Source organism: Aquabacterium sp., from assembly GCF_049317225.1.
Lineage (GTDB): Bacteria > Pseudomonadota > Gammaproteobacteria > Burkholderiales > Burkholderiaceae_C > Aquabacterium.
In genome coordinates this window covers 1-57,671 of record NZ_JBMOIR010000009.1, presented here as the reverse complement: position 1 = coordinate 57,671, position 57,671 = coordinate 1, and the positions used below count along the sequence as shown (strand labels likewise).

Genomic DNA, 57,671 nt, shown 5'->3' with positions numbered 1-57,671 from the left:
AGCAAGCCACACCCGCTGTCAGCATGACGGGCTGGGTGTTGGTGGTGAGGTCGAGCGACTCTTTGGGGCCTTCGGCGATCAGCTTGCCGATGTCTTCGCCCAGCGCGTCAGACGCTTCAGCCAAGGTCTCACGCACGGCTGCGTGCCCTTCCCAGGCGTTGAGCATGCCCACGGCCTGAGAACCCTGGCCGGGGAAAACGAATGCAAACGAGGTCATGTATGTCCTTCTGATATGGGAAACCACAGGGGCATCTGGCAGAAATCAGTAATCCACCAGCACCGCACCCCATGTAAAGCCGCCGCCCACCCCCTCCAGCAACAAAGTCTGGCCGCGCTGAATCTGTCCGCTGCGGACAGCGTGATCCAGCGCCAAAGGAATAGAGGCCGCCGAGGTGTTGCCGTGCTGATCCACGGTCACCACGATCTTGTCGAGACCAAGCCGGAGTTTACGTGCAGTCCCCTGCATGATTCGCAAATTTGCTTGATGCGGGATAAGCCAATCGATACAAGACTCATCACGTCCAGCAACTTCCAGCACTTCATGTGCTGCTTTATCGAGCACACCTACCGCGAGCTTGAAGACGGCCTGACCATCCATCTTGAGTGTGGGATCGCCCAAAATGGATCCACACGAAATGGCAGCAGGAACGTTGAGAATGTCCGCATAACGGCCATCGGCATGCAAGCGCGACGCGACCACCCCAGGTTGATCTGATGCTTCCAACACCACGGCACCAGCGCCGTCACCAAAGAGCACGCAGGTGGTGCGGTCCTTGAAGTCCAGCAAGCGGGAAAAGACTTCCGCACCAATGACCAAAGCCCGGCGAGCTGATCCTGTGCGAATCATGGCGTCCGCCACAGTCAGGGCATACACAAAGCCGGAGCACACGGCCTGCACATCGAATGCAGGGCACCCGTGCACACCCAACTGGCGCTGAATCAGGCAGGCCGTGGATGGAAAAACCATGTCCGGGGTGGACGTGGCGCAGACGATCAAGTCGATGTCCGAGGGCGCGAGGCCCGCAGCGTCCAGCGCACGACGAGCGGCGTCGACGCCCAAGGCACTGGACGTGACACCTTCGTCGGCGAAGTGGCGGGCTCGAATACCCGTTCGCTCGACGATCCACTCGTCTGATGTAGCGATCCCGTCTCGCGCAAGGCGGTCAACCATGTCCTGGTTGGTGACCCTGTTGGGCGGCAGGCAACTGCCTGTGCCCGCGATACGGGAGTAACGCACTCCGGAAACCGGAGGGGGAGAAAAGGAGCTAGCCTTGTCGTCTGTCTGTCTTGTGGACATTGAAAATGGGATCAGGCCGCACGGCCCACATCCGCCTGCGCATTCGAGTCAGCCGCTTGTGGCAGGCTTTCGAGCGTGGCTGCGATCTGGTCATGAACCCGGTCCAGCAGTCGATGACGGGCCGCATCATAAGCTCTATTTAATGCAACCTCAAAGGCCAAGCTGTCCGAAGATCCGTGACTCTTGAACACCAAGCCGCGCAAACCAAGCAGCGCCGCGCCGCTGTAGCGCCGGTGGTCAACACGGTTTTTAAAGCGATTTAGCACAGGCATCGCAACCAAAGCCACCAGTTTGGACGCCAATGTGCGCGTGAACTCTTGCTTGATGAAGGCCGCAAACATGCTGGCCAGACCTTCTGCGGTCTTCAATGCAACGTTCCCGACAAAGCCATCACAGACCACAATGTCAGTAGTGCCTTTGAAGATGTCGTTGCCTTCGACGTTGCCGAAGAAATTGATCAACTGGCGATCGTCCGCCGTACGCAGCAACTCGCCGGCCTGCTTGATGACTTCGCTGCCCTTGATGACTTCTTCACCGATGTTCAGCAAGCCCACGCTAGGGCTGTCCCTGCCATCCACGGCCGAAACCAGGGCGCTGCCCATGACGGCAAACTGCAGCAAGTGCTCGGCTGTGCAGTCAACGTTGGCACCCAAGTCCAGCACAGTTGTGAAGCCGTCTTTCTGATTGGGCATCACGGTGGCCAACGCAGGGCGGTCAATGCCTTCGACCGTCTTGAGCAGATAGCGCGCCAGCGCCATCAGCGCCCCGGTATTCCCGGCAGACACGCAGGCATGCGCCGCAGCCGGCTTGTCGGCCGTCGCCTTGACCTGACTGATCGCCACGCGCATGGACGAATCCTTCTTACGGCGCAGCGCGGTTTCGACCGGGTCATCCATGGTGACGACCTCGGTGGCCGCCACGATGGCCGTGCGGGGCCAGGATTGAGCCGGCGCCAGCGCGTCCGACAAGCCCACCAGCACCAGTTCCGCCTCAGGATGCTTGTCGAGGAAGGCCTTGCACGCAGGCAACGTTACGGAGGGGCCATGATCCCCTCCCATACAGTCCACGGCAATCCGAACGGGCGACAACAGGTTCTCGGCAGCAGTCATGAGCAGAAACGGAAATGGTGGGTCACACGAGTGACCCGATGGTGCTTCCAGTCAATTTCGGAAGGCACAAAAGACAAGGGCTGGCAAGCCGAAAAATCGGTCTGTCCAGCCCTATGGCTTGAGTCATGCCCGACAAACGCCGGGCAAGCCTGATCAGGCGGCGTCGCCCTTGGTCTTCAGGACCTTGCGACCACGGTAGAAACCGGTGGGGCTGATGTGGTGACGCAGATGGGTTTCGCCGGTAGTGGCTTCCACAGCGGTGCCTGGGGTGGTCAGAGCATTGTGCGAGCGGTGCATGCCACGCTTAGAGGGCGACTTTTTATTTTGCTGAACGGCCATTTTAGACTCCGGTAAACGGGCTTCAGGCAGCCCGTGGGTTTGTCAGACCACACCGTTGCCGGACCAGGGCCTTGCCACCGATTCCGACCCACCTTGCAGTCCGCAAGTGTTGAAAATGAAGCTTTATTGATCCGGGGTTAGCCGGAAAACTCGCCATTCTAGCACGAGATATGGCGCCCTCACAAATTTACTTTCCGCCCTTTTTCAGGGCTGCCAACACCGCGAACGGGTTTGGCTTGCCGGACTTGTCCAGCGCCACCTCTTCAGCAGCCTCAGGTTCTGCGGGCTTGCCGGGAACCGGCGTCTCCGTTTCGTCATTCATCAACGAAGCGACATCCGTGGGGCAAACGTCATGGCGGGGCACGATCGGCTGCGCCATGATGAGCTCGTCCTCGATCAACTCAAGCAGATCGAAATTGCGAGCCAGTGCCAACACATCATCGTCGCTGTCAGCATCCATTTGGGCCGCGGTTTCCTCGTCCTTTGCGAAGCGGATGCTGCGCTCGAACTCGACCAATTCGGAAACCGGGTGCAAACAACGCTGACACTCCAGTGGCAACACGACCGATGCGCTCAGATCCAGCCAAAGCTGTGGCGCACTCATGCGCTGAGCAACTTGGCGCCCCTGCGCCTTCCAGCGCACAGCCGCCACCGTTGAGACATCCGTCCCTGGCGCCATGCCTTCAGCCAAGCGAGGCAAGTCCGCGACGGCAGACTCGCCAGACAACACTTCGCCAGATTCAATAAAGGCCCCGACATCCAACTTGCGGGGCACAAATGTGCGTGCTTTCATGGGCTGAAGTTTAGAGGCAGACAGCGTTTCCCACAGACAATATCGCCCATGCCCAACGCAACCCGTGCCCTTCCCCCTCGCGCCGACAGGCCATGGCCCCGCTTGATATTGGGGTCGACCTCCACTTACCGGCGGGAATTGCTGGCGCGCTTGCGACTGCCGTTTGACACCTGCTCGCCCGATGTGGATGAGTGTGCATTGCCAGGCGAGACCCCGCTGGCGATGGCGGTGCGGCTGGCTGAGATGAAGGCGCGAGCGGTAGCTGCGCAGATGGTGGACGATGTGGTGGTGATTGGCTCGGATCAAGTGGCCGATCTGGCAGGATCGCCGCTGGGCAAGCCAGGCGATCACGCGCGTGCCACCGCTCAGTTGCGCGCCATGCGGGGCCAGGTGGTTCTATTCCACACAGCAGTCTGCGTGACCAGGCCTCACACTCATTTTTGTCAAACGCGCGTCAACACCGTGGCCGTGCGCTTCAAGGCGCTCAGCGACACCGAGATCGAAGCCTACCTGAAGCTGGAACAGCCCTATGACTGCGCCGGCAGCGCCAAATGCGAAGGCCTGGGCATCAGCTTGCTGTCCGGCATCGAGTCGGATGACCCCACATCGCTGATCGGCCTGCCGTTGATTTTGACCAGCCAGTTGCTGAGCGAGGCAGGGTTGAACCCACTCGCCTGGCTGACCACCCAGGGACTCTGACATGTCTCAAGAACAGACCGGCGCGAATGTCCCACACAAAGGGCGCCTGATTCTCATCCCCAACACCCTGGACTTTGGCTGCATCGGCCCTTCGCAAGAAGGCGGCAGCATGCCCGATTTGCGGGAAGTCATCCCCATGGGTGCGCTGACTGCAGCGGCACGACTTCGCCACTGGGTGGCCGAGAACGCCAAGACCACGCGGGCGTTTCTCAAACGGGTGGGCGAAGTGTGCCCTTTAGCCACACCGATGCAAGAGCAAGACATTCAGGTGCTGCCGCGCCCTCCGAAGGGCGGCGGCGCCAAGGCAACGCGTGAAGACGAACAAGCCGTCCAGGCACTGCTGAAGCCGGCCTTGCAAGGCCATGATGTCGGGCTGATTTCGGAGGCAGGCCTACCCGGCGTGGCCGATCCTGGCGCGGCCGTCGTGCTGGCTGCTCACCGAGCGGGCATCACGGTCGTTCCGCTTTCGGGCCCCAGTTCCCTGGTTTTGGCCCTGGCTGCCAGCGGGCTTCATGGCCAAAGCTTTGCGTTTGTCGGCTACCTCCCGGTGGACAGCAGCCAGCGGGCTCAACGCATTCGTGAGCTAGAGCTGATCTCACGCAAGGCCTATCAGACTCAACTGGTGATCGAAACACCTTATCGCAACACCGCCTTGTGGCAGTCCTTGGTTCAACACTTGCAACCACAGACCTTGTTGAGCGTCAGTTGTGGCATCACCCTGGGCAGTGGATGGACGCGCACCAACACCGTTTCGCGCTGGCGCCAAGAGAAACTGGAGATCCCGGACAACATTCCAGCCGTTTTCAGCTGGCTTGCCGCCTGACGTCATACAGACACGAGCGCTTCTTGCGACAATGCTTGCTCGCCACGGATTCTTTTATTGCACGCCACTTCGAGCCCTGCTCCTGATGTCTACCCACACCGCCCCTCGCCTGTCCATCCACCACCACGCCGAGCCCGGTCAATTGGCGCGACGCCTGGGTTACCTTGGGCTGTTGCCCTTCATTGGTGGCGCCTTGTTCATCTGGCTGCTGGTCGGTCGGATTGATGAGACTCCATTCATCTTTGTGGTCCGGGGCCTGACTTGCTACGCCGCCATGGTGGTGTCTTTCCTGGGCGGCTTGCATTGGGGACTGGTCATGTGGCAGTCCAACACGCCAGAGCCCGAACACGTCGAATACAAGCGCGCCCTGTGGACTGGCATTGGCTACTCGCTTTTTGCGTGGCTGACGGTTCTCATGCCACCCCACGCTGGGTTGGCAGCCATGGGCTTCGTCTTGATCGCATGCTATCTGTTTGATCGCAAGCGCTATCCAGAATTGGGTGTTGCAGGGTGGCTGACTTTGCGCTTCCGCCTGACTGTGGTGGCCAGCTTGTGCTGCTTCCTGGCCGCCGCACAGATCTGATTGCTCACGACCTCGTCGCCTGCCCATGATCGACTACCGCATTGAAGTCGCCGACGCTCACGCCCATCGTTTTCTCGTCACGTTGCGCATTGCCCGTCCGCAAGTTGCGCAGCGTCTGAGTTTGCCAGTATGGATTCCTGGTAGCTACCTGGTTCGCGAGTTTGCCAGGCACTTGTCTCCGCTGCGTGCCACGCAGGGGGGGCAATCGATTGGTGTGATCCCGGTGGACAAGGCCAGTTGGCAGCTGGACACACAAGGCGCTGCGGCTGTCACGGTTCAATACGAGGTGTATGCCTTTGATACCTCTGTCCGAGCGGCCTTTCTGGACGCATCGCGGGGGTTTTTCAATGGCACCAGTGTGTTCCTCAAGGCAGAAGGATTCGAGGATCATCCACAACGCGTCAAGATCTGCGGTCTACCCAAGGGCTGGCGCGTGGCCACCGCCTTGCCTGCGCTGAAGGTCAATGCACAAGGCGTGGGCGACTACGAGGCACCAGACTATGACGCGCTGGTCGATCACCCCGTGGAGATGGGCACATTCTGGCAAGGCGAGTTCACGGTGCGCGGTGTACGCCATGAGTTTGTCGTCGCCGGAGCGACATCCGACTTTGACGGCCAAAAGCTGCTGGATGACACCCGGAAAATTTGCGAGGCCCAGATTGCTTTTTGGCATGGCGCCCGGCGAAAGCCCGACTTCAAACACTATGTGTTCATGTTGAATGTGGTCGACGATGGCTACGGGGGGCTTGAACATCGCCAAAGCACAGCACTGATTTGTGGACGCCGAGATGTGCCCCGCCTGGGACGGCCGATCAACCAAGACAGCTACACCACCCTTTTGGGCTTAATCAGTCACGAGTACTTCCACACTTGGAACGTCAAGCGTCTGAAGCCGGTCGAGTTTGTGCCATATGACTACACCCAAGAGACCCACACTCGCATGCTGTGGTTTTTTGAGGGGTTCACGTCGTACTACGACGACCAGTTCTTGCTTCGTACCCGGTTGATTGATGCCAGCACGTATCTGAAGTTGCTGGCCAAGACCATCAATCAGGTTCATAACACGCCGGGGCGCTTGCAGTACAGCGCAGCGCAAGCGAGCTTTGATGCCTGGACGCGCTACTACCGACAGGACGAGAACACCGCCAACGCCACGGTCAGCTACTACACCAAGGGTGCGCTGATTGCCTTGGCTCTGGATTTGGCTCTGAGGTTGCTACCGGAAATCGAGGGCAAGCAGCCGTCGCTGGACGGCGTCATGCAGCGCTTGTGGCAATTGGGGCGCCCCATCATCCACGCCGACGTGGCAGCGGCGCTGACCGCAGAAGCCTGCTCGGCTCCGGTGCCTGCAGCGGCACACTCAGCGGCTGGCCAAGATGCCACGGACTGGGCTCAACTGCTGCAAGAGTGGGCGGAAGGGTGCCAGGATTTGCCACTGGAAAGCCTGTTGCGAGCACACGGGGTGGACTACGCAGCCAAGTCTGCGCCACTTGCGCAGAGACTGGGCGCGCGCATCGGCGACGTATCCGGCGCGGTCAAGGTGCAAGCCGTCATGCATGGCAGCGTTGCTGAGCAAGCCGGTTTGAGTGCAGGAGACGAGTTGTTGGCACTGGATGGCTGGCGCATCAAGCGCCCAGACGATCTGACTCAATGGCACAGCAACCGGCATGCACAGCCTTTGCTGGTCAGCAGAGATCAGCGCGTGCTCACATTGACCTTGCCTGCGCTGGATGCGCAGCAACCAGCACGTGCATCAAAGGGGCGCCAGACCATCATCCAGTTGGCGACACCTCAAAGTGTCATCATTTCGTTGGCTGCGTCCTCTCAGGCAAGCAACGCGGCACTGCAGTCCCGACGGGTTTGGCTCCACGCATGATCACACGACGTCGCATGCGCTGGCTCGCTGGGTTGACTGCTTTCGTCACGCTCGCACATTTGTTGCTCACAAATGAAGTTGCCACACAGATGGACGAGCTATCGCCTGACCAACCAGGCATCAAGCGCATGGAGGCCACTTATGTGCGTGAACTGAAACTCACGCAAGCGCCTCGCGCAGCCGCGGTTGTGGCGCCTGTGACGGCAGGAGGAGTCAACCCCGTCAAGCACAAAGCCCGCAAGCCTCGTGCGGCAGAGGTTGCGGCGTCGAAAGCATCTGCACCGGACGAATCAGCCTCAGCACCGCAACTGGCAGAAGCCGCCAGCACTCCCGCGTCTGCCGCGCAGGATGTCGCACAGGCAGCATCCACACCCACGCCTGCAGCATCTGCCCCCGCTGCATTCGCCAGCGCCAGTCAGGCCAAGCCTGCCACGCCAGTGTTCGTCTGGCCCAAAGCCACCAAGGTGAACTTCAGCCTGGAAGGCTATTACCGCGGACCCATTTACGGACAGGCATCGGTCGAATGGATTCGGCAGGACAAACGCTATCAAGTCCACGTCGATGCCAGCCTGGGGCCATCCTTTGCCCCCCTTGGATCCTGGCGATTGACCAGCGAGGGAGAGATCCGCCCAGACGGGCTGTATCCACAACGCTATGAGCACGTCAACCGGCTGTTGATCAGCACCAGTGCGCCGCGCATGGTGCAGTTGCTGGATGACGAAGTCGTCATGGAAAAAGGCAAGCGGGTTCCGCGAGCCAAAGGGGTTCAGGATCCGGCCAGTCAGTTGATTCAACTGGCCTACCGTTTCATTTTGAACCCTGATTTGCTGACCACTGGCAAGACCATCGAGATTCCACTGGTGAACCTCAAACTGGCTGAAATGCTGGCTTATGACGTGGTGGGCGAAGAGATTCTGAACACCCCGATCGGTCAGATCCCGACCATCCACATCAAGCCCAGACGACCCGAATCAGCTGACGCAGGCAGCTTGCCTGCCGACATTTGGGTCGCGCCAGGCTTGCAGTATCTGCCGGTGCGCATCTTGGTTCGACTGGATGAGAAGACCTTCATGGACATGAAGCTCAAGAGCGCACCGCAGATGGCGGCAGACGATGCACCCAAAAAGGCGCCCGCCACCACCAGCCCTTGACCCATTATTTGGCAGAGGCTCGCCGCAGACGCTGCTCCAGCATGGCCGCCTTGGCTGCGGAGGGCAGCCTTGAGCCGTCCTCAAAGAAAAGCGCAGGGGTACCCGACACGCGCAGGCTCTGAGACAGGGCAAGATTACGCTGAATCGTGGCGCCACACATGCCCAATGCGCGTTGCGGCGGCACACCCTCGAGCATCCAGTCCAACCAGGCCTGAGTGCGATCCTTCGCACACCAGATGGCTTCGGCCTTGGCGCGAGAGTCGCCACCCAGAATCGGGATCATGAAGGTGTAGACCGTCACATCCTTGAGTTGCTGGATCTCGCGTTCCAGCTGCTTGCAATAACCACAGTTGGGATCGGCAAACACGACCAGTCGGCGCTTGCCAGAGCCGTTACGCCAGACCAGCGCGTCTTTGAACGGCAGGGTCGAGAAATCAACCTTGTTGATTTCGTCCAGGCGTTCTTCGGTCAGGTTGCGCTGCGAGCGCGACTCCACCATCTGACCTTCGATAAGGTACTCGCCATTGGGATCGCTATAGAAGATGCTGCTGCCAGCCTTCAGTTCGATCAAGCCATTGATGGGACTGGTGCGCGCGGACTCCAGTGGCGGCAGATGCGGCATGCGCTGCGCCAGCTTTTGTTTGAGTGCGCTGACCTGTGCAGCGCTCAGTTCGGTTTGCGCCAACGCCCCACCGGCACACATCAGGCTCAGGGTCAAAGGCAGCAAGCTGCGCAAAAAACGTGACATGAATGATCCAGAGAGATGGAGAAAGGAAACGGCTCACGCGTCGAAGGCGCGACCGACAAGCCATTGCTTGACGGGCCCTAGACGCTCAACCAGACTCATGCCCAGGTTACGCACATCCTTCAAAGGCACACGCTCGTCGGCGAACAGGTGCAGCAAACCGTCTGTCAGGCCAGACATGGCTTGTGTCGGCCACTGTCGACGGCGCACATAACGGCTGAGGATGCGCTCGTCACCTGCCTGGCGCCAGGGCTCTTTGAGTTTGGCCTCACGCAGCACTTCAACCAAGGTGTCCACGTCCGCCAAGCCCAAGTTGAGGCCCTGCCCTGCCAGCGGATGCACTTGATGTGCAGCGTCGCCCAACAAGACCCAACCAGCACCGGTCCAGCGATCGGCTTGCGCCAAAGCCAGTGGCCAAGCTGCAATGGGCGCCTCGACCGTCAACTCGCCAACCAGGTCGGCGGCAGCGGCATCAGACTGTCGAATGGCATCGTTGAGTTCGACGGCAAAGTCTTCGGGCGTCAAGGACTGCAGGTGGCGAGCCCGATCCTGTGGCACGGACCAGACCAGGCCGTAAGACGCCTCGGGGTCTGGCTGATTGAAAGGCAACAACGCCAGGATATCGGGGGAACGGAACCATTGCCGCGCCACGCCGTTGTGCGGGCGAGCGGCCTTCAGCCGCGTCGCCACACCCCAGTGGCCATATTCCTTGCGTGAAAACTCCACCCCCAGTGCAGCGCGCGTGCCAGAGTGTTTGCCTTCGCAAATGGCCAACAACGAAGCCTTCACCGGCGGCACGCCCTGCTCGGACAAGGGCAACACCACTTCCACACGCGGCGCGAAGCGCAGCGCGTCGTTCAGCAGACGCTCTAGGGCCGCTGCATCGACGATCCAGGTCAGCTCGGTCACTTTTTGCTGCCATGCGGAGAACGTCATGGCACCGCCCGCGTCCCCCTGGATGGCCATTTCATAGACTGGCGAGGCAAATGTCTTCAACGCAGGCCACACGCGCAACCGTTCCAGCAGCGCAATGGCGCGAGCGTTCAGGGCATAGGTGCGTACATCGGCTTGCTGAGGCTTGCTCGATTCAGGCGCACGAGACCAAGCCACGTGCCAGCCTTCGGCGGACAGGGCCAATGCCAAGCTCATGGCCACCGCACCGGAACCGCTGACACAGACATCAAAACCCTTGGCACTCATTCACTCAACCCACAGAAAGTCAACAGAAAGCCTGTCCGACCGAAGCCAGACAGGCAAGTGGGTAATCTAATATGAATTCCCCGATCTGGCTGAACGGGGATCAAATGAAGTGACCTTCTGTGTCCCCGGCTCACGCGCCAGGGTATCGCCAATCAAGCAAAGCTATCCCCCATCAAGGTATTGAACCAAGTGTTCATCTGATTGAAGTTCTCTGCGGACGGCGCAGAGGCCTCGGTGGGGCTGGCGCCGGAGGTCGATCCACCGTTGTTGGCAACCACCAGTTTTTGTGTGGTGCTGTCGTACTGGTAGACGGCCGTCAGCCAGGATGCCGTGCTCGCCGTGATCGGGGAGAAGCAAGCCGAGTTGGCAACCGGTGCGGGATCAGGCTGCTGACCACCCAACAAGCGAACAATGGCATCTGCGCAGATTTTGGCTTCTTGGTTGGCGACGTGACCAGCCTTGGGCAATCCGCAACTGGCCGCATCGCCCAGCACGTGAATGCCCGCTGCACCAGATGCCGTGGACTCGAAGCTCAAGACATTCACGACGCACCAGCGGTTATCTGCCGCACCGCTGCTGTCCTTGCTGTTGGTCAGACCAGTTGTGGTCAGCCAACCGCCGGCGCCACCGCCCCTCGCCCGCTGGGGAACAATGGGATTGACCACTTCTGCCTCAATGCTCTGCGACGCATTTTGCGCATCTAGATACGTCACAACCTTGGTGTTGGGGTTGATTTGAATGCTCTTGACGCCAGAACGGTAGTCGATGACGCCGCCATGGGTCACTTGGAACGCTTGCGTGAAGTTTTCAACTTCAGCCTGAATGGCGCTGTATGGATTGCCCGCAACCTTCTCGACGTTCTCGTCCAAGACGATGACCTTGGACGTACTGCCACCAGCACGGGTCTTCAAGAAATCAGCGACCAGACAAGCACGCTCATATGGCCCAGGAGGGCAGCGGTATGGCGACTTCGGGATCGTCATCACAAACACCCCGGATGACGTCATGCCCGCCAACTGCGTTGCCAGCAGCGTCGTCTGCGGCCCGGCTTGCCAAGCATGCGGCGTACGCGCGTCGTAGTCCTGCTGCGTCAGTCCGTAGGCGTCAATGAATTCGATGCCGGGCGCCAGGATCAAGCGGTCATACGGCAGGTTGCTACCGTCAGACAACGTGATCTGCTTCGCGCTTTTGTCGATCGAGACAAGCGACGCCTGTTTGAGTGTCACGCCGTATTTCGTGGTCAAGCCGTTGTAGTTGTAGCCCAGGCTGCTCACTGTGCGACGACCATTGAGCACCATGTTGCTCATGATGTTCGAGGTGTAGAGCGCGTTGGGTTCGACCAGTGTGACCTTGACCCCTGCCCCGCCCCACAGGCGCAAATACTTTGCGGCGGTGGCGCCGGCCATGCCGCCGCCCACGACCACAATGTTCGCACTCAGGCCAGTATTGGCCAACGTGAACGTGGTGTTGGCACTGTCGCCAAAATGATCTTCCACATCGAGCGCATCGTGGCTCTCTGCATCGTCATCGGCACGGCCGAGGATGGGCATCAGACCCGCACCGATTGCAGCGGTGGCAAGTGCCAGCCAACGGCGACGAGAAGTCAGATTCGTATGGGAATTGCTCATGGTGGTCTCCGGGCTTATTGCTTCAGGTACGCGATGACTGCATCCAACTGGGCACTGGTGTAGCCCTGAGCGTGTGCCGCCATGATGTTGCTTCGAGGTGCCTTGGTCAGAAACTCCTTGACCTCGGCCGCTGACGAACCACGAATGCTGTCGAAGCCACCGACGCCTCCAGTCCCATGGCATTGGAAACAGTTCGATGCCAGCAAGCGCCCGTTCGTGTTGGCAGGCTGCGTGACGGTCGTAGATGGCTTGAACAGGTTGTTCACCGTCTTGATGCCATCCCCATCGTCCGTGTGACTGGTATTGGTCAGTTTGGTGAAGGGTGCGCTGGTTGACAGCCCGTAGTCGCCATCCAGGCGCGCTGCGGCATGGGTCAGGTCGTAGTCACCACTGCTTTCCATCTGATGACGCAGCTGATCCATGGCCTTCAATACAGCCTTGGCTTGATTGCGCCCATCCACCTGACCAAGTGCCGATTGAACCGTTTCTTGCACAGCCTCTGCCAATTTGCGCCCTGCCTCGGTTTCTTTCATCTGACCGCTGGCGATCCCTGACACCAACTGCCCCACACTGACCGCACTGGTCTGAGCGCGAATCGCTACGGCAAGGGCCTTGATCACGCGCTCTTGCGCATCATGGGCGGACTCGTTGGGCTCGGCATTCGCGCTGGCCAGCATTTGTACTGCACGCTGCAATGCAACTTGCTGTGCATAAATGGCAGGTTGGTTGGCAATGGCTGCAACGGGATCCTTCAACAAGTCAGCAGCACTCAAGCCCAATGCAGAGGCCACCATGGCACGGGCCGCTGCAGCATCGGTCGCAGCCCCCTGCGCCACCAAGGCATCGACCAACGAAGTCAGTGGTGAGACCACTTGTGCAGAGGCCGCCAGATCGACCGGCGCAGAGAGGCGACCGGCAAATGCATAACCCGTATCGGAGTCGATGCCGCCGGTGACGACAATCGGTAAACCTTTCACTGAACTGGACACGCTGCTGTAGTCCAAGGTGTAGCGGCCATTTGCATCGGTTGTGGTGCTGGGTTCACCAGCATCCAAGATGCCGTTGCGATTGACATCCAGAAACACCGTTGCGCCTTGCAGGTAGCCATCCACCGCCACACCACTCAAGGAAGCCGACGCGCTGCTGCCGCCCCCTCCACCGCCGCCACAGGCAGCGAGCATCGCGCTGACCAGCCATGGCGCCGCCAGACGCCAGCGCTGCATCGCGCTCAGTTGAATCGAACCTGTGTACTTCATGGTCGCTCCTGGTTAAGGGGAAAGAAATCAATCGTTGTCGGCTTCGATTTGCGTCGCACGCCAACTGCCATCGGTGTTCAAGACGGCTTTCACTTCGATGTAAGACGGGGTCGGGTTCGTGGCCCAATTGACCCCGCCAAACTCGGTCTGGTTGTCGTAGGTAAAGCGGTAGCCCTTCAGCACGAAGGTGCGTGCAACCGTATCGAGCGCACTGAAGGTCCCGTGGAACTCGAATTCCTGGGCGTCCAACTCAGCTTCGGTCTCGACCTTCACCTTGCTGGCCACAACAACCCCATTTCGGACCGTGCCTTCGACCTCTACGGTGACACCCACTGCGACCGTCCCGTTAGAGATCACGGCCGACGAGGCATCTACCTGAACGCCATTGACGTTGAACAGCGTGGTCGACCCCGAGGTCACCACACCGTGGATCTCCGCCTCATCCTTGTCCGAGACCTGCAAGCTGGCGACCGGCTGAAACTGCGCCTCGATGCGCGTCGCGGTCCAGTTGACCGGCTGCTGCGCAGGCAGAACCACCCCAACAAGCTGCCCATTGCTCAACAGCGCCGGTTTGGTCGTGGCATCGTCGTAGTGAATGACTACAGAGCCCAGCCCGAACGTACGCGCACTGGTGTCGAGATTGCGGATGCTGCCGCTGAGTCGGTACGTGCTCGGTTGCGTCGCAGAGACTTCCACACGCGTCGCCTGCAAGCGCCCGCTGCTGGGGTCGACATAGCCATACACCTCGACAAAGTGCGCAGTTGTCACGTCTGCCAAGATGCTGACGACGCCATCGAACACGGTGGTTGACAGCACATCCACGCTTTGACCCAACACACTGAGCCCGTTGCTGCTGGTGGCATCGACAGGTCCACGCCACTCTTCGCCATAGCTGATGCGATAAGCCTTTGCAGTGGGTGTCCCGCCCACCCTGGTCGCCGGCGTCACCGCCGAGCCCTGAATGAATACCACCATCCCCACACGCAAATTGGCACTGGAGTCGCTGCGACCGTCATAGCGTGTCACGGTGGCCGCGCTGTCGTCATAGCGAATGCCATTCACGATGATGGATCCCAAGCCATTGACCGTCCCGCCGCTGAACGACCCGGTTCCTCCGCTACTGAGCCCGGCCACATTGCCGTCTCCACCACCGCAGCCAGCAAATTGCGCCACAGCGCCAACCATGGTCAGCAAAGCCGTTCGACGAGAGACGGATTGGACCGACTGGACAGGTTTCATGTTGTGCTTTCTTCGGAGACTGGAGAGGGAACGGGGAACATGGGATGCGCCCAGGAATACAGGCCGATGCGTACAGCCTGGTCTTGTGCTCGTCCGGCAGCGCGATCTGCATCCATCAAGGCTTGCAACTGCGGCCCCAGACTGGTCATGAGGTGTCGCCATTCGTTGGCAATCAGTTGCCGCGCTTCCTGAATGGCTTGACTCGACAACTCATCGGCCAGCAAGGCCTGCTCGAAATGCTCATTGCCTTGCCCCAGCACATTCGTGACCGCAGCCTGCAAGTGATCTCCAACGTTGCGCCCGAGGTGACCCACCATCTCCGGCCAATTGCCACGGGGAACGAAGGTGTCCTCCAGCAAAGACACGGTGTCAGTGGCGGCATCGTGCGTCACCAACTTCAGTCGGATCATTTCCTCCAGCAAGGTGCGTGGATGCACATCCTGCGTCACTTGGCGGGCCAAGGCGTCAAAACTGGGTTCTGCGCCCTGCCTGGGCAACCGGATCGGTCGCAAATGACCATTGGTGTAGGCAGGTTGACTGGCCCACTGCGTCAACAAGTCGGTTGCGGCTGAACGAGTTGCGGGCAACTGCGCCTTTTCCAGCGACTCGATTCGAGCCACCTCGCGGCGCGTCAAGCCGGTCATGGTGCTGATGCGACTGGTCAGGCGATCCGACCGCCCTGCCCCACATGCGTGACGTGCAGCTTTCACGTACGACTGTCTCAGCAACTCCTCTGCTGACTGAACGGAAACCCCCTTGGCCAAACACAACGCCGCCAGGGGTTCCAGCAAATGCGACAAGGCACCAAGCAAGGCCTGCTGCTCTGAACGCAAGGAGTTGGAAGATGTGTCCACGACTGATCACTTGAGATTTAACACCCCCAATCATAAATGTGCATTTCACACATTTATGATTGGTTGACAAAGGAAATCGGAATATCAGGACAGCGCCTCACGAAGGATTCGACGGTTGGCCGCCGCCGTTCTCAATAGAAGTGCCCTGCGGGTCATTACAATTGCCACCTATTCACCGGAACAGAACTGGCACAAAACTCTCTGCGACAGGGTCGCAAAGCGACTTTGAGCCGTTGTTTTGTCTGCCCGGCCCCGACACACCAGATCAGGCACTTCGGCCACGCCCGCCTTGGGCGAAATGGCAACGTAAGTGATTGATTCACAAGGAATTTCCATGAGCCTCAAGTGCGGCATCGTGGGTTTGCCCAACGTTGGCAAATCCACCCTCTTCAACGCGTTGACCAAGGCTGGCATCGCCGCTGAAAACTACCCCTTCTGCACCATCGAGCCCAACGTGGGCGTGGTCGAGGTGCCGGATCCCCGCCTGAATCAGCTGGCTGAAATCGTCAAGCCTGAGCGCATCCTGCCGGCCATCGTTGAGTTCGTGGACATCGCCGGCCTGGTGGCTGGCGCATCGAAGGGTGAAGGCTTGGGCAACCAGTTTCTGGCCCACATCCGCGAGACCGACGCCATCGTCAACGTGGTGCGTTGCTTTGAAGATGCCAACGTGATCCACGTGGCGGGCAAGGTTGACCCGATCGCCGACATCGAAGTCATTCAGACCGAGTTGTGCCTGGCCGACTTGTCGAGCGTGGAAAAGGCCCTGATTCGCAGCCAGAAGACGGCCCGTGCCGGCGACAAGGAATCGCAAGCGCTGTGCAAGATCCTGGAGAAGTGCAAGGATGCCCTGGACCAGGTGAAGCCTGTGCGCACGATTGACTTCAGCAAAGAAGAGCGCGCCCTGCTGAAGCCCCTGTGCCTGATCACAGCCAAGCCCGCCATGTTCGTGGGCAACGTGGACGAGAGCGGCTTTGAGAACAACCCGCTGCTGGACCGCCTGAAGGACTACGCCGCAGGTCAGAACGCACCGGTGGTGGCCATTTGTGCCAAAACCGAGGCCGAGTTGTCGGAAATGGACGATGAAGACCGCGCCATGTTCCTGGCCGAGATGGGCCAAGACGAACCCGGCCTGAACCGTCTGATCCGTGCGGGCTTCAAGCTGCTGGGTCTGCAGACCTATTTCACCGCAGGTGTGAAGGAAGTGCGCGCCTGGACCGTGCCCGTGGGTGCCACTGCACCGCAGGCTGCCGGCGTGATCCACACCGACTTTGAACGCGGCTTCATCCGCGCCCAAACCATTGCCTTTGACGACTTCATTCAGTTCAAAGGCGAAGCCGGCGCAAAGGACGCAGGCAAGATGCGGGCAGAAGGCAAGGAATACATCGTCAAAGACGGTGACGTGCTGAACTTCCTGTTCAACGTCTGATCGCACGATCACCCCATGAAAACCGGTCACGCCGCAGCGTTGACCGGTTTTTTTTCGCCTTGGAAAACAAAAATCCTCAAGCTGGGACAAACCTAGCCGAAACCACCGTTGTCCAACGGTGTTACGCAATGCCTTTTATGTCATGCATTACGCCTCGGTCCGAACAACTTCGAGTTTGTCGCCCATGAACATGTTCTCCTTGATGCGTGCGTTCACAATCCGGTTTCGGATGTACAGCGCCATTGCAGTCGTTCTATCACTGCTGCTGCTTGTGGGGGGAGTTGGCCTGTACGGGCTGATTCACAACCAGAACACCAATGATGCGTACCGACTCGGGCACTTCGCCGAAACCGGCGACTTGTCCCGCATGAGAGAGGCCCTGGGACACATGCGCAAGCATGAGAAGAATGCGCTGTTGTTTGCTGGCAATGGCTCGGCCGTTCAATCTGAGGCCAACGGTTGGCGCGATGCGCTGGATCAGTTCCAGAAGACAGCAAAGCAGATGCTGGACGGCGAAGAAGACGAAGACAACGTCATTGTTCGCAAGGTCTTGTCCCAGATGGGTGAGTACCAGCGCGCCATGGAAGCGGCGTTTCCGGAGCTGGCCTCTGGCGCCTTGTCCAGTCAGGACGCACTGACACGCCTGGCACCGCAGATGAAGGTGGCTGACGCTTTCGATGCCAGCATGGAGGCCATCGACAAGGTCATGGGCGAGGAACAAAGCTCTGCTGCAGATGAGCAGCAAGGCAACGTCCGCAACACCATCTACATGTTCCTGGCGGCTGTGGTGATCTCGATTCTGATCGTGGCACCCCTGACCATTATGAACATGATCTGTATCTGCCGCCCGATTGACGAGGCACAGCAGATGGCCGATGCCATCGCGTCCGGCAACTTGCGTAACGAGGCCTTCCTGGGCGGATCTGACGAGCCGGCCGTGCTGCTGCGCGCGCTGATGCGCATGCAAGAGGCCCTGCGAACCATCGTCACCGACGTTCGCATCTCGGCTGACTCCATCTCTACCGCCTCCAACGAAATTGCCAGCGGCAACATGGATTTGTCGGCTCGCACGGAGAACACGGCCTCGAGTCTGCAAGAAACCGCCAGTTCGATGGATCAGCTCACCGGCACCGTGCAACACAGCGCAGAATCGGCCCTGCAGGCCAACAGCCTGGCTCAAACAGCCGCGAACGCCGCTCATCGTGGCAACAGCATCGTGACTGAAGTGGTCACCAACATGAGCGAGATCGACAGCACCAGCAAGCGCATCAACGACATCATTGGTGTGATTGACGGCATCGCCTTCCAGACCAACATCCTGGCCCTGAATGCCGCGGTGGAAGCTGCGCGGGCCGGCGAGCAAGGCCGTGGCTTTGCGGTGGTGGCCGGTGAGGTTCGCAGCCTGGCGCAACGCAGCGCCACGGCAGCGCGTGAAATCAAGCAACTGATTCTGGCGTCCAGCGAAAAGGTCGAGTCAGGCACGCGTCTGGTTCATGACGCTGGCGCCGCGATGCAGGAAATCATTGCCAGCGTGCAGCGTGTGTCTGACACCATCAGCGAAGTCACCACGGCGTCGACCGAGCAAAGCTCGGGCATCAGCCAAGTGAACAACGCTGTGGCCAATCTGGATCAGATGACGCAGCAAAACGCTGCTTTGGTGGAAGAATCTGCCGCTGCGGCAGCCAGCCTGAAGGACCAAGCCCTGAAGCTGACACAGGCGATGTCGGTTTTCCACACCTGAAGCTGCCGGCATCCCCGCCAACACGGGCTGAAGCCATCGAGAATTAAAACAAACGACCGAGGAACGTCATGCAGAACCACCCCTGCCAACCCGATGTGGGTGCCGTCATCACGCGCCTGCGCTGGGCAGTGTGTGTGGCCGCGTTGTTTCAGGTTAGTGCGGTGCATGCAGGCCGCCCCTTGAATACGGACGATGCGAGCGCCAACAAGCAGGCCGTTTGCCACGTTGAAGCCTGGGTGGACAAGTACGCTGGCGCGTCCAGCACCCACGTTGCCCCAACCTGCGGCGTCGTGGACGATTTGGAAGTGGCCGCAGAGTTTGTCTCCAATCGACCTTCGTCCGACATTCCGCAAGGCCGTGCACTGGGTTTCAAGTGGGCACCCGAATGGGCCACCTGGCAGGACTGGCGCTTTGGCATCAAGGGCGGAATGGGTTGGGAGAAAGCCAGCGGAGACGACTGGCGCCATGTGTCCGAAGCCTATTCGCTACTGGCCACACGTCAGTTGAACGACGAATGGACCTTGCACATCAACGTTGGGCGCGGTCACGACAAGCTGAAAAAGCACCACGACACCCCGTACGGTGTGGCACTGGCCTGGACGCCCGACGACCACTGGATGGTCTTTGGCGAAGTCACCGGGCTGAACCACACTTCCGCTTCGCAGTTCGCGGGTGTGCGCTACTGGATCCTGCCCGAGCAATTGGGTCTGGACCTGACCACAGGTCGAACCAACGCGACACCGCAAAGCAAGACCTGGGGCATCGGCTTGGGTTGGTACGGTATCCGGTTCTGATTGACGAGAACAAATTCACATTCCAATCTTCAGTTTTCCGCAGAAAGACCGATATCCCAAGCGGGAACAATCTCCACGGTGAGCGCCCCGATTGGCGCTTGACGACTCAAAGAGGATCAGCATGGACGCCCTGCAACCAGCAGCCCCCCAAACACAGACCGCCTCGTCGCAGCCTTCCGGTCTGGCCATGCGCAATGCTCCCAACCGTCAGGTGCGTCATGTACCGGCCGGTCGCGAGTACCTGACCTTCCGCCTGGGTAGCGAGGAATATGGCATCGACATCCTGAAAGTTCAGGAGATCCGCTCTTACGAGCCCCCCACAAAGATTGCCAACGCACCGGCCTACCTGAAAGGCGTGGTCAACCTGCGCGGCGTGATCGTCCCCATCGTGGACTTGCGCGTGAAGTTCAACTGCGTCAACGAAGAGGGCCAAACCGATTTCAACAGCTTCACCGTCGTGATCGTGCTGAATGTTCGAGGCCGCGTCGTGGGTGCGGTGGTGGACTCGGTGAGCGACGTGATGCAGTTGTCCGAGCAAATGATTCAGCCAGCCCCGGAGATGAGCCACTCGGTGATCGATACCAGCTACATCACGGGCATCGCCAACGTGAGCGACCGACTGCTGATCCTGATGGACATCGAATCGTTGATGAGCAGCTCGGAAATGGGCCTGATCAATGCGCTGACGCCGACCTGATTGGTTTTGTCGCCTTGCGCCACAAGGCGCACTAAAGAAAGCCGGCCCGCGAGCCGGCTTTTTCACGTCTGGCTGTGGCTAGTCCACCTGACGCAAGGTGGTGGTCACGGGCCGCTGCAAAACGCCTCGTAAGCTCCACCAGCCCGCCAGCCACGACAGCAAGGCGCCAATGAGTGCCCCGGCCAACGGCCACCACAAGGGGGCATGCCACTCAAATTCAAACACACGCGTGGCCAACACCCACCCAATGCTCAACGCCGCAGACGCTGCCAGCGCACCGGCCAGAGCCCCCGTCAACAGCAACTCCACACGCTGCACGCGCGCTAGCATGGATTGCGTCGCACCCAGCGCGCGCAGAATGGCCCAATCACGCCCACGGCGCTCTCTGGAACTCATCAGCCCGGCCATCAGGACCATGAGACCCGCCACCAAGGTGAACACGAACAAGAACTCCACGGCGGCAATGACCTGCTCCAGCACGTCCTGAATCTGCCTCAGGGTGGCCGACACATCCACCACCGAGACATTCGGGAACTGCTGAACCAGCGTGCGATCCAGCTTCTGCCCGGGCGGCATCCGAAAGGCTGTGATGTAGGTGGCGGGCCACTGCGGCATGTCGGCCACGGGCGCCATCACAAAGAAATTGACGCGCATAGATGACCAGTCCACCTTGCGCAAGGTGGTGATGCGCCCTTCGTAGCTGACACCCGCCATGTCGAAGAGCAGGCGATCCCCCCGTTGCAGGCCCAGTGCGCTCGCCAAGCCTTGCTCGACACTGAACGCATTGGCTTCATTGGGCACCCATTGGCCTGCCACGACGGGGTTATGGACCGGGGGCTGTGCGGCGTAGCTCATGTTGAATTCACGCTCGACCAGCCGTTGCGCTCGCTCTTCAGGATAGTCCTTGGCCTTCACGGGCTTGCCGTTGACGGCAACCAGGCGAGCGCGAACCATGGGATACCAGTCGTACTGCGCCACACCGGCTTGCTTCAATGCACGCTGAAACGGCTCGACCTGATCGGGCAAGATGTTGATGACAAAACGATCTGGCGCATCTGCAGGGGTGGCCGCGCGCCAACTGTCAACCAGATCGGTCCGAATCAAGACCAGCAGCATCAGCGCCAACAGCCCGACACCCAAGGCGCAGACCTGCACCACGGTTTGCCCTGGCTGTGCCGTGAGCTGCCGACTGGCCAAGGCCAACCAGGTGGGCACACGTGCCCCCATGCGCTGGATGAGCGCTCGCAACGCCAGCACCATCAACATGGCCAACACGGCAAACAGGGCCACGGCGGCCACAAATCCTCCCAAGGCGACGCCACCGAGCTTGATATCACGGGCCACCGCCATCAACAGGCCCACCAGCGCCACGCCACCCAGGGCCGCGACACCCCCGGACAAAGGCCGTAGGCCCCCCAGATCACGTCGCAACACGCGCAGAGGCGGCACCTTAGCCAACTGCAAAACCGGGGGCAGACCGAAGCCCAAAGTCAACAGCACCCCAACGCCCATGCCCAAGCCCACAGGCTGCCAACCGGCAGGGGGCAACGACACGCCCACCAACTCGGCCAGCATCGACACAAAAACCAAATGGAAGCCCCACCCCACCAGCAAGCCCAAAGCGCTGGCCCCAACCCCAACCATCAAGAACTCCAGGAAGTAGGTTCGAGCCATCACGGTTTGAGAGACCCCCATCACGCGCAACAGGGCACAGTCATCCAGCCGCCGCTGGGCAAAGTCCCGCGACACCATGGCGACGGCCACGGCTGACATCAATGCCGCCAGCAAGGCCACCAAGCGGAGAAACAGTGCGGCACGGTCCAAAGTGGTCCGCATCTCGGGACGACCTTGCTCCAAGGTTTCGACCCTGACACCACGAACCGATTCGGCCAGCGATTCGCTGACTTTGGCGAATCGGTCCACACGCATCCGCTCGTCCTTCTGTTGCCCGGCTGCAGCATAAAGACGGTAGGTCACCCGACTGGCTGGTTGAATCAACTGGGTCGAAGCCAAGTCAGACTGTCGAATCATGACCCGGGGGGCAAACGACGTGAAGCCCGCGCCACGGTCAGGCTCGGTGGCAATCACCGCCGCCACCTTGAACGATGCATCCCCCAGCCAGATGGCATCCCCCACACGCAAGTCCAGCGCCACCAACAAACCGGCATCCACCCAGACTTGTCCCGCAGACGGTCCGCCCTGTGGCGCATCATGGACCTGAGTGAGCCGCCCGTGCGCGTCCAGCACGCCTATCCGCAGTCGCCCCTTTAGCGGGTAATCCTCGCTGACGGCCTTGACACTGACCAGCTTGGACTCTCCACCGCGCTCATCGGGCGACCGCGCCATGCTCTGAAAGATCGCCGCCTTCGCCGTCTTCAACTGCGATGCAGCAGCGGCCCGTTCAAAAGAATCAGGCAGGGGTTGGTCGCCCACGACCACCACATCGCCACCGAGCAGTTGTGCTGCATCACGATGCAAGCCTTGCTCAATGCGATCTGCAAAAAATGCCACCGCTGACAGCGCTGCGACGGCCAACATGACCGCGAGCAGCATCAGGCGCAGGCTGCCGCCCCGCAGGTCCCGTACCGTTTGCGTCCAGGCCCACCGCCAAGCGGAGAACCGGGTTGTGTGAATTTCTGGCATGCCTCTTGTATGCAAAACGTCTGCAATTGCGCGATGATGTCAGCTTTCGTCCATGCCTGCATTTCTGATCATGCCTGTTGACTACCTCCGCACCCTTACGGCAACGGAGCGCTCTCGTCGGAGCAATGTGCATCTGGGCATTTTTCTGACCTTCAATGCGGGGGCCATCAACGCTGGCGGTTTTCTGGCCGTTAACGAGTACACCTCCCACATGACCGGAGTCGTGTCCACCATGGCCGACGAGTTGGCTTTAGGGCACATCGACATGGTGCTCGGTGCGCTGACGTCACTGATCGCGTTCGTGATCGGCGCTGCCACCTCGGCCATCATGATCAATTGGGCACGCAGGCGTCAGTCGCCTCACGAGTACTCGATGCCACTGCTGCTGGAGGCAGGCTTGCTGCTGGCGTTTGGCTTGCTAGGCGAATATCACCACGTGATCAGCACATCCATCGGACTCACCATTGCGGTGCTGAGCTTTCTGATGGGCCTGCAAAACGCGATGATCACCAAGGTGTCCAACGCCGAAATCCGCACGACCCATGTGACCGGCCTGATGACGGACATTGGCATCGAGTTAGGCAAGTTGTTCTATTGGAATCAGTCGCCCGATACGGTCAGCAAGCCTGCCGTGCGTGCCAATTTTGACAAACTGAAACTTCACAGCCTGCTCGTCACCACTTTTTTCCTGGGTGGCGTACTGGGCGCCTTGGGGTTCAAGCATGTGGGCTACATCGCCACGGTTCCCCCAGCCATCGCCTTGGCCATTTTGTCATCGATGACCTTTCTGCCCGAGCGTCGCTAGACTGGGCTGATGACTGCCGCCTACCCCACCCTATTTTTGTCTCATGGCTCGCCGATGATTGCGGTGGAGCCCGGTCCGGCCGGACACTTCTTGCAGCGATTGGGTCCTGCCATTGAGATGCAGTGGGGGTGTCCCAAGGCCATCGTCGTGATGTCACCGCACACCGCGACGCCAACACCTTATGTATTGGGCGCTGCACGCCACGACACCATTCACGACTTTGGTGGTTTTCCGGCAGCGTTGTACGAGATCCGCTACGACACGCCGGGTGAACCTCAACTCGCCAGCGAGATCCACCAGAAACTGGTCAACGGCGGCTTGCCCGCACGACTGACCTCACAGGGTGGTCTGGACCACGGCATCTGGACCTTGTTGATGCACATGTTCCCTGCTGCAGACATCCCGGTGGTGCCCTTGTCGTTGAACCCACGCGCCAAGCCCGCAGACATGCTCGCACTGGGTCAACTCTTGGCAGAACTTCGACAACAGGGGGTGCTGTTGATTGGTTCAGGCAGCCTGACGCACAACCTGCAGCGTTTCTTTCACCACCCCAGCCCTGTGGATGCACCGGAAGAAGCCGACTGCGCGGCCTTCCGGGCGTGGGTCCACGACAAGGCTCAAGCGGCTGACTGGCCTGCCCTGCTCGACTACCGTGCGCAAGCCCCTCACGCGTGGGCCATGCACCCGACGGACGAGCACTGGCTGGCGTTTTACTTTGCTGCCGGTGCCGCCACGTGCGACACCGACACCATCGGCCCGGCGACCAGCCTGCGCATCCACGACAGTGTCACGCATGGCCACCTGGCCATGGACGCTTACGCTTTCGGGGCCGAAGCCGCAAAGCTGGCGAATGTCTGATCCAGCTGGGCGATCCAGCCAGCCTTGACCGCGTCGCTCACGAAACTGGCTTCAAACGAGTTGCGGGCCAGGGTGTAGGCGTCCTGTGCGTTGATGTCCAGATCGGCCAGCAGCGCCAGGAAGTTCTGGTTCATGTAGCCGCCAAAGTAAGCGGGGTCGTCCGAGTTCACTGTCACGGCCAGGCCGTGCTGCAGCAAGGTCTTGAGGTTGTGATCCTTCATGGTCTTGAAGACGCACAACTTGATGTTGGACAGCGGGCAGACGGTCAGCGCCATGCGCTCGGCGGCCAGACGCTTGACCAGATCGGCATCCTCCAGGCAACGTACACCGTGGTCGATGCGCTCTACCTTCAGAATGTCGAGCGCATCGATGATGTACTGCGCCGGGCCCTCTTCGCCGGCGTGCGCCACCAGACGCAAACCCAGTTCCTTGCAGCGCGCAAACACGCGGGCGAACTTTTCAGGCGGATGGCCGCGCTCGCTGGAATCCAGGCCCACACCAATGAACAGATCGCGATAAGGCAGAGACTGCTCCAGCGTTTCGAATGCCGCTTCTTCGCTCAAATGACGCAAGAAGCACATGATCAGCTCGGAACTGATACCCATTTCCTCGCGGGCACGCACACACGCGCTGTGCAGACCTTTGATGACGACTTCAAACGGCACACCACGGTCAGTGTGGGTTTGAGGATCAAAGAACAGCTCGGCGTGAACGACGTTGTCTTCCTTCGCCTTGAGGAAATAGGCCCAAGCCATGTCATTAAAGTCCTGCTCTTTCAGCAGGACGGAAGCACCGGCGTAATAGATGTCCAGAAAGCTTTGCAGATCAGTGAAGGCGTACGCCTTGCGCAAGTCCTCGACCGTCGGATAACTCAGGGTCACACCATTGCGCTGCGCCAACGCGAAGATCAGCTCGGGCTCCAGCGAGCCTTCAATGTGCATATGCAACTCGGCCTTGGGCATGGCTTGCACCAGGGCGGGCAGTTGATCTCGGGAAATATGGGCGAAGGCGGACTGGCTCATGGGTGCGCTCTTTTTTAAAACAGAAATGAAAAGGGCTGCCCTGTCAGGGACAGCCCTTGAAGCATGACACAGGGCCGCGAATCATGCGACCCTCAGGTCTTTACTTGCCGGTGGGGATGGTACCTTCCACGCCCTTGACGTAGAAGTTGATGCCACCCAGGAACTTGTCATCAGCGACGGCATCCTTGGCCAGCACTTCCTTGCCGTCCTGACCGACGATGGGACCCTTCCAGATCACGAAGCTGCCATCCTTCAGGCCAGACTTGACGCCGTCAACCTTGGTCTTGACGTCAGCGGGCACCTTGTCAGAGATGGACACGAGGTCGATCGCACCCTCCTTGACACCCCACCACACGCCACCGGTCGTCCAGGTGCCTTCCAGGGCATCCTTGGTGGCCTTGATGTAGTACGGACCCCAGTTGATCACGCTGGAAGCCAGGTGCGACTTGGGACCGAACTTGCTCATGTCCGAGTCCCAGCCGAAAGCGTACTTGCCAGCCTTTTCGGCGGTTTGCAGCACGGCAGCGGAGTCGGTGTTCTGGAACAGCACGTCAGCGCCCTGGTTCAGCAGGCTTTGTGCGCCTTCGGTTTCCTTGGGAGGATCAAACCAGGCGTTCACCCAGACCACCTTGGTCTTGATCTTGGGGTTGACGCTTTGTGCGCCCAGGGTGAACGAGTTGATGTTGCGGATCACCTCAGGAATTGGGATCGAACCGACCACACCCAGGGTGTTGGACTTGGTCATCGAACCGGCGATCACGCCAGCCATGTAAGCGCCTTCGTAAGTACGGGCATCGTACGTACGCATGTTGGCGGCGGTCTTATAGCCAGTAGCGTGCTCGAACTTGACGTTCGGATTGTCAGCAGCGACCTTCAACATGGGTTCCATGTAGCCAAAGGTGGTACCGAACACCAGGGTGTTGCCTTGACCGACCAGGTCACGGATCACGCGCTCGGCTTCGGGGCCTTCAGGCACCTTCTCGACGAAGGTGGTCTTGATCTTGTCGCCGAATTCTTTTTCGAGCGCCAGACGACCCTTGTCGTGGGCAAAGGTCCAGCCTGCATCACCCACAGGGCCGACGTAGGCAAAAGCGATGTTCAGCGGGCCAGTGGCCTTGGCTGCGGCGGAAGCTGGCTCAGACGCAGCTGAAGCCGCGGCAGGCGCTTCTTCCTTCTTGCTGCAGCCCATCAGCGCAGCGGTGGCAGCCAGTGCAGCAAAACCACCCATCTTGAGCAAAGAACGCTTGGACAAAGGTGAGGTCATGTCATCTCCAGGGTTGAAAACTACTCAAACTCAACAACGGTTCAGAAAGGGACAAAGGCTTGCCGCTCCCACCGTCATGACAGCAAACATCATGCCGTGTCATGCACCAGGATGGAAGGGCTTACCCAAGGACGCAGGCATGTTGATGCGAATCCACGTCGGATTGCGCGAGATCAGCACCAGCACCACGATGGTGGCCAGATACGGCAGCATGGTCAGCACCTGACTGGGGATGGCCACGCCATTGCCTTGCAACTGGAACTGCAACATGGTCACGCCACCAAACAGGTAGGCCCCCAGCAACACCCGTGCGGGGCGCCAGGTTGCGAAGGTGGTCAGCGCCAGCGCGATCCAGCCCTTGCCGGCCACCATGCCTTCGACCCACATGGGCGTGTACACCACCGAGATATACGCCCCAGCCAGACCGCACAAGGCACCGCCCACCACCACAGCGAGCAATCGAATCGGTCGCACGGCATAGCCCAAAGCATGGGCTGATTCAGGGGACTCACCCACGGCACGCAGCACCAGACCGGCGCGCGATCGCATCAGGAACCAGGTCATGCCCAAAGCCAGCGCCATGGCGAGGTACACCAAGGGGTGATGACGGAACAAGGCGGGCCCCACAAAGGGGATGTCAGCCAGCACCGGAATGGCAAAGTGCGCGCGCTCACCCAGGTGCTCCTGTGTGAAGGTGATGCCCACGAAGGCACTGAGCCCAGATCCAAACAGGCTCAGTGCCAGCCCGGTCGCGTACTGATTGGTGTTGAGCCAGATGACCAGCACGCCAAACACGGCAGCCATGGCTGCACCCGCCGCCGCACCGGCCGCAAACGCCAGCCAGTCACTGCCGGTGGTCACACCGGTGGCGAAGCCTGCAATGGCAGCCACCAGCATCATGCCTTCGGCGCCCAGGTTCAACACCCCGGCGCGCTCGTTGATCAACAGGCCCAAGGCGGCCAGCGCCACCACGGTGCCAGCACTCAGGGTCGCGGCGATCAACAGCGCCAGCGAGTCTGCGGAGATGAAAGCGCTCACGTCCATCATTTCGCTCCCACCCAGCGCAGACGTTGATGAATGAAGGTGTCACTGGCGAGCAGTGCGAACAGCAGCAAGCCTTGGAACACGCCGGTGATGGCCTTCGGCAGACCCAGACGCGATTGCGCCAACTCACCACCGATGAAGAACATGCTCATGAGCACCGACGAGAAGACGATGCCGATGGGATTGAGTCGGCCCACAAACGCCACGATGATGGCGGCAAAGCCGTAGCCCATGGGCACATACGGCGTGAGTTGCCCTTGCGGCCCGGCCACGTCCAGCGCACCGGCCAAGCCGGCCATGCCACCGGACAACAGCAGCGCAGTCCACAACGCCTTGCGAGACGAAAAGCCTGCGTAACGCGCAGCGTGCGGTGCTTGCCCACCCACCTGCAACTGGAAGCCCCCATAAGTGCGGAACAGGAAGATGGCGAAGGCCGCCACGCTGACCAGCGCCAGCACCAAGCCAATGTTCAGACGCAGTCCGGTGAACAACTTGGGCACGCGGGCCGCATCCAGAAAGGTGATGGTTTGAGGGAAGTTGTAGCCTGCAGGGTCCTTCCAAGGACCGTAGACGAGGTAGCTCAAGGTCATCTCGGCCACGTAGACCAGCATCAGGCTCACCAGAATCTCATTGGCGTGGAACTGGTCTCGCAAGAAGGCCACGATGCCCGCCCAGACCATGCCGCCCAAGACCCCAGCAGCCAACACGGCGGCCACGAATCCATGCCCGGACTCAGGCGTTGCTTGCATGGCCACACCACCCGCAAAGATGGCGCCCATGACGAACTGCCCTTCGGCACCGATGTTCCACAAGTTGGCGCGGAAACACACGGCCAGCCCCAGTGCAATGAGGATCAGAGGCGTGGCCTTCAGACTCAGCTCGGACAACGCGTATCCGCCGCGCAGAGGCTCGACGAAAAACATGCGCAAGCCCGCCAAGGGATCCTTGCCCAATGCCGCAAACAGCACGACACCCACGAAGATGGTGATCGCCAGCGCAATCAGCGGCGACGCCAGCGTCAGGACCCTGGATGGCGCGGGACGTGGTTCAAGCTTGAACATGTGCGCCTCCTGTCTGCGTGGCAGGACGCGACCACAAGCCGCTCATCCATGCACCGATTTGCTCCACCGTGGCTTCGCCCACCGGGACGCTGGGTGACAACTGGCCTTGGGCCATCACCATCAGTCGGTCACTGACTTCAAACAATTCTTCCAACTCCTCGCTGACCACGAGCACCGCGCAACCGGCATCGCGCAACTTCAACAACTCGCCACGGATCTGCGCAGCAGCACCAACGTCGACCCCCCAGGTGGGTTGCGACACCAGCAACACCTTGGGTTCGGCCGAGATCTCGCGGCCCATGATGAACTTTTGCAGGTTGCCGCCCGACAGGCTGCGGGCCAGTGCATGGGGCCCACCCGCCTTGACGTTGAAGCGCTCGATGAGGGCTTCGGCCATGCCCACCACGCCCTTCATGCGCAGCCACCCCCCCTTGCCCACCGCATCGGTGCGTGTCAGCAAGGTGTTCTGGGCCAAAGACATGATGGGGACGGCGCCACGGCCCAAACGCTCTTCCGGCACGCTGTGCAGACCCAGGCGACGGCGCTCACCTGGCGTTGACGCACTGATGTCCTTGCCGAACAGATGCACGGAGCCGGGCTTGGCGCGGGGGTCCTCACCACTGAGAACAGCCATCAACGCTTGCTGACCGTTGCCGGACACACCCGCGATCCCCAGGATTTCACCGGCGCGCAGTTCAAAGGCCACACCTTTGAGGTCCACACCAAAGGGGTTGTTGCGGGCCACGTCCAGGTTACGTACGGACAAGGCAACTGCTCCCAGCACGGGTGCGGCGCGATGCAACTCGGGCGGCTCGGCACCAATCATCAGGCGCGACAAACTGGCGTTGGTCTCTTGGGTCGGGTCGACTTCACCCGTCACCTTTCCGCCGCGCATCACGGTGCAGTGGTGGCACAGCGCGCGAATTTCATCGAGCTTGTGACTGATGTACAGGATCGCGCAACCCTTCTCTGCCAGATGGCGAAGGGTCACAAACAAGCGCCCCACGGCCTGAGGCGTCAGGACAGAGGTCGGTTCGTCCAGAATCAGCAACTGCGGATTGGTCAGCAAGGCGCGGACGATTTCCACGCGCTGACGCTCGCCCACGGTCAGATCGTGCACCGAGCGCTCGGGATCAATGTCCAAACCGTATTCGCCAGCGACTTCCCGAATGCGCGCCGTGACCTCCGCCAGAGGCATGGACTTGTCCAGCCCCAGCCACACGTTCTCGGCCACGGTCAGCGTGTCAAACAGCGAGAAGTGCTGAAACACCATGCTGATGCCCAGCGCGCGCGCTTCTTGGGGCGATTTGATGCGGACAGCCTGACCGTTGAAGAGGATTTCGCCTTCATCGGGCTTGACGGCACCAAAGATGATTTTCATCAGCGTGGACTTGCCAGCGCCGTTTTCACCCAGGACAGCATGGATTTCACCGGGTCGAACCTTGAGGTTGACCGAGTCATTGGCTCGTACGCTGGGGTACTGCTTGGTGATGCCGCGAAGTTCTAATCGGTAGCTCATGCGGGCAGGTGTTTGAAAGTGGAATTCGGAATGGGGTCAGATGGGGTGCCCGATTGGAACACTTTTTGCCCCCCAACAAGGGTTTGCACCAAGTTTCGTTCGTCACCCAGGGTCATCCAGACGAAAACTCGCTCGTGCAGTTGGCCGCCCGTGTGACGGCAGACGGCATCCCGGTGCTCGGCCACAGCGCCGCGAGCCCAGTCCCACACCGTCAGGTCCGCCATGTGGCCGGGCTCAATCAGCCCCATCTCGTCACCGAGACCCAAGGCTTGTGCGGCACCCGTGGTGGCGGTGTGCAGGGCCTTCCACGCTGTGAGCTTGGTGCCTTGCAAGGCCTGGATCTTGTAGGCGTCTCCCATGTTGCGCAGCATCGAGAGGCTGGTGCCGCCACCCACATCGCTCGACAAGCTGACGTTCAAGCCCTCTTGCTGCGCCTGCGCCCAATTGAACAACCCGCTCCCCAGGAACAGGTTGGACGAGGGGCAATGGGAAATCTGTGCACCGCGCTCTTTGATGACGGCGCGATCGGTCTCATCCAGCCAGATGCCATGGGCCAGCACCGCACGCGGCCCCAACAGGCCATCCTGGTCGTAGACATCCAGATAGCTGCGGGCATCCGGGAACAACTTTGCCACCCAGGCCACCTCATCGCGGTTTTCGGCCACGTGGGTTTGCATATAGGTGCCGGCATAGGTCTGACACAGCCTGCCGGCCATCGCAAGCTGCTCAGGGGTGCTGGTGGGGGCAAAGCGCACCGTCACGGCGAAGGACTGTCGGCCCACACCGTGCCATCGGTCAATCAAGTCAATGCAGTCACGTTCGGCCCCAGCCACATCGTCTCGCAAGCCATCGGGGGCATGGCGGTCCATGAGCACCTTGCCGGTGATCAGTCGCATGTTGTGCGCATGGCCAACCTCGAACAGCGCTTCGGCGCTCACTTTGTGTACCGTTGGAAACACCACCGCACTGGTGGTGCCGTGGGCCCACAAAGCCCGCAAAAAGCGCTGCGCGCCGACACGGGACACCTCGGGATCGGCATAGCGACGCTCAGCCGGGAAGGTGTAGGTGTTCAACCAGTCCAGCAGTTCGGTGCCAAAGCTGGCGATCACGTCCAGTTGCGGGCAATGCACATGGGTATCGATGAAACCCGGCAGGATCAGACGCCCCCGTTGGTCATCGACCGCTACCGATTCCCATCCGAACGGCACACCAGCCGTCGCAGGTACCACCGCTTCAATCTTGCCCCCTTCGATGCAGACCAGATGATCAGGGCGCCAGCGCACCCCTTGCGCCTGATCCGGCGAAGCAAAGCCTGGATCGGCGGTGAAATCCAGCAGGTCACCACGCAGGATGCTGCGCGCACTGGTGGGTTGGGAGCCGGTTTGAGTCATGTTGTCGTGAAAACAGTTCAGCAAGGCTCGCAGGCCGGCTCGGGCGTGCGCGCACTGCTTTTGATTTGATCCAGATTGCGGGCCACGTCACGCACCTGCTCTCTCAACCAACGGGAGGCAGCCGAGCGGTGGGTCAGATCGTGCCAGAGCTGATAGTAGTTCATGGCCGGGTAGCTGACCGGGCACTTCAATATCTTGACGTCAAGCTGGTTGACAAATCGTTCGCAGAAGCGCCGCCCGGTGGTCAGCACCAACAAAGATCCTGCCACCATATAAGGCAGTTGGGCAAAGTGAGGGTGCCGCACCACCACCTGACGCTGCATCCCCTGGCGAGCCAAGTAGTCGTCGATCACACCCGGGGCGCCGGGGTGCAGAGGCGGCGGCGCAATGTGTTCAGCCTGGAGGTATTGCTCCACGCTCCAGGCACGTTTGCCGTCTTTGGGCAAGCGGGCCGCCGGATGTTTGGTGGACACCAGGCACACCACCTCGTCACTGATCAATCGGCCCAGGTGCAGCTCTCCGGAGGGCTCCAGCCAGTTGCCGATCACCAGGTCCACCTCCCCGCGGGCGAGGCTTTGACGGTAGTCCATCTCGGCGTTGAGCTGAAGCACCTCGACCTTGCAAGACGGCGCCTTCTGACGCAGGCGCAAGGTCAGCTCGGGCAAGAAAAACGGATCCAGATAGTCTGTGGAGGCGATGCGGAAGGTGTGTGTGGTGGTGGCGGGGTCGAAATCTCGCACCACGCTGCGGTGCCCGAACATGCTGCGTGCGTGATGCAGGATGGCTGACGCCGGCTCCAGCAGGTCCAAGGCCACATTGGTGGGTGCCATGCCCTGCCCGCTGCGCACCAGCAATGGGTCACCCGTGAGCTCACGCAACCGCTTCAGCTGGGCGCTGACGGCTGGTTGGGTGGTTTGCAGCCGCATGGCTGCTCGGGACACACTGCTCTCGGTGATCACGGTATGCAAGACACGAATCAGGGATAGATCAATCTTGTCGAAAAGCGCCTGCTTGGTCATACAGGTTTTCTTATCTCTGTTATGGTGAAGTTCATATAGCGAGAGCCGTGCCAGCGATTACCCTCGAAACGAAAAATCCTTGTTTCATCGTGCGTTGCACAACCCTGGAGATCTTTGGATGAGTGCCCCCAACGCCTCTCAACCCTCACGCCCGATCCGCTTTGTTCACCGCGGGCAGGTGCAAGAGGTCAGCGGTGTTCCCGCCACCACCACCGTCTTGCAATGGCTGCGCGAAGCCATGCACTGCACCGGCACCAAAGAAGGGTGCGCCGAGGGCGACTGTGGTGCGTGCACCGTCGTGGTGGGTGAATGCGACGCGCAGGGGCAATGGCAGCAACGCACGGTCAACTCGTGCATCCAACTGCTCCCAACGCTGGATGGCAAAGCCCTCTTGACTGTGGAAGACGTGCCCCAGGCCTCTGGCGGCCAACTGCACCCTTGTCAAGATGCACTGGTGCAATGCCACGGCTCGCAATGCGGCTTCTGCACGCCGGGCTTCGTGATGTCGCTTTGGCACTTGTACGAGACGCACGAACAGCCGCCATCACGCGGTGACATGGCTGACGCACTGGCTGGCAATCTGTGCCGCTGCACGGGATACCGTCCCATCGTGGACGCGGGCCAGCAAATGTTCGAAGCGCCTCGCGTCGCCTTCGATCCGGCGCCTTTGCTGCAAGCGCTGGCAACGCTGACAACCCAATCGGATCTGGTCTACGAAGGCCCCGATCCGGCCCAACCCGGCCAAACGACCCGTTTCTACGCGCCAACCACGCTGGAAGCTTTGGCGCGCTTGCGCGCCGACCTACCCCAAGCCCGACTGCTGGCTGGTGGCACCGACATTGGCCTCTGGGTCACCAAACAGTTCCGCGCCTTGGGCGATGTCATTTACCTGGGGGGCGTGGCGGCGCTGCAAACCATCCAGACGGTTCAGGATGCCAGCGGGCAAACCGTTGCCCTGGAAGTAGGCGCAGGCGTGACGCTGGAAGATGCCTGGTCTACCCTGGCCGCGCAAGTTCCGGCCTTGCGCGAGTTGTGGTTGCGGTTTGCCTCGCCGCCGGTGCGCCATGCCGGCACGCTGGCAGGCAACCTGGCCAATGGATCGCCTATTGGCGACAGCGCCCCCATCCTGCTCGCCCTGGGTGCTTCGTTGGTATTGCGCCGGGGCGAAGCCGAACGCGTGCTGCCGCTGGACCACTTCTACCTCGACTACATGCGCAGCGATTTGCAGCCCGGCGAGTGGGTGCAAAGCGTACGCCTCCCCCTGCCCACCGCGACACCTGGCACCGTGATGCGTGCCTACAAGCTGTCCAAGCGACGTGACAGTGACATTTCCGCCGTGTGCGCAGGCTTCCATATCCGCATGGAGGGTGACACGATTGTCGAGGCTCGCCTGGGCTGGGGGGGCATGGCCGCCACTGCCAAACGCGCCAGCCACACTGAGGCTGCCCTGCTGGGACGCCCCTGGAACGACAGCACCTTGCAGGCCGCCCGCGCCGCCTTGTCCCAAGACTTTCAGCCCATGACCGATCTGCGCGCCACCCAGGACTACCGTCTGCGCACCGCACGCAACCTGTTGACCCGGTTTTACCTGGAGACCCGCCCTCTTGACCCACTCAGCGCCGACCGGACCCAAATCTGGCCCGCACACGTTTGATTCAGGATGCACGGCATGAACACCCACACCGACGCTGGCAAGCCTCACGCCCACGAATCGGCCCGACAGCATGTCACGGGCAAGGCGCCCTACATTGACGACATTCCCGAACTGGCCGGGACCCTGCATGCGGCCATCGGGCTGTCACCCGTTGCACACGGCCGATTGTTGAGCATCGACGTGGCGGGGCTACGTGCTCTGCCGGGCGTGGTGGCCGTGCTGACAGCCGCCGACATCCCCGGCCTGAACGACTGCGGCGCCCTCGTTCATGATGACCCCATTTTGGCCAGCGACACCGTGCGCTACGTGGGCCAACCCCTGTTTGTGGTGCTGTCTTCACAGCGCGAACTGGCTCGCCGGGCCGCCGCCCGCGCGAAGGACTTCGTGCGCATCGAGCCCCTGCCCGCCCTGCTGACACCCGATGCAGCCCATGCCGCGCAGCAGTACGTCGTGCCCCCCATGCACCTGCAACGCGGTGATGTGGCCCAGGCCATGGCACAGGCTCCGTCTACCCTGCGCGGCCACTTCCGCAATGGCGGGCAAGAACACTTCTATCTGGAAAGCCACATCGCCTACGCCATTCCCGGCGAAAGCGATGGCCTGCTGGTCCACAGCTCCACCCAGCACCCCAGCGAAATGCAGCACGCCGTGGCGCACATGCTGGGCTTGCACGCCCATCAGGTGCAAGTCACCTGCCGACGCATGGGCGGGGGGTTTGGCGGCAAGGAATCGCAATCTGCCGTGTTCGCCTGCATCGCCGCACTGGGCGCGCACCTGCTGCAGCGCCCCGTGAAAATGCGCCCAGACCGCGACGATGACATCCTCATCACCGGCCGGCGTCATGGCTTTCAGCATGATTACGAGGTGGCGCATGATGCCGATGGCCACATCCTCGCCGCAAAAGTCGAGATGCTGTCGAACGCCGGACATTCGGCCGATCTGTCTGCCCCTGTGATGACCCGGGCCATCTGCCACTTCGACAACGCCTACTGGTTGCCGAATGTGGACTTGACGGGCTACTGCGCCCGTACCAACACTCAAAGCAACACGGCCTTCCGTGGGTTTGGCGGCCCGCAGGGCGCACTGCTGATCGAGCACATCCTGGATGCGGTCGCCCGCAAGGTGGGCAAAGATCCGCTCGATGTCCGCCTGGCCAACCTGTACGGGGAGGGCGAGCGCAATGTGACGCCCTACGGTCAGACCGTGAGCGACAACGTGCTGCATCCGCTGATCGACGAACTGGTGCACAGCAGTGACTACCGCGCCCGCCGCGAAGCCATCACCAACTTCAATGCCAGCAGCCCGGTGCTGAAAAAGGGGCTGGCGCTGACGCCAGTCAAGTTCGGCATCTCGTTCAACGTGGTGCACCTGAACCAGGCCGGCGCGCTGGTTCACGTCTACAGCGATGGCAGCGTGCTGGTCAACCACGGCGGCACCGAAATGGGCCAGGGCCTCAACACCAAGGTGGCCCAGATGGTGGCGCACACGCTGGGCATCAGCCTGTCGCGCGTGCGGGTCACGGCCACCGACACCAGCAAGATCGCCAACACATCGGCCACGGCCGCCTCAACAGGCTCGGACCTCAATGGCAAGGCCGCCGCCGATGCTGCACGTCAAATCTACGAGCGACTGGTCAACCGCACCGCCACGCGTCTGAATCTGCCCACTGATCAAGTCCGCATCGTCAACGATGCCGTGCAGGCCGGCGAGCAAACCTTGTCCTTTGAAGACGTGGTGCGCGACGCTTACATGAACCGCATTCAGTTGTGGTCAGACGGCTTCTACGCCACGCCCGGGCTGAGCTGGGATCGGCAAACCATGCAGGGTCGCCCCTTTTTCTACTACGCCTATGGCGCAGCGGTCAGTGAGGTATTGGTGGACACGCTGACCGGCGAATCGCGTGTGCTGCGCGCCGATGTGCTGCACGATGTGGGGCAATCCATCAACCCGGCGCTGGACAAAGGCCAGGTCGAAGGCGCGTACGTGCAAGGCATGGGTTGGCTGACCAGTGAAGAGCTGTGGTGGCATCCGCAAACGGGCAAGCTGATGACGCACGCACCGTCCACCTACAAGATCCCCACGGCCAACGACTGCCCGCCGGATTTCCGTGTGAACCTGTTTGCCAACCGCAACCCGGAAGACACCATCTACCGCTCCAAAGCGGTGGGCGAGCCGCCCTTGCTCCTAGGCTTCTCGGTGTTCTTTGCCATTCGGGACGCGGTGGCCAGCCTCGGTGCCCCCGGCGCCGTGCCAACATTGCATGCGCCAGCCACGCCCGAAGCCATTCTGGACGCTGTGGAAGCCATGCAAGCCACCCGCGCCTGAGAGGCTCCGCCCATGAGCAGTTTGATGGCACGTCACCTGCAACACACCGCCCAGCAATGGCTACAGGACCGGCGACCGGCCCTGATCGTGAGCGTGGATGCCATTCAGGGGTCCACGCCGCGTGAGGTCGGTGCGCGCATGCTGGTGTCGCCTGAGCAGGTAACGGGCACAATTGGCGGAGGTCATCTGGAATGGCAGGCGCTGGATCTGGCACGGCAAGCCTTGGCCAAGGCTGAAGGGCATCTGCCTAGCCAAGCCTGGACCCACACCTATGCATTGGGCCCCAGTCTGGGCCAGTGCTGCGGCGGCGTGGTCACCGCGCGCTTTGACCCCCTCACGGCGGACAGCCTGGAAGCATGGTCCCTGCCCCCGGCACGCTTTCATCTGGAGTTGCATGGTGCCGGTCATGTGGGGCAAGCCATCGTGCGCCTGCTGGCCGACATCGACTGCACGGTACGCTGGATCGACGAACGACTGGACGACACCGGACTGGCGAGCGAGCAACCAGGCTTGCCATCGCCTGAGATGCTCGCCGCGCTGCCACCGCACATCCAGTGGTTGCCCACCGATTCTGCCGCCCACGAGGTGGCCGATGCACCACCGAACGCCTGCCATTTGGTGCTCACCCACAGCCATGACCTGGACCTGCGCATCATCACTACCGTGTTGCGGCGCGGCGACTTTGCCTATGCCGGACTGATTGGCTCGCAGACCAAGCGCGCGCGCTTTCTGCATCGACTGGAAGACGCCGGCATCGGCGCGGACGTTCTGTCGCGTCTGACCTGCCCCATCGGGCTTCCCGGCATCACCGGCAAGGAGCCTGCCGTCATGGCAATTGCCATCGTCGGCCAACTTCTCAGCCTGCGTTAAATCTGCCACCTTCCTGCCCTACACTGGCGGCGCATTTTGTCTTGCCGCATGCGTCACCCTGCCTCGTCCTCGTCTGCCCAACCATCGCCAGCCACCACCCCTGTGGTGCTGTGCGCGGACGACTTTGCAGAAAATGCGCCCATCTCCGATGGCATTGCAGAACTGGCCCATGCCGGACGACTGAGCGCCACCAGCGCCATGACCTTGTCGCCCCGCTGGGCACCCGACGCGGCGCTGCTCGTGCCCTTGCGAGACGAGATGGACGTGGGCCTGCACCTCGACTGGACCAGCCCCTTTGCCATTCAGGCCGGACACGGCTTGCCGCTGGGACAGACTATGCTCAAGGCGGCACTGGGCGGCATGAAGGCCGACCAGGTGCGACAAATCATCGACCGGCAACTCGGTCTCTTTGAAGACGTGTGGCAAGCCCCGCCCGACCATGTGGATGGGCACCAGCACATCCATCAGTTTGCGGGCATCCGCCAGGTGCTGCTGGACGTGCTGAGCCAGCGGTACGACGCGCACCAACGGCCTTACCTGCGCCTGAGTCGTGCCCAGGCAGGATACGCCTCGCTCAAATCACGCATCATTGCCCTGTGGGGGGCGGCCCCGCTGGTTCGAGAGGCCGCTCAGGCGGGCATCCCGTGCGCCCCGGCACTGTCCGGCATTTATGGCTTTGACGTGGCCGAAGGGCTGTATGCCCAGCACATGCACCAGTGGCTGCAGCAAGCCCAACGTGGGGTCTTGTTGATGTGCCACCCGGCCAAGGCAGCCCTGCCCGATGACCCGATTGGCCCCGCACGCGTGCAAGAGCATGCCTACTTGGCCAGCCCTGATTTCCTGCAAACCTTGAACGCCCATGGCTTGGTCTTGAGCCGTGGCCGCAACCTTTATACCGACGCACCATGCGCCTGAACACCCGTTTTGCTGACCGTCCCTGGCTGCTGCCTTTGCTGTTGTGGGTCTTTTTGCTGGTGATGGCCGCCATTCGCCCCTTGGGCTTGCCCGATGAAGGCCGTTACGCGGAAATCGGACGCTGGATGGTGCAAAGCGGTGACTGGCTGACACCTCGCTTGAACGGCTCGCCCTTCTTTCACAAGCCGCCCTATCTGTACTGGCTGGAGGCCAGCACCATCTCGCTGTTCGGCACCCACATCCTGACCGCCCGTCTGGCCCCGGTGCTGCATGGTGGCCTGATGCTGGGCATGCTGTATGTGATGGTGCAACGCATCGCCGGGGTGAATCTGGCGCGCCGCGCCAGCCTGATGCTCGGCACCAGTCTGGCATTTCTGGTAGGCGGACAATACGTCAACCACGACATGGTGGTGGCCAGTTGGATCAGCACCGCCATCTGGTGCTTTGCCTGGGCCTTTGAGGGGCGAGAGCGTCCTCACACAGGCTGGGCGCTCGCAGGCTATGCGGCCTGCGGTCTGGGCATCATGACCAAGGGCCTGATTGGCCTGGCGCTGCCCGGCCTGGTCTTGTTGATCTGGCTGATCTGGACCCGCCAGGTGCACAAACTGCTCACCCTGCCCTGGTTGCGTGGCCTGTTGATTTTCGGCGCCATCGTCGTGCCATGGTTTGCCTTGGCGGAAAAGTCGTCGCCCGGCATGCTGAACTACCTGTTCGGCACACAGCAGTTTCAACGCTTCACCGGCACCACTTTCAACAATGTCCACCCCTGGTGGTTCTATTGGGTGGGTTTACTGGGCATGCTGTGCCCCTGGGCCTTCTTCGCGGTCTATCAGGCGCTCAAACCGGGTAGCACCCGCCCGCAAGAACCCGATGGCGCGCCAGTGCTGTCGCGCAACTGGTTGCTGCTGTGCGCGATCTGGCTGGTGGCCATCCTCACCTTCTTCTCGATCCCCAAATCCAAGCTGATTGGCTATGCCCTGCCGGTGATGCCACCGCTGGCCGTGCTCGCTGCCGTAGGCTATGAGCGTGCATGGGGCCACAAGCGCTGGAGCCCCAAAGCGTTTGCCTCATTGAGCGTACTGGCCATCGCGCTGGCCCTGGCAACCCATGTTGCAGGCACCCGCTACACCGAGCGCAAGAGTTCACAAGACATTGCCTCGGCCTTGGCATGCGCCTGGCAGCCGGGCGACAAAATCCATGTGTCCGGAGGCTACCCGTACGACCTGCCCTATTACGCGCAGATTCAGGAGCCGTTCATCCTGATCCAGGACTGGGCCACCATCCGCAAGACAGCTGGTGACGACTGGCGCCGCGAGATTTTTGAAGGGGTGGATTTCGATCCGCGCGCGCAACAGTATCTGCAGCAACCCACGGCCTTGGACGCAGCCGTGAACCAGGCAGGCCAGTGGCTGGTGCAGCCCAATTCGACGCCGGCACCCGCCGGCTGGCGCCTGAAGCAGCAAGGACGCGTCTGGTCCTTGTATGGCTCAGCGCTTGAACGCCCAGAAGCGGCCGAGCACAAAGGTTTGGCCGGCTGCCACGACCAGCGCCACAAATAAGGCCAGCCACGATGGCCAATCGGCCAATCGAACCAGTGCGCTGAACACCACCTCGTTGCAGACAAAACCCGCCAATGCGGTGGCCGCAAAGCGAACCAGGCTGGTCAACAACGGGGTGCTGGTGCCCTTGAAGCTGAACCAGCGGTGGCCAACGAAGCTCACGCAAAACGCCACCACAAAACCCACAGCGTTGGCCAACTCGGGCATCAAGGCTGGCCACAGGCGCGTGACCAGTGCAAACACCGCCATGTGCGTGAGCGCGGCGCTGGCCCCAGTGACCAGAAACCAGAAGTGACCCGCGTTCATGCGCGAGTGTCAGGCTGACTGTCTTCCACGCGTGACAGGCCCGTGCCCATGCGGCGATGGACAAGGAAGAGCGGACGCCCCTTCGACTCGTCGTAGATACGGCTGATGTACTCGGCCATGACGCCAAGGCCAATCAGCTGGATACCGCTGAAAAAGGCCATGCACACCACGATGGTGGCGTAGCCCGGCACCTTGGTCCCATAAATGAAGTGCTCCAGCACGGTCCACATGCCAAAGGCAAAGGCCAACATGGACATCAAGATGCCCAGCACGCCCAAGGTCCGCAGTGGTTTGCTGGAAAACGCAATCAGTCCGGTCGCCGCCAGAGACATCGCCCCGGCATAGCCAAAGCGAGACTTCCCTTCAATGCGTTCCTGAGGCTGGTAGTCAATGGCCGTGCTGGTGAAGCCCACCCACGCATACAGGCCCTTCATGAAGCGATGCCGCTCGGGCAAGGCATTCAAGGCATCCACCACCTGACGCCCCATCAAACGGAAGTCGCCGGCGTTTTCAGGAATGGTCAAGCGACTGCCAGAGTTGATCAGCCGATAGAAGCCCTTTGTCAGAAACGCCTGGAAGCGGCTTTGGTCATCGCGCGTTGTGCGCACGGCATACACCACATCATTGCCTTCGCGCCACAACGTCAGCATCTTGCTCAGCAGGGACACTGGGTGCTGGCCATCCGCGTCCATGATCGCGACCACTTCGCCACGGGCTTCATGCAAGCCTGCGGTGATGGCAGCTTCCTTGCCAAAGTTGCGGCTCAGCTTCACACCCACCACCTCGGGATGCTGGCGTGACAGCGCATCGATCACTTCGACCGTGTTGTCTCGGCTGCCGTCGTCCACCAGGACCACCTCGACCCGGTCAGACAAGGCACGAAGCGCAGACACCATGCCCGGCACCACGTGGGGCAGGTTCTTGGATTCGTTGTACGCAGGGACAACCAGTGAGATAGAAGGAACAGGACGCATACGACAGGCCAGCAACAAACGGTGCAATCCTATCCGGATTCCGTGAACTCCCCCGCAAAACAGGCGCTGTTGTACCGGGTTACCCCCATGAAATGTGGCGATACTGATCGCCAACTAGGGAAGGCACGAGTGTGGTGTCCTTCCGCAATCCTTAATCTAGGTCAAACCAGTCGCTTGCCAGAGAAATGGTCGGAGATCCCGCCCCTAACATGGCGACTTTTATCAGACGCGAAAGCCATGCCGCCGAGTTGTTCGACCGTCCCTGCCGCCCTTGACGAGTACAGCTCCCAGCTATCGAAGTACGAACAGGAGCAGATTCTTCATCTGCAGCAAGCCATTCTGGAATCGGTGGCGCGAGGTGACGATCATCTGGACGTGATCAATCGGGTTTGCAACCTCGAAGAGCAACTCCTGCCCAACTCTGTCGGATCGGTGATGCTGCTCGACAGCGCCCATGAGGCCCTGAATGTCTACGCAGCGCCGAGCATTCCGGACGAAGGTCATGCCCGATTGAATGGCCTGCGCCCAGGTCCTGGCGCTGGCTCGTGCGGCAATGTCGTCTACCAAAAGGCCCCGCAGTACGTCAGCAACACCTTCACCGACCCACGTTGGCAGGATTTGCGGCAACTGGCTTACGACTTCAACCTCTGTGCATGCTGGTCGGTGCCCATTTACTCGGCCGAGCGGCAAATCGTCGGTACGTTTGCTCTGTCAAGCTTCGAGCACCGTGCCCCGACCGAATTTCACAAGCGCATCCTTGAGATCGGTGCGTCGATCATCGGCATCGTGCTCGACCGTCACAAGACGCAGTCGTCCATGCGCCTGTTCCAGAAGGTCATGGAAGGCAGCGAAGAGGGGTTCATCGTCACCGATGCGCAGGGCAAGATCCTGCTGATCAACCGTGCGTTTTCCAAGGTTTTTGGCTACACGCAGGATGAACTGATTGGCCGCAACCCCAGCTTCTTGTCATCTGGCCACCATGACCCGTCGTTCTACACGGCCATGTGGCACAGCATCCGGACCTTCGGTCACTGGCACGGCGAGATCTGGAACCGACGCAAGAACGGGGAAGTGTTCCCGGAGTGGTTGTCGATTTCTGCCGTCAATGATCAGGCCAACCACACGACCCATTACATCGGCATCTTCAGCGACCTGAGCGACAAGAAAAACGCTGAGGCGACGATTCAATACCTGTCTTCGCACGACGTACTGACTGGCCTGCCCAACCGGGTGTTGTTTCAAGATCGGCTGGACAACGCCTTGAGCTATGCCTCGCGGGCCAGCACCAAGGTGGGTCTGCTGGCACTGAACGTCGACAATTTCAAGCTGCTCAATGATTCATTGGGGCACGCCGCCGGTGACCAGCTGCTGACCCAGATTGCCCAACGCCTGAGCCAGTCGGTGTCAGAGGGCAACGCGATCTGCCGCCAAAGTGGTGATGAGTTTCTGATTGCGCTAACCGACGTGCAGGACATGGAAACGGTGACCTCTACCGCCATGGGGTTGCTGGAGCAAGTGCGGGCCCCGATTCAGCTAGACGACAAAACGTTGTCGCTGTCGTGCTCGATTGGTGTGGCCATCTACCCGGACGACGCCGAAGACGGCGGCAAGTTGCTGCAGGCCGCGACCAAGGCGCTGGACAACGCCAAGGAAGCCGGCCGCAACACCTACCGATTCTTCACCGAGCAACTCAACACCGATGGTCTGGAGCACCTGCGCATTGCACAAGGCTTGCGTCAGGCCATCGCCAATCGTGAGTTTGTGCTGCATTACCAGCCACAGATTGATCTGCGCACGCGCCAGATTTCAGGGGCCGAGGCTCTGATCCGCTGGCAGCACCCGACCGACGGCCTGCTCTCGCCCATTCGCTTCATTGACATCGCCGAACAGACCGGTCTGATCGTGGACATTGGCGACTGGGTGCTGGAAGAAGCCTGCCGCCAGGCCAAGGCTTGGCAAGACAGTGGCTTGCCGCCTGTGACGGTGGCCGTCAACGTTTCGGCGGTTCAGTTCCGAAGTGGCAAGCTGGAAGCGTCGGTTCGTCGCGCGCTGGAAACCAGTGGTCTGGCGCCACAGTGGCTTGAGCTGGAATTGACCGAGTCGGTACTGGTGCATGACACCGACAACATGATTGGCCTGTTCGAGCGCCTGAAGTCCTTGGGTGTCAAACTGTCGATCGACGACTTCGGAACGGGTTACTCCAGCCTGGCGTACCTGAAGAAGTTCAACATTGATCGTCTGAAGATTGATCAGTCATTCGTGCGAGAGATGGCGACCGATGCCAACGATGCGGCCATTGTGCGCGCCATCATTCAAATGGCTCACACACTCAATCTGCGCGCAGTGGCTGAAGGGGTTGAATCTGAACTGGTCACCGCACAACTGGGTTTGTGTGAATGTGATGAAGTACAGGGCTATCACTTCGCTCGCCCCATGCCGGGTGGCGAATTGGCTTCGATGCTGAAGTCGGCAAGCTGACAGGACACCACATGGCGCTGCTCCGCAACATCGTGCGCACCCTCTGCCTGATCTGGCTGATGTGGTGGTCGCCGGTACATGCGGCAGGGCCTGACAAGTTGGTGATTGGCGTATTTGCCTACCGGCCGATTCCGGTCATGGAGGCCACGTGGACACCCCTCGGCACCTATTTGCAAGACAGGCTGCACGGACCGCAGGTGATCGTGCGCTTTCTGACGCAGGATCAGATGCAGGAGGCCATTGCCAAGAGCGAGCTGGATCTGGTGTTCACCAATCCGGCCCACTACATCATGCTGCGCTCGGGCAACCGTTTGTCGGGCGCGATTGCCACGCAGCAGTCTCTGGAAAACGGCCAGGCTGTGGCCATGTTTGGGGGCGTCATCGTGAAACGCCGCGACCGCACCGACATCCAGACTCTGGCTGATCTGGAGCAGAAAACCGTGGCCATCCCCCGCGCGCAATCAATGGGGGCCTACACCGCGCAAGCAGCCTTGCTGCAGGAACACAAGGTTTCGCTGGACCGCATTCGGTTCAAGGAACTGGGGCAACCCCAAGACAATGTGGTGGCGGCCGTTCTGGCTGGCAAGGCTGATGCGGGCTTCTTGCGCACCGGCGTGCTCGAGTCCAAAACCGTTCGGCATGCGTTCGACACCAGCCAACTGGAAGTGATCGCATCGCGCACGGAGCCTGGTTTTCCATTCGCCTTGTCGACCAAGCTGTACCCCGAATGGCCGATGGTGGCCCTGCCTCACGTGCCGCCAGACATCAGTCGCCATGTGACGGCTGCACTGCTCGCCATGGAGCCGAGTGACGCCGCAGCCAAAGCCGCCGGCATTTACGGGTTCACCATCCCGGCCGACTACTCGGATGTGGAAAACACCATGCGGCTGTTGCGCATGCCACCCTTCGAGGTGGTGCCGCAACTCAGCTTGGCCGATTTCGCCTCACAGCACAGTTGGACGTTTGCTTTTGCGTTGCTGTCGCTGGGCTTGATGGTGGCCCTGATTCTGAGAGGCGCATGGCACAACCAACGGCTGCACCGTGCCAGCATCACCCTTGAAAGAACATTGGGCGAGCTGGATCAGGAGCACAAGCGACTGAACAACATCATCAGCAGCACCCATGCTGGCACATGGGAATGGAACCGCAAGACCGGTGAAGTGCAGTTCAGTGAACGCTGGGCCACCATGTTGGGCTACAGTCGCGCCGAAATTGAGCCGCTGTCCTTTGAAAAATGGGTGGCGCTGACGCACCCGGACGACGTACCGAGTGCCCGCCAGCAAATGCGACTCCACTTTGCTGGCGAGACCCCCCATTACGACGCTGTGTTTCGGATGAAGCACAAGGACGGTCACTGGACCTGGATTCACACCATCGGCATGGTCATCCAGCGCGAGCGGGGCACAAACGAGCCAGAACTCATCACGGGCATGCACCTGGATGTGAGCACGCAGAAGCGGCAAGAGGAAGAGCGCATCCTCAGCCACACCGTGTTCCGCCAAAGCCATGACGGCATCATGATCACCGATTGCGACAACCGCATCGTGCAAGTCAATCCGGCGTTCACACAAATCACGGGCTACACGCCCGACGAGGTGATGGGCCAGAGCCCTCGCATCTTGAGTTCAGGCCAGCACGACAAGGCGTTTTACCAAGCCCTGTGGGCGCATCTGCACAAGCACGATACCTGGCACGGCGAAGTGTGGAACCGCCACAAGTCAGGGCACGTGTACCCCGAACGCATCTCGATGTCGCTGGTGCGAGATGCCCAGGGCATGATCACGCACCACATCGCGGTGTTCTCAGACATCAGTCTGCAAAAGCGCCTGATTGAAGAGTTGCAATACTCGGCGTATCACGACCGACTGACGGGTCTGCCCAACCGCAACTTGCTGCAAGACCGTCTTAAGCAGGCGCTGTCGCAAGCACGACGGGCCGACAGCGGTGTGGCCGTGCTGTTTGCCGATCTGGATGGGTTCAAGCCCGTCAACGACATGTACGGGCACCAGGCTGGTGACGAGTTGCTACGCACGCTCAGTGCCCGAATGAACGATGTCTTGCGTGAGGGGGACACCCTGGCACGCGTGGGGGGCGATGAATTCATCGGCGTGATGAGCGGTGTGATCGATACTGCGGGTGCCGAACTGGTTGCCAACCGTTTGCTGAACGCCATTGCACAGCCCGTCACCCTGACGTCCGCCGGAGCGCTGGTGCAGGTGTCAGCCAGCATTGGCGTGGTGCTGTGTGCAGGCCCGGCACTGCAAAACACCGAGTCGCCAGATGCGTTGCTCGATGCTGCAGACGAGACCATGTACTTGGCCAAGCGAGCCGGCAAGGGCTGTGTCCGCATCCAGACCTGGACGCCCTGAGCCCCGGTCTACTTATCCACTTGTCCCCATTTCCTGTGGACAACCTTGTTGGCAAGGTTGGGGCAATCTGGTTTTCCCCTATGGGGAACCCTAGATTGCTTAAAAACGCAGCACTGCGATCAAGGGGTGGGTGCGGCTGCCGAGATCGCCTGATACCAGCGGCCCAGCGTGGCACGTTCGTCTTCCGTGATCTGGGTAGCGTTATTCAGGGGCATGGCTCGCAAGGCCACCACCTGCTGGTAGATGGCCTGCGCACGCGTGGCGACGGCTTCCGGTGAGTCCAGGCGGACCCCCTTGTTGGCAATTTGCTCGTTGTGGCACATCACGCAACGCTGCCCGATGATGGCTTGCGCCTTGGCCGTCAGCTGCTGAGTTGTTTCGGTCGTGGTCGCGACTGCATCCTTTTTCATCGGTGCAGGGGCCAGCCACACCGCCACACCCAGCAACACCGCCACACCGGCCACAGCCCAGCCCCATGGGGCCGGTTTGCCAGCCACGTCGGTCTTATGGCGCGCCACAAAGAACTGGCGAATCAAAGCACCCGCCAGCATGATCAGCACCAGCACCAGCCAGTTGTGCGCGTGGCTGTAGGCCCAGCCGTAATGGTTGCTCAACATCGCAAACAACACAGGCAGCGTGAAATAGGTGTTGTGCACACTGCGCTGCTTGCCGCGCTGGCCATGCACGGGGTCCACCGGCTCGCCAGCCTTCATGGCGGCCACCACCTTGCGCTGCCCCGGAATGATCCAGAAGAACACGTTGGCGCTCATGACCGTGGCCATCATGGCCCCCACCAGCAGGAAGGCTGCACGACCCGCAAACAACTGGCAGGCCAGCCAACTGGCTGCCACCACCACGCCAAACACCAGTGCGCCCAACAAGCCATCCTTGCCGGGCATGCGCCCCACGGTGCGGCACAGCAGGTCATAAATCAACCAGAAGCCCACCAAAAAGCCCAACGCAGCATGCACCGCGACCAGGGGCGACCAGTCGTACACCGTCTTGTCGATCAGGAAGGTGCCCGCATTGAACAGGTACAGCACCGTGAACAGACCAAAGCCGGTCAACCAGGTGGAATAGCTTTCCCAGTAAAACCAGTGCAGGTGTGCGGGCAACTGCTTGGGGGCACCCAGATACTTTTGCGGGTTGTAGAAACCACCACCGTGCACCGCCCACAACTCGCCCCCCACGCCCTGCTCTTTCAGCTTGGGGTCGGTGGGTGGCGTCAGGCTGTTGTCCAGCCACACGAAGTAAAACGACGAGCCAATCCAGGCAATCGCCACGATCACGTGCACCCAACGCAACAGCAAGTTGGCCCAGTCGAGTGCGTATCCAAACAAAGGAGAAAAATCCATCATCGCTACCTTCAACTGCCACGGTAGGTCGAGTACGCCCAAGGGCTCACCAGCAAGGGCACGTGGTAGTGCGACTGCGGATCAGCCAACCCGAAATCAATCGAGACCTTGCCCAGAAACGCGGGGTTCGGCAAATCCATGCCCTTGGCACGGAAATAGCCTTCCACATCAAACACCAGTCGATAGCAACCCGGTTTGAAGTCTTCACCCGCCAACATGGGCCCGTCTACACGGCCATCCTCATTGGTCAGCACGCTGCGCAACAGCAGCCAGCGACCTTCGGAACAGCCGTCTTCGGGCGACACTTCTCGCACGTACAACGACACAGCCATCCGGGCTGCAGGAGTGCCGTGCACGGTGTCCAGCACATGGGTAGTCAAACGCCCGGCGGCAGCGGCGTGTTGGGGATCGGGTAGCGTCATGGAGTCAACCTGTCACAACGATGCTTGCATCGACATTTCAAAAGTGTATACACTTTAACCATGATGAGTGAAGCACGCAAGACGCCTGCCAACAAAGAGACAAGCCCCCGCGCCAGCAAACGCTTGCGCAAAGTGGACGCGGATGCCATCCCGGCCGAGCCCATTGTGGGCAGCGACGACACCTCCAGCACCGAACAGATCGTGCTGGCGGTCACACGTGCCATCGTGGAGCACCGACTGGAACCCGGCACCAAATTGGTGGAGCAAAGCTTGGGCGACCGCTTCGGGGTATCGCGCACCATCGTGCGGCAAGCGCTCTTCCGCTTGTCCGAGCTGAAGCTGGTCAAGCTGGAGCCCGCCCGGGGGGCCTTCGTGGCGGCTCCGTCCATGCAAGAGGCGCGTGAGGTTTTTGCCGTGCGCCGCATGGTCGAAGGCCAGATGCTGCGTGAGTTGGTGCAACGCATTCGCCCCGCCGACATCAAGCAGCTCAAGGCTCACATTGCCGAAGAACGCGATGCGGTCACACGCATTGACGTGCCCACGCGCACCAAGTTGCTGTTTGACTTCCACGTGAAGATGGCACAGGTGCTGGGCAACCAGGTTCTGGTCGACCTGATGCAGGAACTGGTGTCCCGCTGCTCGCTGATCTCGTTGATGTACCAGTCGGCGGACGATGCCGAAACCTCGAATGCCGAACACGTGGACATCCTTTCTGCCATCGAGGCCAAGGATGCCGACTTGGCCGTCAAGCTGCTCAATGAACACCTGGACACGGTCGAGAAGCAGTTGACCGAACACCGTCGCACCGCGCACGCCCGCGCTGCCCGCTAACCGCCCCATCATGCCCATGCAGCCCCCAGCCCCCTACCCCCGCGACCTCGTTGGTTACGGCGCCCGCCCGCCCCACGCGCAATGGCCCGATGGCGCGCGCATTGCCGTGCAGTTCGTGCTGAACTACGAAGAGGGCGGCGAAAACTCCGTGCTGCACGGCGATGCAGGCAGCGAGCAGTTTTTGAGCGAAATGTTCAACCCGGCGTCTTACCCCGACCGGCACCTGAGCATGGAGTCGATTTACGAATACGGCTCACGTGTGGGCGTGTGGCGCATCCTGCGTGAATTTGAAAAGCGTGGCTGGCCGCTGACCGTTTTTGGCGTCAGCATGGCTTTGCAGCGCCACCCCGAGCTGACAAAGGCCTTCGTTGACCTGGGCCACGAAATTGCCTGCCACGGCTGGCGTTGGATCCACTACCAAAACCTCGATGAAGCCACCGAGCGCGAGCACATGCGCATCGGCATGCAAATCATCGAAGAGCTGACCGGGCAACGTGCCTTGGGCTGGTACACCGGGCGAGACAGTCCCAACACCCGTCGACTGGTGGCCGACTACGGCGGCTTTGCCTATGACAGCGACTATTACGGCGACGACCTGCCCTTCTGGACCGAGGTGCAACGCACCGATGGCCAGGTGGTGCCGCATCTGGTCGTGCCCTATACGCTCGACGTCAACGACATGCGTTTTTCGCTGCCACAGGGCTACTCGCAGGGTGAAGACTTCTTCACCTACCTGAAGGACACCTTCGACCTGCTCTACGCAGAAGGTGACCCCGCAGGCGACAACGCCCCCAAGATGATGAGCGTGGGCATGCACTGCCGTCTGCTGGGGCGCCCCGGCCGCTTCCGTGCCTTCCAGCGCTTTCTGGATCACGTTGCCAGCCATGACAAGGTCTGGGTGTGTCGGCGCCTCGACATCGCCCGCCACTGGCAAGCCGTTCACCCCTATCAGCCCGCCCGCTGACCACCCCGCATCGCACACGAGGCCCCATGGTCGTCATCCCCACCCTCTCGCTGGCTCAACTCAATGAAGCCAACCAAGCGGCCTTCACCCAGTTGCTCGACGGCATCTACGAACACTCGCCCTGGATCGCCGAGGCCACTTGGGCCAAGCGGCCCTTTGCCAGCCTGGCGCACCTCAAGCACGCGCTGGCCCAAACCGTGCGCGAAGCCAGCGTGGCACAGCAACTCGGCCTCATCCGTGCCCACCCCGAGTTGGCAGGCAAGGCAGCCGTGGCCGGCGAACTCACGGCCGAATCCACCAACGAGCAAAGCCAGGCCGGCCTGACCCACTGCAGCCCAGACGAATTCGCGCGCCTGCAGCAACTCAATGCCGACTACAACGCCAAGTTCGGCTGGCCCTTCATCCTGGCTGTGCGGGGTTCGCGTGGCACCGGGCTGACGCGTCAGCACATCATCAACACCTTTGCACGCCGCCTGCGCCACAGCGCCGATACCGAGCGTGCCGAGTGCCTGCGCAACATCCATCGCATTGCTGAAATTCGCCTGAACGACAAGTTTGGCGTTGTCCCCACCGACGGCAACCAGATTCTGGACTGGGCCGAGGCCCTCGCCGCCCACACCGAAGGCACCGGAGACAACGGACTGGATGGCGCACCACCCCTCACCCTCACCTACCTGACGCCCGAGCATCAATCTGCTGCCACCCAGTTGCAGATCTGGATGCGCGTGTGCGGCTTTGACGAAGTGAAGCTCGACGCGGTGGGCAATGTGGTCGGCGTGTACCACGGCACCGATGCCAACGCCACCCGACTGTTGACCGGCTCGCACTACGACACCGTGCGCAATGGCGGTCGCTACGACGGACGACTCGGCATCTTCGTGCCCATGGCCTGCGTGCAAGCCTTGTTCAAAGCCGGCAAGCGCCTGCGCTACGGTATCGAAGTGGTGGCGTTTGCGGAAGAAGAAGGGCAACGCTTCCCTGCCACCTTCCTGGGCTCCAGCGCCCTCGTGGGCGACTTCCAACCCGAATGGCTGGACGTGGTCGATACCCAGGGCATCAGCGTGCGCCAGGCCATGCTGGATGCGGGCTTGAGCGCCAACCTGGATGACATTCGCGCCCTGGCCCGCCAGCCACAGCGCTACCTGGGCTTTGTCGAAGTCCACATCGAGCAGGGCCCCGTGCTCAACGCCCTCGACCTGCCCTTGGGCGTGGTCACCGGCATCAACGGCAGTGTGCGTTTCAGCGGCGAAGCCATCGGCGTGGCCTGCCATGCGGGCACCACCCCCATGCCCATGCGCCACGACGCGGCCCTGGCCGTGGCCGAAATCGCCCTGATGACCGAACGCCGCGCCCGAGACGACGCCCACGCCCCCGACGGCCCCTCGGTAGGCACCGTGGGCGTGCTGCACGTGCCCCAAGGGTCAATCAATGTGGTGCCGAGGCGCTGCCAGTTCACGCTCGACCTGCGCGCCCCCACCGATGCACAACGCGACGCCTTGGCGGCCGATGTGCAAACCTTCACCACGACCGTGGCCGAACGCCGCGGTGTTGACATCCACCTCACCCAGACCATGGTGGCCGCAGCGGCCCCCTCCGACGCCCTCTGGCAACAACGCTGGGAGGCTGCCGTCAGCAGCCTGGGTCTGCCGGTTTACAAACTGCCCAGCGGGGCCGGCCACGACGCCATGAAACTGCACCAGATCCTGCCGCAAGCCATGCTGTTTGTGCGTGGCGGCAACGACGGTATCAGCCACAACCCGCTGGAAACCATCACCAACGACGACGCCCAACTCTGCGTCGACGCCTTCATGCACCTGCTGGAGAACCTGTGAGCACCACACCCAATTTGTACGACGCCCTCGACCGCTGGGTGGACCAGCACTTCGATGAAGAAGTGCGTTTTCTGCAAGCGCTGGTGCAGGTGCCCACCGACACCCCGCCCGGCAACAACGCACCGCACGCCGAGCGCACCGCCGAACTGCTGAGCACCTTCGGTTGGACCGCCGAGCGCCATGCCGTACCCGAAGCCGACGTGCGCGACTACGGCCTGCAAAGCCTCACCAACCTCATCGTGCGCCGCAAGCTGGGTGATGGGGGCCGCACCGTGGCCCTCAATGCCCACGGTGATGTCGTCCCCCCCGGTGAAGGCTGGACCCACAAGCCCTATGGCGGCGAAATTGAAGACGGCAAGCTCTACGGCCGCGCCGCTGCCGTCAGCAAAAGCGACTTTGCCACCTACAGCTTTGCCCTGCGCGCCCTCGAATCCTTGCTGGCCGGGCCCAACGCCCCAGCCCTCCATGGCGCGGTCGAGTTGCACTTCACCTACGACGAAGAATTTGGCGGCGAACTGGGCCCAGGCTGGCTGCTGCGCCAAGGCCTGACCAAGCCTGACCTGCTCATGGCCGCCGGCTTCAGCTACGAGGTGGTCACCGCCCACAACGGCTGCCTGCAAATGGAAGTGACCGTGCACGGCCAAATGGCCCATGCCGCCATTCCGCACACCGGGATCGACGCCCTGCAAGGCGCCGTCACCATCTTGCAAGCGCTGTACGCCCAAAACACGCTGTACAAAGGCATCACCTCGCAGGTGCCGGGCATCAAGCACCCCTACCTGAACGTGGGCCGCATCGAAGGCGGCACCAACACCAACGTCGTGCCGGGCAAGGTCATCTTCAAGCTCGACCGCCGCATGATCCCCGAAGAAAACGCCGCCGAGGTGGAAGCCGACATCCGCCGCGTCATCACCGAGGCCGCTGCCACCTTCCCCGGCATCCGTGTCGACATCAAGCGACTGCTGCTGGCCCACTCCCTCAAACCCCTGCCCGGCAATGCCCCCTTGGTGCAGGCCCTGCAAAAGCACGGTGAGGCCATTTTTGGCGAGCCCATTCCCACCAGCGGCACCCCGCTTTACACCGACGTGCGCCTGTACTGTGCGCAAGGTATCCCCGCCGTGATTTACGGTGCGGGCCCCCGCACGGTGTTTGAATCCAACGCCAAGCGGGCCGACGAGCACCTGGTGCTGGAAGACCTGCGCAAAGCCACCAAGGTGGTCGCGCGCACCCTGTTCGACTTGTTAAGCTAAGCGGCTGATCCACCCTCGCCTGTTTGCTGTTCATGTCGCGTTCCACACCTGCGTACACACCGCCCATGCGCGACGGTGTCAGCCCCAGCTGTGTCGCCCTGCCCCATGGCCCCTGGCCCACGGTGCTGGACTTTCTGGCTGACCGCATCGCCGTGGTCAGCCGGGCCGACTGGCAGCAACGCATGGACCGGGGCGATGTGCTGAGTGCCCAAGGCGAGCCCTTGCCCGCTGACGCGCCCTACCGACCCCACACCAAGGTGTTTTACTGGCGTGCCCTGCCGTTTGAACACCCCGTGCCATTTCAAGAAGGCATCGTCTTTCAAGACGACTACCTGCTGGTGGCCGACAAGCCGCACTTTCTGCCCGTCACCCCCAAGGGGCGCTATGTGAAGGAAACCTTGCTGGTGCGGCTGAAGCGCCAAACCGGCATCGACACGCTGGTGCCCATGCACCGCATTGACCGCGAAACCGCTGGCTTGGTGGCCTTCACCATTCAGCCGCACACCCGCAACGCCTACCAACGCATGTTCAGCGACAAGGTGGTGCGCAAGGTGTATGAGGCCATTGCGCCCGTGCGCGCCGACCTCGCCCTGCCCTTGGTACGCCGCAGCCGACTGGCAGAAAGCGAGCGCTTCATGGCCATGCACGAAGTGCCCGGCGAACCCAATGCCGAAACCGCCGTCGAATTGCTCAGCCAGCGCGACGGCGTGGGGCATTACCGACTGAAGCCCGTGACCGGGCAAAAGCACCAACTGCGCGCACACATGAATGCCTTGGGCATTCCGATTCTGAACGACCAGATTTACCCGGAACTGTTGCCGGCCCTGCCGCCCGATGTACCGCCGGATTTCAGTCGCCCTCTGCAATTGCTGGCCAAAACCCTGGCCTTTACCGACCCCATCACCGGGCAGGAACGCCATTTTGAAAGCCGGTTACGGCTGGATTTGTCAATTGACTGAACTCACACAGGCATCAACAGCCTGTCGAGCGGACTGACCGTTGATGCACTGTGCTGTGCCAAAACATGGGTGTAAATCATGGTCGTGCTGACATCGGTATGACCCAGCAAAGACTGCACGGTTCGAAGATCGACGCCTGACTGCAAAACGTGCGTCGCAAAGGAATGGCGCAATGTATGCACCGATGCCGACTTGGCAATATCAGCCTTTTCAATGGCGGATTTCATGTCGCGCTGCATGCGACGCTCATGCAAATGATGACGCCGAATCACGCCACTGCGTGGATCGGTCGACAAACCATTTGCGGGAAATACCCAGAACCAAGCCCACGAGGCCCCCGCCCGTGGGTATTTTCGCTCCAGGGCGTGCGGTAACTCCACTCCGCTGCAGCCCTGCGCCTGATCTGCTTTCCATTGCTGATGCGCGCGGGCCAATTGTTCCTTCAGCGCCACTTCCAGTGACCGAGGCAGCATCACCACGCGATCCTTGTCGCCCTTTCCACCCCGGACGTAAATCAGGCGCTTTTCCAGGTCCACATCCTTGACCCGCAGACGCAGGCCTTCGCACAAGCGCATGCCCGTGCCATAAAGCATCCGGGCCAGCAGACCGGTTTCCCCATCAATGAAAGACAGCAGACGCTGAACCTCATCCACTGAGAACACTGCCGGCAGCCGAGTTTTGCGAACGGGGCGACCAATCTCTTTCATCCACGGCAGGTCCACCCCGATGACCTCTTTGTACAGAAATAGCAAAGCACTCAAGGCTTGCCGGTGGGTGGATGCCGAGAGTTGCCGCTCGGAAGCCAAGTGCGCGAGAAATGCTTCGACATCTCGCCCCCCCAATGACTTGGGATGTTTCATGCCCGCCCACCGAACGTAAGCGCGCACCCAGTAGACATATGCCTCTTCGGTACGGAGGCTGTAATGCCGGTAACGGATCTGCTCACGAAGCTGATCCAACAGCTTCAAGCGAGGTGTAACAGGTGTCGTGGTCATGGACTTGTGTTAATGCTGTATGCAAACACAGTATCCATAAAGAAACAGCTTACAGAACGCCCACTTAGGAGGGTTCTAGCAGTCAGAACGTCGTGTTACAAGCATGGTTAGACGACAATGTAATGCGACATTTTTGTCGCCTAAAACAAAGTTAGGCCGTTTCAAACAAGTGCTTAGCAATTCGGCAGATCACACAAGAAAGAGACCATGACAAAAATTCCAAGGCGAGCACTCCTTGCCGCAGTACTCGCTTTCTCAACCTGTACTAGCTTAATGGGGGCCGAAGCGACCTCGAACCCATACACGCTCAAACCGACTTTCGTCGCCAAGCAAGGGTCCGTTGAGGGCACGGACCTCTGGCAGCTAATGGTCATCATGAAAATTGAGCGCCGCGACCAACTAAATCAGCAGTTCGACAAGCTACTGAACGAACTTCTGGCGTTTGTCGATGAGCGGAAGAACAAGGCTCGCTCAATCGGCATCATTTTGTACTGTCCAGAAGAGTCACATGAGTTGCTTATGCAACGAGCGCTTCCAAACTTGTTCCAGTTTGCAGCAGAGAGAACAAACCCAGAGCATCTTCGTGCCATAAAGACTGGCGTGACACTCTCCGACCCAGCAACCGGAAAGGACGTCGCATTCAAAATCGGTGCGGCAGGCATCACGACCGAATGAACACTTGAATTGGAAGAGCCGGTTTGCAGTACGCCAACTCAAACATCGAGTGCAAGCCAACAGCCCAATCTCAGTTAGGCCCTCGCGGAACACGCCGCCTGCCAAGGCCACACGAGCCGCCTCCTCGGCGGCAGTCGCACATTCGTTCTTGCCACCAAGTTGGTGTGCGGCCAGCTCTGTCGCGCAGGTTGAAGCTGCGTTAGATTGAGGCATTCGTCAGCGCATGGCTGACGCCATACGCAAAGGGAGGCGTGATGGCACGGTTCATCTCGGAAGCTGCCGCTACGGCTCATCGCGCACACCAGGCTGGCGCCTCGTGTGCGGGCTCACTGGCCTCGCATCGGCTCTGCTACTGGCGCCAGCCTAACTGGTCGTTGCAGGGGACGCCTCCACCACTGCGCGCTTCGGCCATGCCACGCGGGCGCCCCTGAACTTGGGCGTTAGCCATACAAAAACTTAGCATGGATAGAGAAATTACATCACTCCAGGCTGGAAATAGCCACTTGATAGATGTCAGAGTGCGTCAAAACGGACATGATTTCATTGGCGAACTATCTATACAGGATAGCTTAATAGCTCTTGTAATCCACGGCGAAAACAGTGACGACAGAAGCTTCGATTTTGATGGGTACAAAAAAGATGAACTCCAATGCGACACATTGCGCGAGTCATTTTTATTGCGCAACCTTCAACTTCAACGCTGGTCCAGTCACTTTCTAAACAGCGCCAATAAATCAACCGTCGCATTTAAAGCAGAATACAAAGCACAGGAAATTTACTTAACACGAGGCGGCTATGGCACGACCTTCCCAAGGAACGTTGCCGCAATAGAAATAGCATCAAAACAGATAGGCCAATGGATCGGACGAACGGCAAAGCAAGACTCCATTATAGGAAGCTTCGGAGCAGCTTTTGAAGCGGACCAAGAATTCCTACTTCCACTAGAAAATCAAGGCGCAATCGCCGCAATTTACAAAATCAAAAAAGGCTATTCTCTACCTGAATTCAAGTCAGAAATGACATTTGCACCAAGCCTGGAGTTAGTGTTCGAGTCGACCAAAACCATCGAAGAGGCGACCAGGGAAACAAAAAAATTAATTTCGCTGCTATCTTTTGTTTTTGGTCTACGGCCATGTGTTGACACCGTCAAATTTCATTACGCCTCAACAGGGTATGCGAGATTCAGCACATGCAAATCAATTCACTGGCCGCACAAAATACAAGAAGAATCCACCATTCTTGCACCATACAACATCATGGACCCCACTGATGGGGGCAACCCATGGCAACCGATATTCTCAAAATATTTCTCCAATGACTTCCCGGAGCGGGAGGTCTTCGATAAGTACGAAAAATACCGGCAACTAGATAACATTGAGGAACGACTACTCGGCTACTTTAGGCTGCTAGAGAAGTTAACTCACAAAAAGGCCCATTTTTTGGATAGCGAACGATTAATAAGCCTCATGAATCGAAGCGAGCCATTTCTAGTTAAATATTTTAATGACCCAAAGAACGTACGATCTTTTTTGAGGCAGATAGAAAGAGCAAATGGCTCGAAATACAACACAGAGAAATGCCTATCAGATTTCCTAAGCAGCATTTCGGAAAGCCGAAGAAAAGACTGGGCATTGGGAAAAAGGGATTTGGCAAATATATGCAAATTGCGGAATGACATAATTCACGCAAACGAATACTCAATAGAGGAAGACAAAATCTACCAAATGACTGCATTCGTTGAAATTTTACTAACTTATAAACTCTCCGATCTAATATTATTCCCCAGGCAAGCCACAGACAAATTTGTGGAGCGCCACCCAATGCATCGCATAATAGAGCATCCACCTACTGTGCGCCACACAAATTCGGCGCCATGACTACGCAATAGTTTTCGCATGTATGGCTAACTGTCGGTTCAACGCGGACGCCAACACTGGCCATGGCTTCGCCATTTTCATGGCCAGTGTTGGTGCCCTACGCGCTTCGCACTCCGGCGCCGGTTAACCTGGGCTACAAGGGCTTCCCCATCTGTCAAGCAAAAATATCCCCGGGTGATTCGCCG

49 protein-coding genes (1 of these 49 running past the window's edge) are annotated in these 57,671 nt (G+C 60.5%); 25 read left to right on the top strand and 24 right to left on the bottom strand.

The features are described 5' to 3' along the window. From fabD to ACOYNB_RS08070, 5 genes are all read right to left on the bottom strand, one after another. Nucleotides 1-217, bottom strand: the 5' portion of a protein-coding gene (fabD, locus tag ACOYNB_RS08090) for an ACP S-malonyltransferase (RefSeq protein ID WP_422838595.1). It extends 722 nt beyond the left edge of the window; only the first 217 of its 939 coding nucleotides appear in the window; the start codon lies at nt 215-217; its stop codon lies off the left edge, out of view. A 45-nt stretch (nt 218-262) separates the two neighbouring features. Then, on the bottom strand, nt 263-1,297 hold the full coding sequence (locus tag ACOYNB_RS08085) for a beta-ketoacyl-ACP synthase III (protein ID WP_422838594.1): 1,035 nt from the start codon (nt 1,295-1,297) through the stop codon (nt 263-265). 11 nt (nt 1,298-1,308) lie between these two features. After that, on the bottom strand, nt 1,309-2,406 hold the full coding sequence (gene plsX, locus ACOYNB_RS08080) for a phosphate acyltransferase PlsX (RefSeq protein WP_422838593.1): 1,098 nt from the start codon (nt 2,404-2,406) through the stop codon (nt 1,309-1,311). A gap of 153 nt (nt 2,407-2,559) precedes the next feature. Beyond that, entirely contained in the window at nt 2,560-2,745 is a 186-nt protein-coding gene (gene rpmF, locus ACOYNB_RS08075) for a 50S ribosomal protein L32 (protein ID WP_422838592.1), read from the bottom strand. Nucleotides 2,746-2,932: 187 nt separating this feature from the next. Beyond that, nucleotides 2,933-3,538, bottom strand: a complete 606-nt coding sequence (locus ACOYNB_RS08070) for a YceD family protein (RefSeq protein ID WP_422838591.1) — start codon at nt 3,536-3,538, stop codon at nt 2,933-2,935. 48 nt (nt 3,539-3,586) lie between these two features. Between ACOYNB_RS08070 and ACOYNB_RS08065 the strand changes: the two genes are divergently transcribed. From ACOYNB_RS08065 to ACOYNB_RS08045, 5 genes are all read left to right on the top strand, one after another. After that, nucleotides 3,587-4,237 carry a Maf family nucleotide pyrophosphatase gene (locus ACOYNB_RS08065; RefSeq protein WP_422838590.1) on the top strand — a complete coding sequence of 217 codons (651 nt, stop codon included), beginning with the start codon at nt 3,587-3,589 and terminating at the stop codon, nt 4,235-4,237. 1 nt (nt 4,238) lies between these two features. After that, the gene (locus ACOYNB_RS08060; protein ID WP_422838589.1) at nt 4,239-5,060 is read left to right on the top strand and encodes an SAM-dependent methyltransferase; all 822 of its coding nucleotides are present in this window, start codon (nt 4,239-4,241) and stop codon (nt 5,058-5,060) included. Between the two features lie 85 nt (nt 5,061-5,145). After that, complete coding sequence (locus ACOYNB_RS08055) at nt 5,146-5,643, top strand: DUF3429 domain-containing protein (RefSeq protein ID WP_374255250.1); 498 nt, start codon at nt 5,146-5,148, stop codon at nt 5,641-5,643. Between the two features lie 25 nt (nt 5,644-5,668). Then, nucleotides 5,669-7,519: a M61 family metallopeptidase gene (locus tag ACOYNB_RS08050; protein WP_422838588.1), complete on the top strand. Its 1,851-nt coding sequence runs from the start codon at nt 5,669-5,671 to the stop codon at nt 7,517-7,519. An 89-nt stretch (nt 7,520-7,608) separates the two neighbouring features. Next, the gene (locus ACOYNB_RS08045) at nt 7,609-8,670 is read left to right on the top strand and encodes a DUF3108 domain-containing protein (RefSeq protein WP_422838587.1); all 1,062 of its coding nucleotides are present in this window, start codon (nt 7,609-7,611) and stop codon (nt 8,668-8,670) included. A gap of 4 nt (nt 8,671-8,674) precedes the next feature. Here ACOYNB_RS08045 and ACOYNB_RS08040 read toward each other — a convergent pair whose 3' ends face one another. The 6 genes from ACOYNB_RS08040 to ACOYNB_RS08015 all read right to left on the bottom strand — a co-directional run bounded on the left by ACOYNB_RS08040 (nt 8,675) and on the right by ACOYNB_RS08015 (nt 15,592). Beyond that, nucleotides 8,675-9,418, bottom strand: a complete 744-nt coding sequence (locus ACOYNB_RS08040; RefSeq protein WP_422838586.1) for a DsbC family protein — start codon at nt 9,416-9,418, stop codon at nt 8,675-8,677. Nucleotides 9,419-9,451: 33 nt separating this feature from the next. Next, entirely contained in the window at nt 9,452-10,615 is a 1,164-nt protein-coding gene (locus ACOYNB_RS08035) for an FAD-dependent monooxygenase (RefSeq protein WP_422838585.1), read from the bottom strand. Nucleotides 10,616-10,767: 152 nt separating this feature from the next. Then, on the bottom strand, nt 10,768-12,243 hold the full coding sequence (locus tag ACOYNB_RS08030) for an FAD-dependent oxidoreductase (protein WP_422838584.1): 1,476 nt from the start codon (nt 12,241-12,243) through the stop codon (nt 10,768-10,770). A gap of 14 nt (nt 12,244-12,257) precedes the next feature. Next, nucleotides 12,258-13,499, bottom strand: a complete 1,242-nt coding sequence (locus tag ACOYNB_RS08025; protein WP_422838583.1) for a c-type cytochrome — start codon at nt 13,497-13,499, stop codon at nt 12,258-12,260. 27 nt (nt 13,500-13,526) lie between these two features. Next, nucleotides 13,527-14,738, bottom strand: a complete 1,212-nt coding sequence (locus ACOYNB_RS08020) for a DUF5666 domain-containing protein (protein ID WP_422838582.1) — start codon at nt 14,736-14,738, stop codon at nt 13,527-13,529. Further along, entirely contained in the window at nt 14,735-15,592 is an 858-nt protein-coding gene (locus tag ACOYNB_RS08015; RefSeq protein WP_422838581.1) for a DUF6502 family protein, read from the bottom strand. The genes ACOYNB_RS08020 and ACOYNB_RS08015 overlap by 4 nt, the downstream gene beginning before the upstream one ends. 334 nt (nt 15,593-15,926) lie before the next feature. Here ACOYNB_RS08015 and ychF point away from each other — a divergent pair, with 334 nt between their 5' ends. From ychF to ACOYNB_RS07995, 4 genes are all read left to right on the top strand, one after another. Continuing rightward, complete coding sequence (gene ychF, locus ACOYNB_RS08010; RefSeq protein WP_422838580.1) at nt 15,927-17,018, top strand: redox-regulated ATPase YchF; 1,092 nt, start codon at nt 15,927-15,929, stop codon at nt 17,016-17,018. A 184-nt stretch (nt 17,019-17,202) separates the two neighbouring features. Continuing rightward, nucleotides 17,203-18,759 carry a methyl-accepting chemotaxis protein gene (locus tag ACOYNB_RS08005; RefSeq protein WP_422838579.1) on the top strand — a complete coding sequence of 519 codons (1,557 nt, stop codon included), beginning with the start codon at nt 17,203-17,205 and terminating at the stop codon, nt 18,757-18,759. Nucleotides 18,760-18,827: 68 nt separating this feature from the next. Further along, the gene (locus tag ACOYNB_RS08000; protein ID WP_422838578.1) at nt 18,828-19,553 is read left to right on the top strand and encodes a hypothetical protein; all 726 of its coding nucleotides are present in this window, start codon (nt 18,828-18,830) and stop codon (nt 19,551-19,553) included. Between the two features lie 121 nt (nt 19,554-19,674). After that, a complete protein-coding gene (locus ACOYNB_RS07995) occupies nt 19,675-20,250 on the top strand; it encodes a chemotaxis protein CheW (protein ID WP_374255237.1) in 576 nt (191 codons plus the stop codon). A 78-nt stretch (nt 20,251-20,328) separates the two neighbouring features. Here ACOYNB_RS07995 and ACOYNB_RS07990 read toward each other — a convergent pair whose 3' ends face one another. Further along, nucleotides 20,329-22,893 (bottom strand): ABC transporter permease, encoded by a 2,565-nt coding sequence (locus tag ACOYNB_RS07990; protein ID WP_422838577.1) that lies wholly within the window; start codon nt 22,891-22,893, stop codon nt 20,329-20,331. Between the two features lie 52 nt (nt 22,894-22,945). On the opposite strand from ACOYNB_RS07990, the gene ACOYNB_RS07985 reads away from it, so the two are divergent. Next, entirely contained in the window at nt 22,946-23,698 is a 753-nt protein-coding gene (locus ACOYNB_RS07985; protein ID WP_422838576.1) for a YoaK family protein, read from the top strand. Between the two features lie 9 nt (nt 23,699-23,707). Further along, nucleotides 23,708-24,556: a DODA-type extradiol aromatic ring-opening family dioxygenase gene (locus ACOYNB_RS07980; protein WP_422838575.1), complete on the top strand. Its 849-nt coding sequence runs from the start codon at nt 23,708-23,710 to the stop codon at nt 24,554-24,556. On the opposite strand, the gene ACOYNB_RS07975 is transcribed toward ACOYNB_RS07980, so the two are convergent. The 7 genes from ACOYNB_RS07975 to ACOYNB_RS07945 all read right to left on the bottom strand — a co-directional run bounded on the left by ACOYNB_RS07975 (nt 24,514) and on the right by ACOYNB_RS07945 (nt 32,876). Next, nucleotides 24,514-25,578 (bottom strand): adenosine deaminase, encoded by a 1,065-nt coding sequence (locus ACOYNB_RS07975; RefSeq protein ID WP_422838574.1) that lies wholly within the window; start codon nt 25,576-25,578, stop codon nt 24,514-24,516. The two genes, ACOYNB_RS07980 and ACOYNB_RS07975, sit on opposite strands and share 43 nt — an antisense overlap. 100 nt (nt 25,579-25,678) lie before the next feature. Further along, on the bottom strand, nt 25,679-26,842 hold the full coding sequence (locus ACOYNB_RS07970; protein ID WP_422838573.1) for a BMP family ABC transporter substrate-binding protein: 1,164 nt from the start codon (nt 26,840-26,842) through the stop codon (nt 25,679-25,681). 99 nt (nt 26,843-26,941) lie between these two features. Then, entirely contained in the window at nt 26,942-27,880 is a 939-nt protein-coding gene (locus ACOYNB_RS07965; RefSeq protein WP_422838572.1) for an ABC transporter permease, read from the bottom strand. Nucleotides 27,881-27,885: 5 nt separating this feature from the next. Then, on the bottom strand, nt 27,886-28,947 hold the full coding sequence (locus ACOYNB_RS07960; protein ID WP_422838571.1) for an ABC transporter permease: 1,062 nt from the start codon (nt 28,945-28,947) through the stop codon (nt 27,886-27,888). Further along, the gene (locus ACOYNB_RS07955) at nt 28,934-30,466 is read right to left on the bottom strand and encodes an ABC transporter ATP-binding protein (RefSeq protein WP_422838570.1); all 1,533 of its coding nucleotides are present in this window, start codon (nt 30,464-30,466) and stop codon (nt 28,934-28,936) included. The genes ACOYNB_RS07960 and ACOYNB_RS07955 overlap by 14 nt, the downstream gene beginning before the upstream one ends. Beyond that, the gene (gene guaD / locus ACOYNB_RS07950) at nt 30,463-31,857 is read right to left on the bottom strand and encodes a guanine deaminase (RefSeq protein ID WP_422838569.1); all 1,395 of its coding nucleotides are present in this window, start codon (nt 31,855-31,857) and stop codon (nt 30,463-30,465) included. The genes ACOYNB_RS07955 and guaD overlap by 4 nt, the downstream gene beginning before the upstream one ends. A gap of 17 nt (nt 31,858-31,874) precedes the next feature. Continuing rightward, on the bottom strand, nt 31,875-32,876 hold the full coding sequence (locus tag ACOYNB_RS07945) for a LysR family transcriptional regulator (RefSeq protein WP_422838568.1): 1,002 nt from the start codon (nt 32,874-32,876) through the stop codon (nt 31,875-31,877). Nucleotides 32,877-32,994: 118 nt separating this feature from the next. Between ACOYNB_RS07945 and xdhA the strand changes: the two genes are divergently transcribed. Genes xdhA through ACOYNB_RS07920 form a run of 5 tightly spaced genes read left to right on the top strand, consistent with a single transcriptional unit; the run spans nt 32,995 to nt 40,199 of the window. After that, nucleotides 32,995-34,530 carry a xanthine dehydrogenase small subunit gene (xdhA, locus tag ACOYNB_RS07940; RefSeq protein ID WP_422838567.1) on the top strand — a complete coding sequence of 512 codons (1,536 nt, stop codon included), beginning with the start codon at nt 32,995-32,997 and terminating at the stop codon, nt 34,528-34,530. Nucleotides 34,531-34,545: 15 nt separating this feature from the next. After that, nucleotides 34,546-36,855: a xanthine dehydrogenase molybdopterin binding subunit gene (xdhB, locus tag ACOYNB_RS07935; protein ID WP_422838566.1), complete on the top strand. Its 2,310-nt coding sequence runs from the start codon at nt 34,546-34,548 to the stop codon at nt 36,853-36,855. Nucleotides 36,856-36,867: 12 nt separating this feature from the next. Continuing rightward, nucleotides 36,868-37,725 (top strand): xanthine dehydrogenase accessory protein XdhC, encoded by an 858-nt coding sequence (xdhC, locus tag ACOYNB_RS07930; protein WP_422838565.1) that lies wholly within the window; start codon nt 36,868-36,870, stop codon nt 37,723-37,725. Between the two features lie 48 nt (nt 37,726-37,773). Next, the gene (locus tag ACOYNB_RS07925; protein ID WP_422838564.1) at nt 37,774-38,640 is read left to right on the top strand and encodes a ChbG/HpnK family deacetylase; all 867 of its coding nucleotides are present in this window, start codon (nt 37,774-37,776) and stop codon (nt 38,638-38,640) included. After that, complete coding sequence (locus ACOYNB_RS07920) at nt 38,631-40,199, top strand: ArnT family glycosyltransferase (protein WP_422838563.1); 1,569 nt, start codon at nt 38,631-38,633, stop codon at nt 40,197-40,199. The genes ACOYNB_RS07925 and ACOYNB_RS07920 overlap by 10 nt, the downstream gene beginning before the upstream one ends. Here the strand turns inward: ACOYNB_RS07920 and ACOYNB_RS07915 are convergent. Beyond that, nucleotides 40,128-40,505, bottom strand: coding sequence for a GtrA family protein (locus ACOYNB_RS07915; RefSeq protein ID WP_422838562.1), 378 nt, complete (start codon nt 40,503-40,505; stop codon nt 40,128-40,130). The two genes, ACOYNB_RS07920 and ACOYNB_RS07915, sit on opposite strands and share 72 nt — an antisense overlap. Beyond that, complete coding sequence (locus ACOYNB_RS07910) at nt 40,502-41,479, bottom strand: glycosyltransferase family 2 protein (protein WP_422838561.1); 978 nt, start codon at nt 41,477-41,479, stop codon at nt 40,502-40,504. The genes ACOYNB_RS07915 and ACOYNB_RS07910 overlap by 4 nt, the downstream gene beginning before the upstream one ends. A 237-nt stretch (nt 41,480-41,716) precedes the next feature. Here ACOYNB_RS07910 and ACOYNB_RS07905 point away from each other — a divergent pair, with 237 nt between their 5' ends. Together ACOYNB_RS07905 and ACOYNB_RS07900 are read left to right on the top strand one after the other, a co-directional pair. Then, the gene (locus ACOYNB_RS07905) at nt 41,717-43,957 is read left to right on the top strand and encodes a bifunctional diguanylate cyclase/phosphodiesterase (RefSeq protein WP_422838560.1); all 2,241 of its coding nucleotides are present in this window, start codon (nt 41,717-41,719) and stop codon (nt 43,955-43,957) included. Nucleotides 43,958-43,968: 11 nt separating this feature from the next. Further along, complete coding sequence (locus tag ACOYNB_RS07900; RefSeq protein ID WP_422838559.1) at nt 43,969-46,326, top strand: PhnD/SsuA/transferrin family substrate-binding protein; 2,358 nt, start codon at nt 43,969-43,971, stop codon at nt 46,324-46,326. 119 nt (nt 46,327-46,445) lie between these two features. Here ACOYNB_RS07900 and ACOYNB_RS07895 read toward each other — a convergent pair whose 3' ends face one another. Together ACOYNB_RS07895 and uraH are read right to left on the bottom strand one after the other, a co-directional pair. Beyond that, complete coding sequence (locus tag ACOYNB_RS07895) at nt 46,446-47,681, bottom strand: urate hydroxylase PuuD (RefSeq protein WP_422838558.1); 1,236 nt, start codon at nt 47,679-47,681, stop codon at nt 46,446-46,448. A gap of 11 nt (nt 47,682-47,692) precedes the next feature. Beyond that, a complete protein-coding gene (uraH, locus tag ACOYNB_RS07890; protein WP_422838557.1) occupies nt 47,693-48,103 on the bottom strand; it encodes a hydroxyisourate hydrolase in 411 nt (136 codons plus the stop codon). Nucleotides 48,104-48,268: 165 nt separating this feature from the next. Here uraH and ACOYNB_RS07885 point away from each other — a divergent pair, with 165 nt between their 5' ends. From ACOYNB_RS07885 to ACOYNB_RS07865, 5 genes are read left to right on the top strand one after another with little or no spacing between them, the layout of a single operon-like run. Then, a complete protein-coding gene (locus tag ACOYNB_RS07885; RefSeq protein WP_422838643.1) occupies nt 48,269-48,934 on the top strand; it encodes a GntR family transcriptional regulator in 666 nt (221 codons plus the stop codon). Between the two features lie 10 nt (nt 48,935-48,944). Continuing rightward, nucleotides 48,945-49,898: an allantoinase PuuE gene (puuE, locus tag ACOYNB_RS07880; protein ID WP_422838556.1), complete on the top strand. Its 954-nt coding sequence runs from the start codon at nt 48,945-48,947 to the stop codon at nt 49,896-49,898. 26 nt (nt 49,899-49,924) lie between these two features. Further along, nucleotides 49,925-51,730, top strand: coding sequence for a 2-oxo-4-hydroxy-4-carboxy-5-ureidoimidazoline decarboxylase (gene uraD / locus ACOYNB_RS07875; RefSeq protein ID WP_422838555.1), 1,806 nt, complete (start codon nt 49,925-49,927; stop codon nt 51,728-51,730). Continuing rightward, nucleotides 51,727-52,980, top strand: a complete 1,254-nt coding sequence (locus tag ACOYNB_RS07870; protein WP_422838554.1) for a M20 family metallopeptidase — start codon at nt 51,727-51,729, stop codon at nt 52,978-52,980. Before uraD ends, ACOYNB_RS07870 begins: the two co-directional genes overlap by 4 nt. Nucleotides 52,981-53,012: 32 nt before the next feature. Further along, on the top strand, nt 53,013-53,939 hold the full coding sequence (locus tag ACOYNB_RS07865; protein WP_422838553.1) for a pseudouridine synthase: 927 nt from the start codon (nt 53,013-53,015) through the stop codon (nt 53,937-53,939). 2 nt (nt 53,940-53,941) lie between these two features. Here ACOYNB_RS07865 and ACOYNB_RS07860 read toward each other — a convergent pair whose 3' ends face one another. Then, a complete protein-coding gene (locus ACOYNB_RS07860; protein WP_422838552.1) occupies nt 53,942-54,934 on the bottom strand; it encodes an integron integrase in 993 nt (330 codons plus the stop codon). 207 nt (nt 54,935-55,141) lie between these two features. On the opposite strand from ACOYNB_RS07860, the gene ACOYNB_RS07855 reads away from it, so the two are divergent. Together ACOYNB_RS07855 and ACOYNB_RS07850 are read left to right on the top strand one after the other, a co-directional pair. Then, the gene (locus ACOYNB_RS07855) at nt 55,142-55,609 is read left to right on the top strand and encodes a hypothetical protein (RefSeq protein WP_422838551.1); all 468 of its coding nucleotides are present in this window, start codon (nt 55,142-55,144) and stop codon (nt 55,607-55,609) included. A 461-nt stretch (nt 55,610-56,070) separates the two neighbouring features. Then, a complete protein-coding gene (locus ACOYNB_RS07850) occupies nt 56,071-57,486 on the top strand; it encodes a hypothetical protein (protein ID WP_422838550.1) in 1,416 nt (471 codons plus the stop codon). The last annotated feature ends 185 nt before the right edge of the window (nt 57,487-57,671 follow it).

What these genes read in the sequence shown, in the direction of transcription:
- ACOYNB_RS08085 (WP_422838594.1), bottom strand. Translation starts at nt 1,297, where the DNA reads ATGTCCACAAGACAGACAGACGACAAGGCTAGCTCCTTTTCTCCCCCT.
- plsX (WP_422838593.1), bottom strand. Translation starts at nt 2,406, where the DNA reads ATGACTGCTGCCGAGAACCTGTTGTCGCCCGTTCGGATTGCCGTGGAC.
- rpmF (WP_422838592.1), bottom strand. Translation starts at nt 2,745, where the DNA reads ATGGCCGTTCAGCAAAATAAAAAGTCGCCCTCTAAGCGTGGCATGCAC.
- ACOYNB_RS08070 (WP_422838591.1), bottom strand. Translation starts at nt 3,538, where the DNA reads ATGAAAGCACGCACATTTGTGCCCCGCAAGTTGGATGTCGGGGCCTTT.
- ACOYNB_RS08065 (WP_422838590.1), top strand. Translation starts at nt 3,587, where the DNA reads ATGCCCAACGCAACCCGTGCCCTTCCCCCTCGCGCCGACAGGCCATGG.
- ACOYNB_RS08060 (WP_422838589.1), top strand. Translation starts at nt 4,239, where the DNA reads ATGTCTCAAGAACAGACCGGCGCGAATGTCCCACACAAAGGGCGCCTG.
- ACOYNB_RS08055 (WP_374255250.1), top strand. Translation starts at nt 5,146, where the DNA reads ATGTCTACCCACACCGCCCCTCGCCTGTCCATCCACCACCACGCCGAG.
- ACOYNB_RS08050 (WP_422838588.1), top strand. Translation starts at nt 5,669, where the DNA reads ATGATCGACTACCGCATTGAAGTCGCCGACGCTCACGCCCATCGTTTT.
- ACOYNB_RS08045 (WP_422838587.1), top strand. Translation starts at nt 7,609, where the DNA reads ATGGACGAGCTATCGCCTGACCAACCAGGCATCAAGCGCATGGAGGCC.
- ACOYNB_RS08040 (WP_422838586.1), bottom strand. Translation starts at nt 9,418, where the DNA reads ATGTCACGTTTTTTGCGCAGCTTGCTGCCTTTGACCCTGAGCCTGATG.
- ACOYNB_RS08035 (WP_422838585.1), bottom strand. Translation starts at nt 10,615, where the DNA reads ATGAGTGCCAAGGGTTTTGATGTCTGTGTCAGCGGTTCCGGTGCGGTG.
- ACOYNB_RS08030 (WP_422838584.1), bottom strand. Translation starts at nt 12,243, where the DNA reads ATGAGCAATTCCCATACGAATCTGACTTCTCGTCGCCGTTGGCTGGCA.
- ACOYNB_RS08025 (WP_422838583.1), bottom strand. Translation starts at nt 13,499, where the DNA reads ATGAAGTACACAGGTTCGATTCAACTGAGCGCGATGCAGCGCTGGCGT.
- ACOYNB_RS08020 (WP_422838582.1), bottom strand. Translation starts at nt 14,738, where the DNA reads ATGAAACCTGTCCAGTCGGTCCAATCCGTCTCTCGTCGAACGGCTTTG.
- ychF (WP_422838580.1), top strand. Translation starts at nt 15,927, where the DNA reads ATGAGCCTCAAGTGCGGCATCGTGGGTTTGCCCAACGTTGGCAAATCC.
- ACOYNB_RS08005 (WP_422838579.1), top strand. Translation starts at nt 17,203, where the DNA reads ATGAACATGTTCTCCTTGATGCGTGCGTTCACAATCCGGTTTCGGATG.
- ACOYNB_RS08000 (WP_422838578.1), top strand. Translation starts at nt 18,828, where the DNA reads ATGCAGAACCACCCCTGCCAACCCGATGTGGGTGCCGTCATCACGCGC.
- ACOYNB_RS07995 (WP_374255237.1), top strand. Translation starts at nt 19,675, where the DNA reads ATGGACGCCCTGCAACCAGCAGCCCCCCAAACACAGACCGCCTCGTCG.
- ACOYNB_RS07990 (WP_422838577.1), bottom strand. Translation starts at nt 22,893, where the DNA reads ATGCCAGAAATTCACACAACCCGGTTCTCCGCTTGGCGGTGGGCCTGG.
- ACOYNB_RS07985 (WP_422838576.1), top strand. Translation starts at nt 22,946, where the DNA reads ATGCCTGCATTTCTGATCATGCCTGTTGACTACCTCCGCACCCTTACG.
- ACOYNB_RS07980 (WP_422838575.1), top strand. Translation starts at nt 23,708, where the DNA reads ATGACTGCCGCCTACCCCACCCTATTTTTGTCTCATGGCTCGCCGATG.
- ACOYNB_RS07975 (WP_422838574.1), bottom strand. Translation starts at nt 25,578, where the DNA reads ATGAGCCAGTCCGCCTTCGCCCATATTTCCCGAGATCAACTGCCCGCC.
- ACOYNB_RS07970 (WP_422838573.1), bottom strand. Translation starts at nt 26,842, where the DNA reads ATGACCTCACCTTTGTCCAAGCGTTCTTTGCTCAAGATGGGTGGTTTT.
- ACOYNB_RS07960 (WP_422838571.1), bottom strand. Translation starts at nt 28,947, where the DNA reads ATGTTCAAGCTTGAACCACGTCCCGCGCCATCCAGGGTCCTGACGCTG.
- ACOYNB_RS07955 (WP_422838570.1), bottom strand. Translation starts at nt 30,466, where the DNA reads ATGAGCTACCGATTAGAACTTCGCGGCATCACCAAGCAGTACCCCAGC.
- guaD (WP_422838569.1), bottom strand. Translation starts at nt 31,857, where the DNA reads ATGACTCAAACCGGCTCCCAACCCACCAGTGCGCGCAGCATCCTGCGT.
- ACOYNB_RS07945 (WP_422838568.1), bottom strand. Translation starts at nt 32,876, where the DNA reads ATGACCAAGCAGGCGCTTTTCGACAAGATTGATCTATCCCTGATTCGT.
- xdhA (WP_422838567.1), top strand. Translation starts at nt 32,995, where the DNA reads ATGAGTGCCCCCAACGCCTCTCAACCCTCACGCCCGATCCGCTTTGTT.
- xdhB (WP_422838566.1), top strand. Translation starts at nt 34,546, where the DNA reads ATGAACACCCACACCGACGCTGGCAAGCCTCACGCCCACGAATCGGCC.
- xdhC (WP_422838565.1), top strand. Translation starts at nt 36,868, where the DNA reads ATGAGCAGTTTGATGGCACGTCACCTGCAACACACCGCCCAGCAATGG.
- ACOYNB_RS07925 (WP_422838564.1), top strand. Translation starts at nt 37,774, where the DNA reads ATGCGTCACCCTGCCTCGTCCTCGTCTGCCCAACCATCGCCAGCCACC.
- ACOYNB_RS07920 (WP_422838563.1), top strand. Translation starts at nt 38,631, where the DNA reads ATGCGCCTGAACACCCGTTTTGCTGACCGTCCCTGGCTGCTGCCTTTG.
- ACOYNB_RS07915 (WP_422838562.1), bottom strand. Translation starts at nt 40,505, where the DNA reads ATGAACGCGGGTCACTTCTGGTTTCTGGTCACTGGGGCCAGCGCCGCG.
- ACOYNB_RS07910 (WP_422838561.1), bottom strand. Translation starts at nt 41,479, where the DNA reads ATGCGTCCTGTTCCTTCTATCTCACTGGTTGTCCCTGCGTACAACGAA.
- ACOYNB_RS07905 (WP_422838560.1), top strand. Translation starts at nt 41,717, where the DNA reads ATGCCGCCGAGTTGTTCGACCGTCCCTGCCGCCCTTGACGAGTACAGC.
- ACOYNB_RS07900 (WP_422838559.1), top strand. Translation starts at nt 43,969, where the DNA reads ATGGCGCTGCTCCGCAACATCGTGCGCACCCTCTGCCTGATCTGGCTG.
- ACOYNB_RS07895 (WP_422838558.1), bottom strand. Translation starts at nt 47,681, where the DNA reads ATGGATTTTTCTCCTTTGTTTGGATACGCACTCGACTGGGCCAACTTG.
- uraH (WP_422838557.1), bottom strand. Translation starts at nt 48,103, where the DNA reads ATGACGCTACCCGATCCCCAACACGCCGCTGCCGCCGGGCGTTTGACT.
- puuE (WP_422838556.1), top strand. Translation starts at nt 48,945, where the DNA reads ATGCCCATGCAGCCCCCAGCCCCCTACCCCCGCGACCTCGTTGGTTAC.
- uraD (WP_422838555.1), top strand. Translation starts at nt 49,925, where the DNA reads ATGGTCGTCATCCCCACCCTCTCGCTGGCTCAACTCAATGAAGCCAAC.
- ACOYNB_RS07865 (WP_422838553.1), top strand. Translation starts at nt 53,013, where the DNA reads ATGTCGCGTTCCACACCTGCGTACACACCGCCCATGCGCGACGGTGTC.
- ACOYNB_RS07860 (WP_422838552.1), bottom strand. Translation starts at nt 54,934, where the DNA reads ATGACCACGACACCTGTTACACCTCGCTTGAAGCTGTTGGATCAGCTT.
- ACOYNB_RS07855 (WP_422838551.1), top strand. Translation starts at nt 55,142, where the DNA reads ATGACAAAAATTCCAAGGCGAGCACTCCTTGCCGCAGTACTCGCTTTC.
- ACOYNB_RS07850 (WP_422838550.1), top strand. Translation starts at nt 56,071, where the DNA reads ATGGATAGAGAAATTACATCACTCCAGGCTGGAAATAGCCACTTGATA.